Here is a 57,671-nt window from a genome sequence, read left to right on the forward strand (position 1 = left end):
CCACGGGCGCGCCGGACCTGATCGACGCGCTGAACCGCATTCGCGGGCCTTTCAACGTCACGTCCAGCGGACAGGCTGCGGCGCTGGCAGCGCTGGGCGATCAGGATTTCGTCGCGCGATCGGCCCGCCACAACCGCATCTGGCGGGACTGGTTCGAAACCGAGATCGGCAAGCTGGCCAATCACGGGCTGGCCGCCATACCGAGCAAGGCCAATTTCTCGCTCGTGCGGTTCGACGGCAATCTTCGCGCAGAGACGGCGTGGGACGCGCTGGCCCGCGAAGGCTACGCCGTCCGGCACCTGCCCGAACCGGGCCTGCAGGACATGCTCCGGATCACCATCGGAACCGAAGTGCAGATGCGCGCGGTCCTCGCCATCCTGCGCGAGGCTGCAGGCGCCTGATCCCTACGCGGTGTTGAGCGCATTAATGGCGTCGGTCACGCGCGCTTCCATTTCTTCGCGCGGGAGGCCCGCAGGTATCTCTTCGCCGAAGCGATAGGTGATGCGACCGGGGCGTTTGAGGCCAGCCCTGTAGAGCCGGCCGCTGTCGACCGCGACCGGCACGACGGGAACCCCCAGCATCTTGTAGAGGCCCGCAAATCCGGAGGCGAGCGGCCGGCGTTCGCCATGCGGGACGCGTGTGCCTTCCGGCAGGATGACCAGCGGGCGGCCGTCCCCGACCCGCGCTGCCGCATCGCGCATCATGGATCGCAGCATCCGCGCGCCTGCCGCGCGATCGACGGCGACGGCACCATAGCTGCGCGCGGCCAGTCCCCAACCCGGAATGTCGAACAGTTCGCGCTTCGCAAACGGCACCGGGTATCCGAACAGGACCACGCAATCGATCGCCTCGAAGAAGCTCTCGTGCTTGAGCGCGTACAGTATCGGTTTCGCCGTCGGGGTCCCCTCCACCACGATCTCGATGCCGAGCAGCCTGCGCACGCACCACCTGTGGAAGCGGCACCAGCCGGACACCACGCCCTTCAAGCGATCCGGCGCCATCCGCGCGACCGCTACGGCCGCCGCCACGAAGAACACACTCGCCCCGTAAAAGGCGATGTAGAACGCGGCATTGCGAAGCCAGATCATTTCACAGGCCCAGCCCGATCCAGGCAGCGAACGTGCTGGCGAGCCACTTGTGGTATTCGACGAACAGGATCCGGAGCGAAGGCTCGGTCGGCACCGCGTCCTGCTCCAGCGCGACATGGGAAGGAAGCAGACGCGATATCTCGCCATAGGCGCGCCGCATGTGCCAGTCCGACGTGATCAGGCGCATCGAATCGATATCCCGCTCTTCCACCCAGTCGGCGGTTTCGAAGGCGTTGCCGCGCGTATCGAGCGCCGCGTAACCGAGCGTGATGCAGCAATCCATCCGCGCCTCTCCGAGGCCGAACTGCTCTGCGAATTCGGCCCGGGTCACATTGCTGTCGACCCCGGTCACGAGAACCTCGCGCACATCGCCGCTCTCCAGCAGGTCGACACCGCGCTCTATCCTGCCGGCGGCTCCCGTCGGGACGATGGCGACCGCGCTTTCGCCATTGGCGAGCGGACCGGGCAGGGTGGTGGCGAACCAGAGGAAGCCGAGAAACCACGCGATCGCGATCGCCGCAAGCGTACGCCGGATCACAGCGACTGCCGCAGCGAATGAAGCACGGTGATCCGCGCGGTCAGCATGGCGAGCCCGACAGCGGCAAGCGGGATGAGCGCGATCAGCACCCAGTCCAGCCAGTCGAGGCCGCCGCCGCCGATCATGCCGGAGCCCAGCTGCGCGAAACTGCTGCCGAGCAGCAGCACCGCACCAAGCCCGAGAACGAGGCCGACCGCCCCGCCAAGCGTCGCGTCGAAGCCGACCGAACGCTGGAAGATCCGGGATATCTGGTCATCCGTGCCGCCCAGGAGATGCACGACGTTGATCGTGTCCCGGTTGCTGCCGAGCGCGCTGCGCGCCGCGAGCCACACGGCGGCGGCGCTGGTCAGGGAAAGAAGGAGGACGAGCGATATCGAGAGCCATTGCAATGACGATATGGTGTCGAAGATCGGTTCGAGCCAGCTGGCCTGTGCATCGATGCGAGCCTGCGGTGCCACTTCGAGCAGCTTGCGTTGCAGACGGTCGAGCTCGTCCTGGCTGGCTTCCCCGGCGAGGCGCACATCGATCAGCGCCGGGACCGGCACCGTTTCCCCTTCCAGTCCCGCCCCGAGCCAGGGTTCCAGCAGCGCATCGATTTCCGCATCGGGCACCCGTCGCAGATCGGTCACCGCCGCGTCCGCTTCGAGCGTGCGGATCGCCGCCGCCGCCTGCGCGTCGCGCTGCGCCGGATCCGCTTCCAGCACCTGCACCGTCGCGCCGCCCGCGATTTCCGCGCGGGCGCTCTCGGCAAGGTTGCTGAGCGCGAGGCCCCCGGCCGTCGCCAGCACGGTCAAAGCGACCATGATGGCAATCACCCAGGGTACGGGTCCCGCAAGCCGCGCCTGCGGCAGCAATCTGGCGGCGCGTTCCCCGCCGAAGCGAACGGAGTCCCGCTTGGGACCCTTCCCGAAGGCCGGCGGCTTCTTCACGAAGCCGGTCCCGATGTCGTCTGGCGCCGGGGCGGATAGCGCAGCGCGCCGGTCGGGTCGGACAGTCGCCCGCGGTCGAGCCGCATGATCAGCGATTCCGGAACCTTGCGCAGGAGATGCACGTCATGGGTCGCCACCACGACCGTCGTGCCGAGGCGGTTCAGCGCCTCGAACAGGCGCAGCAGCTTCAGCGCCATGTCGGGGTCGACGTTGCCGGTCGGCTCGTCCGCGACAAGCACGTCGGGCCGTCCGATGACCGCGCGCGCGATCGCCACGCGCTGCTGTTCCCCGCCCGACAATGTCGCCGGCTTGGAATCGCCGCGATGCGCCAGCCCGACCCATTCGAGCATGTCCGCCACCGGCTTCTCCAGATCGACTTCCGGCACGCCGGACAGACGCAGCGGAAGCGCGACGTTGTCGAACACCGTCAGGTGCGGCACCAGCCGGAAATCCTGGAACACGACCCCGATCCGGCGTCGATAGGCCGGCAGCTTCTTGCGCGGCAGGGTGATCAGGTCGGTCCCGAACATGCGGATCGCCCCGCGCGAGGGGCGCTGCGCGAGGTAGAGGAGCTTGAGCAGCGAGGTCTTTCCGGCCCCGCTCGCCCCGGTCAGGAAATAGAAACTGCCGGGATAGAGCGTGAACGACACGTCGCTCAGCACTTCCCTGTCGGGGCCGTAGCGCAGGCCGACATTGTCGAACGCCACCACTTCTCCGCTGGTGGCGCTCATGCGCGGTTGGTCCGGAAATCACGCATGGTCGGCAGGCTATAGCGGCGCTTCCATGTGGAAAAAAGGCGGCTTGGGTGCTGCCCACAGTTGGGACATATTGCCTCTGTCGCCGGCTTGCCCGTAAGAAGGGTTAACGCCATGATTATTGCCTGCCCCGCCTGCTCTACGCGATATGCCGTACCCGACACGGCGATCGGGATCGAAGGGCGAACGGTGCGCTGCGCAAAATGCCGGCACAGCTGGCATCAGGACCCTGCGCCCGGCATGGCGCTTCCCGAGCGCGAGGAACCCCGCGAGACAGCGGAGCCCGTAGCGGCGCAAGGTGCGCCGGAACCCGCGCCGGTCGCCCCCTCCCCTGCCGAGGACGTGGCCCCCGGCTTCACCGATATCCACCGCGAGCCCGAGCCGGCACCGGCACCGATAGCAGGCAGTGCCGCGGAAGACGATGGCGTTCCCGCCCCGCCCCGCCTCGTCGAACGGGAGGAACAGCCCGAACCGGTGGCCCGGTTCGACGACGACATCTCGCAATTCGATTATCGCCCCCCGTTCCGGTCCCGCCGCAATCCGATGAAGATCTGGACGGCGGCCGCCGCGATCTTCGCGGTCCTTGCCACGGGCACGGTCGTCGCGGTCAGCTATTACGGCCTACCCGACTGGGTTCCGGTCAGCCGCCCGACCTTCGGCCTCGCCCCCCAAGACCTGGTGCTCGATTTCCCGGCAGACCAGCAGGACCGTCGCCCGCTTCCCAACGGAACCGAATATTTCGCGGCGACGGGGACCATCACCAATACCGGCCGCGAAACGCGCGAAGTCCCGTCCCTGATGATAGTGCTGCGCGACCAGCGAAAGACCCCGGTCTACAGCTGGGAAGTGGTCCCCCAGAAGGACACGCTGGCACCGGGCGAAAGCGTCCGGATCGACGAGGCCGTGACCAACGTTCCTCGCTCCGCACGCTTCGCCGATATCGGCTGGAAGGCGAATCCTTAGTCCCCACGTGAAACGGCGCTTGCAGCGGTCACGACCCTTTGCTACGGGCGCGCCCCTACCTGCGGGACACGGCACCTGGCCGATCCCGCCAATCCATCGAGTGCGGTCGTGGCGGAACTGGTAGACGCGCAACGTTGAGGTCGTTGTGGGCTAACGCCCGTGGAAGTTCGAGTCTTCTCGACCGCACCAGATACTTTCGGAGAGGGCTGACCCTTTTTCGAGTTGTCCGCAACCGGTGCGGTAGCCAACCAGTCGTCACCAAGTTCTGGGACTTCAGGTGGCCTGAGGCTCGCTACGCTAGCGCACCTCCGCGAGAACTCCCATCACCGGTCGGTATGCGCTAATCCGAGCGTTCGAACCACTCATATTTCTATCAAACTGCATCGCCCTCACAAGAGGGCCGTAATGGGTGGTCCGGTCAATTTACCTTGCGAACAATTTGCAAAGGATCATTACAAACCGGGACGGGGCGTTCTCCGGAGGAACGCGGCAAAGAACTTCGCTCTGAAGCAATTTTTAACTATCGTGATCTACTGAACCTCCCGCAACTTGGAGGTTTCATGATCAACAGACTTCGCTGGTGCCTTGCTGGTGCGTTGACAGCTAGCGGCCTCTTCTTACCCGTCCAAGCAATCGGCAAGGCAACCGGAGGCTTTAACATTTCGGTATCGGTACCCGAATACTGCGACATACGGGCGAACGATTTCAAAGCGCAATCTGATGGCGATTTCGTCGTTGGCGAAGTCTTCGAGACCTGTAACCACAGCAGAGGGTTTCAGGTTCTAGCGAGCCATCGCTCTCTAGCCGATGAAGAACAAGTTGAAGTGGATTACGGCGGCATCAGAGCCAGTCTGGAGCGGACGGGTCTCTCTTCGATCACTTTTCGGGCTGGGCCGCGTTATGGGGCCGTGCCCGTAAAGATTGCGGCAAAAAATTTAACCGAAGTGTTGCAAGTAAGCTTTTCGCTTACGCCGGTTTGATCGATCCGCGACGCGGCTCTTCAACCAGCAGTCACCGTGACCGAAATCCGATCGCCGTAGTCGCCCGCCTCAGCGATGAATGGCTGCACTTCAATCAGTAAAGGGTGGGCTTCGCCAAGCGGTCCGGTAGCGCGGCCGAAGGACCTTGGTATACCGGTCAAATCGACTTTCGTGCCATTCATGCGCAGCGAGTATGCGATGCGGCTGGCACCATCGCGGTGAATTAGTGCGCCGTTACCTTCGGACTGGAACGATACCGAGTATGGCGATGTACTCCATATTCTTACCGCAAACGGATCGGAGACGTTCACCCGATCGGCTTCCAAATCACCCAGATCGACTTCTGCAATGGCATTGGCACCCGTCGCGCCAACGATCCTGAGATCGACGGCAGATGGTACGGTTATATCGAAATAGAGCGACATCGTGTCGATCGTGACGCCTTGCTCGTCTACGAGGGAGACGAGTATCTCTTCACGCTGTTGGCCACTCTCTAGGCCCCATTCCGTCGCGAAGGTCAGCCTGAACGGTACAGCGCGCCCGTTCGCACCGCTAGGAACGCCTGGAACGAACACGTCGCTGCGAGCCGTTGGCACGCCGAGATCGGCCGGCAGCACTTCTACGAATTGTCCGCCCGACGTGAGAACGTATCGGATCGCGGTCGATGTGCCTTGGCGAGCGAGGCGCAAGGTCGCGGAACACTCTCCCTTCCCTTCGTTTTGCACACGTATCTGGAAATTCTCGCGGGCCTCTCCGCCAACTCCAATATCTGTCGCACTAACCGTAACGGTCTGGGAACTCTGCGTGAAGCGCGGCGCACAGTCGCTTGCGCTCGCGTGTGCTCCATAGAAATTCAAGATCAGAGCAGCAAGAAAAGCCACATTGCGCATTTCGTCGATCACTCCTTTTCCGCCGTCAGATCCACCCTACCCAGACGCAGGAGAGCTTCTCCGTTTGCCGGTACCCGGATGGTAAACCTGGCTCCATTCTCTCGCAGCGTCACTTGGTACTCGCCGCCAGGTGCGAGGCCAAGCAACGAGAATCTTCCCGCTGAATTGGTGAAGAACGGTTGCGGTACGAATTCTTCATCACCCACGGCATTCACCGTTCCCGTTCCAAGAGCCACCGGTGCTCCGCCCTGTAACAGGAAGCCGGTGGCGCTTACGTAATATGCCGAACCAACCTCAATCTTGTAACCGGCACGATAGGGCGGATCGATCCTTGCCGTACCATCGCCAATATCCGCCCCAATGGCCGAGGCAGTCGTGTCAAATTGCACGTCCTGCCGATTATACGAAGCCAGATCTCCTTGCACCGCTGCTCCAAATTCACCGCTTTTTGCGTCGAAACGATTGTCGCTGAGATTACGCCCCGAAATTATCTGCGTGCCGCGCAGAGCGGGATGCGCATGCAGCAACGCGAAGGAATCGCGGATCGGGCGACCGATACCAAACGCTCCGTCCGCAAAAGCCAAGGAAGTACCGAATTGTAGCCTTGCCCGCTGCTGGTCACCAACCGCGCCGAGAGAACCACCGGAAGAAAGTAGCGTGGCGCGCGCATCGAACCGGTTGCCGACATAAGTGACGCTTCCGTCCACGCTCGTTTGCCCTAGGCTGTCGACGAAGCCGAGATCCCATCCGATGCTACCGACATAATCGTCGACTCCGCGCGACAGGTTTGCCCGCAAGGTTTCGCTTCTACTACGATAGTCGACTGTGCCGCGGATAGGCCCGCCAAGCGCAAGCGAAACTCCCAGTCTGACGCCGAAATTGCTCCCAAAAATACTTCCGGTACCATACTCTACGCCAACAGTTCCGCGAAGCCGATCGGACAGGCGGTGAATTACGTCTATGAAAACCGTGGATCGATCTGATCTGCCCGAGATCCGGCTGTAGATTGCGCCGGCATTGGCGTAGGTATCTTCATCAAAACCCTTTGTGATGTTGGCGCCGATACTCAAGAGATCGAAGCTGACGGGAATGATGTCGGCCAGGGTCCTGAAATTCTTCGATTCGTAGTCGATATTCAGATTGAACGAGGTCGCAGTAGCGAACGATCCTCCCGTCTGGAACCGATAATTGCCGCGCGCCGCGTAGCCCGTACCGAATTCGCCTGTACTTGCCGCAACTTCGAGATCGATCGTCCCCGGGATGATCTGCGGAACCATCGTAGCCGCAATGGAGGCCGCCTGCGTAAGCTCGGAGACCTGCGCTGCGCCGCCAAGGATCATACTTGTGCCAAATGCCCGACGATACATGCCCGTGATGGCAAGGCGATCCGTGTAGTCCGGTTCGAAATCGAGGGTATCGGCAAGGTAACCGGCCGCAAGAACATACTCGACCTCTCCCGGTGGAAGCTCAAGAGGCTCGTAGAAAAAATTGAGCGATATGACCTGCTCTCGGCCACCGGAATCGCGGATCAGCAATTGCACGTCGTTGTTGCCGAGTTGGACTGGCAGATTGGCAAGATCATAACGCCCGGCGTCGAGCTGGAAGGTCTGGTAGCGCTCGCCATTCAAGAGGACTTCGACCGTCGATGAGTTGTCCAGGAATATCTCCCGTCCGCCCAGCCGCGCGACTGGAAGGTAGGGATCGAACAGCCGGCGGCGCCTCTCAACGGCTACACCGCCGATGAACGGGGTCCGCAGGAGCGGCAAGGTATTTACACGCAAATCGCCAGCGCTGAAGCGACGATATCGCTCCGCCTGGTCGTAGACCGCACGAACACCGCGGCGGTAAAAGCGATAGGAATCAGAGAACTGCTCGGTAAATGCGCCGTCATATTCCACAACTACGTCACCGACCCTCGTAGCGCCTTCCAGAAAGAGGTCGGGACGACGCAAACCCTCGCTCGTCGCATAATCCAGATTGACATTGGCGTTCAGGTAGCTGCTGACACGGGCAGGATCGATCACCGGAAGTGTATCGGCAGTACGTTCCGACCCGTATGCGCCAAGTGAGCGCAACTGCCTCAGGTCGCCGGGAATAGCTTGGATGACGAGCAGCAACTGTGACTGGTCGAACGTGATGTCTATGCCGATGGATTGCAAATCAGCGGGGCCGACGAACGAACGACCGAATACCGCTTGCTCCAGCCGAGCCTGGCCAGTCTCATTTAGCAATGGGCGAAGTTCATTCTGCAGCGTGTTGCTGTCAATCCTGATTGGTGAAGACCCATCCGTTTCGATGAGCACCTCGCCCAAGACCTGACTGCCGACTTGCAAAGGCACTGCGAAGGAAATCGAGCGAGCCGGCTTAGATTCCCTGTATTCCGGCTGTGAGGCTTGGGCAGGGATGGCGAAAGCGCTGCTGGAAAGCAACAACGCGACGATCAGCGATCCTCTCGCCGTCCGTCCCAGACTTTGAGTGTTTGCCCCCCCGGAACACATGTCAGATGTCTATCTGCACCTTGATCGATTCATCAGTCAAAGACGTGTCCAACGGTAATCGAAATACACGGTTCTTGCCCGGAGCGACTACGCCGACGCCGATCATTTTGGTGAGCTCCTCCGGCTGGAACTTGCGCTCGAATGGCTGCCCTTCGACAGTGGTACCGGTCAGTGTCCACGTCGACATGCCGGCGAGCATGTACCTGTTCCCTTCATTCGCGAGGTCGATCTCCACCCCGGAAAAAGAACTCTCGGCGGGAGGATCGGCCTCCTCCTCAATGTTCGCATCGAGTGTTGCAGCACTTTCGGATGAAATGAAGCGGGCCGAGCGAATGACCGGAGAGGGTCGCGACCCGTCTGGCACCACATTTGCAAGTACGTTGTAGTTGACGACGACCTGTACCTGCGATGTACCCTTTTCGAAATCCACGGGGATTTCGCGGATCGACATGTAATATATCTCAGATCTGGCGAGCGCAGCTTCGCCTACGTACTGGACGCGAAAAACCTGTTGGGAATTCGACTCGACGATAGCTTGCGCAGGAAATACGAGAAACTGGTCATCGGCTGGCGTGAGACTAAGTTCGCCCTGTGGCGAAATTTCACCGCGCATCATGCGCACTTCGTAGGGAATGTCCTTCGAACCGTCGTTGGTAAGCTCGACCCGCGCAACTGCCCCACGTCCTGCGGGCTCAAGCTCGAGGATCATGGGTGATACGCGAGATGCCTGACTGGCGACAGGAACAAGCGCAAGAGCCGCAGCGGCCAGGGACGAAAAAAGCCTAAACTTCATTACTCTTCCTCGCTGGCCCGCCTTCGGCAGGGTCCTTCCCCGACATTCGGTAGATTTGACAAATGAAGTTCGCCCAGTGGCTGGCGAAACTTTTACAATTCATGAAAAGAAAAGGGAGGAGGCGAACCCCCTCCCTTCGATTATTGAGACCTGATTCAGATCAGACAGCGCCAAGCGAAATCGTGGTCACCGCGGTGTAATCGCCGGCAACGGGACGCTTCGGGTTGTTAACCGTCTTGATCTGGATGCCGAGGTTTGCGTTCTCGTGGAAAGCACCACCCGGCGTGGTCGACTTCGTCTGATCCGAAGAAACCTTCATCTGAATCTTCGAGAACTGCGCACCAGTCTTGTCCTGATTTTCGAGCGCCAGATCGTAAACCAGCACGTTGGTGAAATCGTTCGCATCGTTGGCCGCAACCGCCGCACCAGCAGCATTGACGAGCTGACCGGCGTCAACGGTGATGAGCGCACCATAGTTGCAACTCATCCAGAACTGCTGCGTGTTCGATTCGCTGGCAGTCATGAGCAGGGCATCCGGACCGGCGCTGCGATCGATGTCGATGTCGAAGTTGATGTTGGCAGGCTTTTCAAGGCTGCATTCCGAAGGCACGGAAGCCTTGATCTCGAAATCCTTCGAAGCGGTTTCGCCCGCGAAAACCGGCGTAGCCGCCATGACAGAGACCGCGGCAGCGGCAAGAGCAAGCTTCTTCATGAGTTAATCTCCATTGGTTAGTTGCCCACATGACATCTCCGAGCAGAATATCTTTTCCACCAGAGACTTAGGAGACGAAAATTGTGGCCGCCCCCCCATTGGTAAACACACTGTTAGCCGAGACTCTTAATCGTGGCGAGTCATTCCCGAGGCAAATCCCCTAAAAAGCCGCCGCGAACGACATATGTGGGCGAATTTTCGTACGCTTCTTGGAAGGATGTGCGGGAGCGGGACAGTTCCACTCGATTTTTTTACCGACGGATAATAAGGGAGGTGCACCGAGCAGAGATAACATTGGTTCATCCAGACCCTCGGACAACCGCCCCCCCCCCCCTGCGATGGACTCGATCGAACGGCCGCCCCCGATTTGTGCGACGCATTGCTGGCAATGCAGCCGAACGCTCTTCGCATTGCGTCCACCAAACGAAGCAAGCCAAACACGGTAAAGTCGGAACGCAGAGACTGCGATGTCTTGATTTGGTGCGTCAAACTGGAAAATGCGGTGCCTCCCAGCGCCCCTTCCACACATGAACACGATAACCGGCGAGACCGCCAACTGCCAGTACCGTGAGCATGCCCACCGAGGCGAAATCGTCGTATCTTCATGAACTAAATGTGTGTATGGTCATTCTTATTTATATCTACAAGCTTATCCTTGTATATTATGGTGTTGCTCTCGAGTAAAGAATTTATACAGGACAGCTTTTCATAATTACTGCGCTTGAACGCCGATTAATTCCGCTCCGATCTTCTGGTATAACCGGCCTTGCGTAAATGCGTTCAAAGCAGCCAGTCGCGTACCAGTGTCACGAGTTGTCCTTGCGAATGCGCTTGCGTAGCGCGCAGCGCGCTTTTCAGTTGGTTGCGGACGGTGTGGATCGAGCACTGTCTCGCACGGGCAATCTCCTGCAGAGAACGGCCGGCCACGAGATCGAGGGCGAGATTCATCTGCTGATCGGTCAGTGGGAGTGGATCGGCACTCGGAACGGGAAGCTCGCCTATCATATCGCTGGGACCACATGTCAGCGCGACTACCCGACAGGCAGTCCCGGATCGATGAGGCAGATGTACGTAGCGAACGATCATGGGAGGCCCGCCCGGCAGGATCGCTAGCCGCGTTACGCTCGCGAACTCGGTTCCAGAAGAAACGTCGCTTTCGAAATCAGGGTGGAGCGGGCAATTTCTCGCTATGGCCGTACCTACTTCCTGAAGCGTTCCGACCGAGTAACCACCGGAGACGCCTTCCATCTTTCCTCCGGCGAGGATCGCACGGGCCCGGTTCGGAAAGACCACTCCGAGAATGGAGAAAAGCTCGTCGGAATCCACTGGTCAAGCCTCCCCGCCGGACAGGTTCCCAAAAAGAAAGAGACGGAATTCCATCATCGGAACTCCGCCTCTTCCCCCCCCTTATGTCAGACCGGATCAGAACCCGATCGTGACACCCGCACTGATGCTCGCCGCGTCGACATTGTCGCCTGTGGCGTAGCTACCGCGCAGGAACGCTCCGGAATTCGCTCCGATATCGGCGAACAGGCCGGCACCGATGGTGAAGTATCCTTCGGGATCGACGCCCTGAAGACGGAAACTGTTCGTCGGAGCGCCGAGATAGGCGACATCGCGGAACGAGCTGTTGTCATCGTCGAAGCTGTAGGCCAGCGTGATTTCCGGACGCAGTGTCGCCAGCCCTGCTTCGAACCGCGTGCCGGCACGCAGGCCCAGTGTCGGGGTGAACACGGTATCATCCGCATCTTCCACCACCAGGCTGACCGCACCCGCTTCTTCCTCGGTGAACCCGTCGAATTCGAACTTGCGGAACGAGACCTGACCGAAGGGCGCGGCCCAGCCGCCTCCGAAGTCGAACATGTACTCGGCCCGCAGGTCACCGCGAAGCTCGGAACTGTCGAATTCGGCCAGCGCCGTACGGGACAGGGTCGGCATGGAGCGCGTCGCGTTCCAGTCGCTCCAGCCGTAGATCAGGTCGGCACCGACAGAGAAGTTGCCAAATCCCTGGCGGACATAGGCCCCAACCATCCAGGTGTCGGCCTGCGCATTCAGCAAGGCACCGTCGGTCTCGGCGTTGATCCGGCCGTAGCCAAATCCGACACCGATCTCGCCATTGCCGGTGGCAATGCCGAACCCGCCCGAAGCGCCGTAATTGTCCACCTCGATATCGCGCGAACCGACAGCTGTATCGCCTTCGAGCTCCACGAAATCGCCCGACGGTGCCAGCCAGATGTTCAACCCGCTGGCATCGGCCGGGACACGGCGCGAACTGATCGCATCGACGAACGGGGCAGTGGTTTCCAGGTTCGTGAGCGAACCATAGAATTCGCCGGAAGCCAGTTCGTTCAAAACCGTCGTCGCCCCGTCCATCGTCAGAAGCGTATCCATTCCGACGAACAGGTTGGCGAAGTCCTGAGCCAGGACGAACTGGTCCCCGCCGAGGCCAATTCCACCGCCGGAACCGGCCTGGATCGTAGCGATGACGTCCGGGAACGCCTGGCTGAGCGCCGCACCTGCCGCGACGGCGTTGCTGGTATCGCCTGCCGTTTCAAACCCGTCGCGCGTGGCGGTGGCGAACAGGATCGTCCGCCCCCCTTCCGTCCGGGTGGCAAGGTCGAACGACACGAAGTTCGATGCGGAATTCACATCCACAGTCGCGCTTTGGGTCAGGGTGCCGGATACGCTGGCAATGTCGACCGTCTGCCCGTTGGTGAAGATACCGCCGGTCGGCGAAACCAGGGCAACGGTGCCCGACAGATTCATGTCACCATCGACCGTCAGGAAGCCGGTGCCCAGACCGGCAAAGGCCTGACCAAAGGCATTTTCCGGCGTGGTGAACAGTCCCGAGCCGAGGCCTATGGTCTGGACTGCGAGCGGATTGGTCGAGGTGCTGACGCTTCCGAAGGCCGGATCGCTGACCCGGACCAGGGTGGGCGTGACGCCCACCGACAAGGTGCCGGTGGCCGACTGGCTGAAGTTGCCGTTCTGGTAGACTTCGACACCGTCGATAGCCGTAACGGAGGCATTCGTGCCGAAAAGCGGCGCCGGCAGCTCGACCCGTGAGCCCAGGACCAGCCCCGCAGCGTTGGCGATGTCGCCCCGCACGCCGAACACGCCGTCCTCACTCGCCGTCGCCAGCTGGATCTCGCCGCCATTGATCGCGAACGTGCCCAAGTCGAAGGTGTAGTCGGCAAGGACATTGGTATTACTGGTCGGGGCGAAATCCGCCCCCGTGATCAGGAACACGCCGTTGCCGGTCTTTGTCAGGCTGTCGACACCCAGGATGCGGGCACCGCCGGCATAGGCGGAGAGATCTCCGGCCGCGGCAATGCCTGGGTCAATGTCGCCGAATGCATCTTCCAGAGCCGCGATCGCATCATCGCCGAGTCCCAGATAGCCGGACCCGTCGAGCGTGACGTTCGTCTCCGTGAACCGTTCGCCCGTCTCCTCGTCATATTCCGCGACGACCCCGCCGCCCGTAACCGAACCGGAATTGAGGCTGATATCGCCAAGAATGGTGCTGGTCCTGGCTTCGTCGTCGACATTGCCAAAGACCCCGGCGAGCGAAATCGTGCCGCCCACCAGACCGTTCTGCTCGACGGCGTATCCCTGCTCGATGGCATCGAACAGATCGAGCACTTCCTCTTCGCCGAACTGGGTCAGCGTATCGACCGACTGGGTCGTGTAGTTGTCAACACTGCCACCGAGCGAGAGATCGCCGCGCAACACGCCGTTGTTGACGACCGTCCCGTCGACCGCCTCCATGGATGCATCGCCAGTGACGAGCCCGTCATTGGTCAGCGTCGCACTTCCTCCGCCGGCTTCGTAGACGGTCGTCGTGGTGTCGACCCTGGTCACGTCACCGAGGTCGGTGCTGGTCGTGGTCGAGGACGTGTCCGCGTAGAGCGACGACAAGGCAATGGAACCGAAGATCTGGCCATTATTGGTCGCTTCTGCCGAGGTCGGGCTGACCACGTTGACGAAGGCGTTATCCCCGTCGAATGCTGCCCCCCCATCGTAGCCGATCCGGCCGTTATTGGTGAGGCTGGCTGCACCTCCCACGACCGTGGACGATGACGTGGTCGTCTGTCCGGTGAGATCGGTGCCGGTATACTCCCCTTCCCGCGTGAAGGCAGTATCGGAGAAATACCCGCCGACTTGCATGCTGGCCCCGTTGGTGGCCGCAAGGACGGAACTGTCGGCGCCAATCGTGACAGTGGAGCCGTTAAGTCCCGCGACCGTGATGCCGCCGAAGTTCGCCGGGGTATCGAGATCGTCCGCATCGACGATCAGGCTGGCAGTGCCGCCCGTTGCGGTGGACGTTCTCTGCTCGGCGTCGGCAACCAAGACGCCGTTCTCGCGCTCCTGCTGCTGGGCAAGCGTCGTGTCGCTGCCCGAGGCGATTACCTGGATCCCGTTACGCACTTGGCCCGTGACGGTGGCGCTTGCGTCACCCGCGTCGGTCCTGAGCGAAAGGCTGGTCCCTCCCGCACTGGCCACATCGCCGTAAGCCTGCGGGCCGAGGTCGCCATTGCCGATTGTCCCGGCGACGGTCGCGGTCACGTCGCCACCCGAAGCCGTACGCGTTTCAGCGTAGTCGAGAGTGGAAGTCGTATCGGTCGCCGTCGAAACAGACGTCGTCGAGCGTGTATAGGCTTGGGCGCTGTACTGACTGTTCTGGAATACGCCGCCTCCGACGGTCCCCTCCTCGCCGAGCGAGAAATTATTGGCACCGCCAGCGCCATTCATGGAAGCCGAACCTTCTACGGCGCCATCGGCAATCGCGACGGTCACGTCGCCCTGATTGACGGATTGCTCGAGAGCGAATTCACGGTTCAGTTCGCTTCCGGTGAAGTTGCCGTCTTCATCAAAGGTCTGCGAAAGATCGTAGGTTTCCGAGTAGTCGTAGCTTCCGAAACCCTGAGCCGTGGCCGTGAGGGAACCGCCAATCGATCCGCCGTTACCGATCTGGACGGATGCCGATCCGGTCGCGAAGAGCGACGCATTGCCCTCGATCCGTCCGCCATCCACGGCAAGCAGACTGTCGCTCGCCGCCTGGTCGTTAGATTCCGCGTACGCATATTCGCGATCGAAGCTGCGCTGGTCGCCGTCCGCATCGAAGGTCGACACCTGCGTATCGGCGAACGTGGAAGAGAACTCGGAGCCGGTCGCATCGCCGGTGAAATTGCCGAAAATGGTTCCGCTCACCAGTGCGCTGCTGTCGCCATTCGCGAACTGGGAAACCGATCCGTCGCTCGCCCCGCCGAACGGGCCGAACTGGACCGCGCCGTTGGTGCCCGCATAAACGCCGGTAACATCACCGCCACTCGACGCGTTCGAAGTGTCGCGCGTCAGGTCGCGGGTGTTTACCGTACCCCCGTCGGGGCCGGGCACGAACACGGACGTATTGACGATGGTTTCTGCAAACGTGTTGTCCGTCGCCTGGCTGGACGCGCTGGTCGTCCCGATTACGGCGCCTTCGTTCGTGACACTGGCGCTGCCGGTCCCCGAAACATTGATCGAACCTGTCACCAGTCCCCCCTCGGCATTGGCGAATGACGCATCGCCGCCCAGATTGGTGGAACTGTTCGCGGTCACATCTTCACTAACCGACGTGACGACACCGGTGACCGCGTCGGTCGAGGCCGCGAACGCGTTCGCGTTCTGGTTCTCCGAAGCGAACCCCGAGGACGAGGAATCGACGTTCCCGTTGATGCGTCCGGCATTGCTGACCGTTGCCGAGGCATTTCCGAAAGCGGAGACGAAAACTGGCGCCGTTGCGTCCAGGCCGATGAGCCCGCCGGCGGCATTTTCTATAATCGCGTCACCTCCGGACGCTACATCAGCGGACGAGTTGGACGAGTAGAAATTGCCCAGAGCGTCGAATTCGTTTTCGGAACTTCCGGAACTGTCGGTTCCGGAAGAGTTGGCGGAGACCGAACCGCTGATCTCGCCGGCATTGGTCACCGTGGCGGATGCATTGCCGAAGGCGGAGACGGAAGCAGGCGCGGCTTCGCCGCCGATGACCCCGCTCTCGGCATTCTCGATCAAGGCATTCCCGCCAGTGACCGCGTTTTCGAAGAAGCTGGAAGAGGACCCGTTGCCCATGCCGTCCGACTGGTTTTCGAAACCGTCGGAACTCTCGCTGCCCGACGCAGTCGCCGACACCGCGCCACTGACCTGACCGGCGTTGGAAACACTCGCATCGGAATTGGCGAAAGCGTCCACCAATGCATTGACCACGCCGGTTTCACCGATGGCGATGGATGCGTCACCGCCGGTCGAGGAATTGGAGGACAGCTGGCTGGACGAGCTGGCCCCCGTGGCACTGTCGAAGGTGCTCGCGTTCTCGAAGGATCCGTCCGATCCGCTGGAATTTGCACCCACCAAGCCCGAAATCGTAGGCTGACCTACGGCACCGTCGATCGATACCTGAGCGCCGGCAAAACCGTTTGCTGTTACGGATCCGGCGACAGACCCTGCTTCGCCGACCGAGACCGAGGCCTCTCCCCCGACCGTCTGGTTCGCACTTTGCGAGCTGGACGCCGAAACCGTGCCCGTGGTCGAGTTGGAGTTCGTGTTCTGGAAATCGGTGCCGGTGGAAACGGCGGACGCGCTGCCGAGGGAGTTCTCGGTGCCGACCGAACCGTCGATCGCGATATCGGCCCCTTCCAGACCGTTTGCCTGGACGTTGCCGCTTACCGACCCGGTTTCGCTGACGGAAATCGATGCCGTCCCTCCAATTCTGGAATTCGTACTGGTCTGGGTGAAGCTGGAGTCGGTCCCGTCTGTGGAACTGACCGTGGTCGAAGAGCCTTCGCTGGTATTCGAAGTAACGGTAACGGATTCGAATTCCGTTTCCGATCCGACGGTGCCGTCGATTGAGACTTCGGCGCCATCAAGCGCAACAACCGAAATTGCACCCGTATTGGCATTCTCGCCCACTTCGACGGAAGCGCTTCCGCCGGTACGGGCAAGGCCCGATGTGGTGGTCGTAGTTGTAACGCCGCCGACAGTCTCGGTTTCAGATGTGGACGGAACGGAATTGGTGAATTGTGTTTGGACGAATGTATCGCGAAGATCGGAGTCCGTCGTATCCGTCGCGGCGGTGCCGACATCACCGTTGAACACGGCGTCGACCGATGTGTTCGATACAAGCAATACCGCTTGCGATCCCGGCGAATTGATATCGCCGTCACTATTGAGCGTCACCGCCCCCAACGCACCTACGTAAAGACCCTGCCCGATCGAACCGCTGTTATCGATGTCGATCGTGCCGCCGACATTGAATATGTTTACCGGACCGCTGATGGCGCCGCTGTTGTCCAGGGAAACCGTGTTGTCGGCGTCCGTCGAAGTCCCCGTATAGGAAATGCCGACCGGCGCAGCTTCCGTACCGATCGTTCCGTCGTTGTCGATGGCAACCGCTCCCTGCTGGAGGGGCTGGATGACGTTGGAGGGTTGATTGACTGTCGCATCGGTCACGATTTCTAGCGTGGCATCGTCTCCGGCGACCGAGGCGAGGGCTGCGTCGACTTCCGCTGCGGTACTGTCTGCCGTGCAGGTTACCGTCGCCCCGTCGACGGCGCATGCAGCATGAGCCGGCGTTGTCAGGCCGATTACGAGAGCAGTGCTGGCGACACCGAGTGCGAGTTGCGATTTCCGGTTCATTGGTATTCCCCCCGATTGAATTGCGAATACAAAGTCATTTCTCCGCCAGCCAAAAACTGGTTCGGATCGGGACGGTCCATTGAACACCAAGCGCTCGCAAAGCGCTCCTCAGGCGTCCTAAAAGCGCTCGCAAACCGTGAAAACGCAACTTCTTGGGCTAATTATCTTCAAAGCCGGGGATCATTCGCCTAGACAAAGCTTAGCCAATTCAATTGCCGGACGCGCGACACCTCGATGTGGGGAAGAGAAGATGTCCGGTTTTGACGAAAGGCACGAAGCGGGGGCTACGTGGGCAATAGAAAAACAGTATTCCTGCACTTTATGGGTCCACCAAAAGTGGAGCTTTCCTCTGGGGAGAGGCTTCCGATCACCAGCAAAAAGGCGATAGCGCTCCTCGCGACACTGGCTACGGCGGACCGTTTCGAACGTTCGCGGGTCTGGCTGCAGCATGTCTTTTGGGGCTCGCGCGCCCAGAAACAGGCGCAAAGCAGTCTGCGCAGGGAGCTGTCGAACCTTCGCAAGATCCTCGCGCAGCATGACATCGATCTGATCCGCACCGACCAGAGACTGGTATCCCTGAACAGGGAAAGCTTCCAGACCGACCTGAACGGATCCAACCCCTTCCACGGGTGCGAATTTTGCGAGGGGATCGATCTGGCCGGGGAAGAGGGTTTCGAGGACTGGCTGCGCGAGATGCGGTCCCGCTATGCTCCGGGCGACTTCGAAAGCGACGCTCGCAGCCTGTCGCCTGCAAGCGTGCCACGCTCCGGGGTTTCGGAACTGAGAGCGCAGATAGCTGTCGCAATAACAGGATTTCCGAAGGAACACCCGGACGCGGAGATCATGGCCCGTCGCGTCGGGGCGTCGCTTTCCGGAGGGCTTGCAAAACTACGCTGGCTGCCGGTCGTGGACGCCGGCCAGACTTCCAGCAGCATCCTGCACAATCTCACCAGCAAGGAAGTATCAGACACTCTCGGCGTTCGGTATGTAGCGCGGTCACAGATACTCGAGATGGGCCCGAATCTGACGGTGAATTTCGCGCTGCTGGAGATGCCCGGGCGGATCATCCGGTGGACGGATACGCGCCAGCTACCCGCGGACCCTCAAGACGAACGTTTCAAAGCGGAGATTGCCCGGGCGATAAATTGTCTCGGAGCCTCGTTCGACACGTGCGAGCAGCGCAATTTCCCGGCCAGCGATGAAATCGACATCGACGATCTCGTCGCACGAAACTGGCGCGTGCGATTTTACATCGACCAGTTCACCAAGGATGCGTTCGAGAAAGCGGAAAAGCTGATAATCGCGGGGCTGGACCGCTATCCCGAGAACAGCGAGTTCCTGATGCTTCGGGCCAATCTTGCCCTCTGGCAGCACTGGATCAAAAGGGCTGACACATCCACGACCATGAACCTCGCGCCTCTGATCCGGGCCGCCATGCGCGCGGATCCCGGGGACGCACGCGGTCCGCTTTTTTCCGGCATTCTCGATACGTGGCACAGGCGGTTTCCATCCGCGCTCAGACACTTGCGTCAGGCCTGCGAACTGGACCCGAGCATGGCGCCGGCTTTCGCCCATCTGGGTGCGGCGCATGCCTTGTCGGGCGATCCGCAATCGGCCATCGAACCACTCCGCCATTCGCTGTTCCTTTCCCCTCTCGAAGCGAAGAATTTCTTCCCGCTCGGAAGTCTTGCCACCGCTTACTGGATGCTGGACCGGTATGAAGAAGCGCTTGATCAGGCGCAGGCCCTGCAACTGACCCATCCGGGTTACGTCTTGGCACACGCGCTCGAGACTGCTTGCCTTGCCGCAATGGATCGTCCCCGCGAGGCTGCCGAAGCGCGCGCCAGGATGCTGGACGAGAAACCGTATCTCTATCGGCAGATGCTGGACTGGATGCCGTTCGAAGATCCGGCCTGGAACGAGAAACTGCGCCGCGGCATCGAGTTCGACAAGCCCGTGGCGGCGGTGCTGCATCTGGCAGGGGGACGCTGACCTGTGGCGCGATGGAAATACGCGCGGCTTTTCGGCGAAGACCCGGGGCCGGTCCTGCCCGATCCCGACGATGTCCCACCCTTCGACTTCTCTCGCATAGCGGCCGACGGACCGAAGGCAAAAATCCTTGCCGTCGGCTTTCGACTGTTGCTTTGGCCCGTACTGAGATTTTTCCAGCTGGTCCGGCCGGTAGCCAACATCGCCGGAGTGACGGTAATTACCCGCGAGGAGGATGTCCGCTCCGTACTCGCCAGTCCCGACCGGTTCCGAGTCCCCTTCGGACCTGAGATGAAAGCGCTCGCAGGAGGTGAAACATTCCTTCTCGGACTGGACGGGGAGGACCACGCCGAGCAGAAGCGTGTCCTCCTCGACCTGATCGCCTTGCCTCGAGACGCGGATTTCATCGGCGAGATATCTGATCGGTATGCCGAGGCGCTTCTCGATGCCGCAAAGGGCGAGATCGATGTCCAGCAGGACCTCGTGATGCGCGTCGCGGCGGAAGCCTGCATCCGCTACATGGGCTTCGAAGTCACGGATTCTGACGCCTTTGCCAAATGGACCATCGCGGTATCCAACGTGCTATTTGGCGATCCGTCCGGATCGCCGGTCGCCGCGGAACTCGCGGCGGCGGCGGGGGAACAATTGCGAGCCGTCGCCGACCGCGCTCTCCATTCCGCCGCGACGGGTCAAACCCCGCCCGATACGCTGGCCGGCCGGTTCGTCGCCATGTCGCGGGAGCCGGGCGGACCGACCTTGCCCCAGGCTCGCGCGATACTAATCGGACTTGCGGCCGGGTTCGTTCCGACGAATTCGCTGGCAGGTGGCAAGATGCTGCAACTTCTATCGAAAAACGGACAGGCCCGGCGCGAAGCAATTGCCGCTGCCCGATCCAACGACCGCAATGCACTGCGCAGGGTCCTGATGGAAGCGGGTCGGCTCAACCCGGCTCTCGCGCCCGGGCAGTGGCGATGGTGCCCACAGCGCACCACTGTCGAGCGTCCCGACGGGTCGTCCTTCGCCGTGCCCGCAAAAAGGCTGGTTCTCGTTTCCACCATGGCCGCACTCCGCGATCCGCGCAGCTGGAAGAATCCCAACCGGTTCGACGCGGAGCGGGAACGCGAGCCCGACCTGCTTTTCGGCCACATGTTCCATACCTGCCTTGGCAAGGAACTGGCTCTGGCGCAGCTTACCTCAACCTTCGGAGCGCTCCTGCGCCGCCCAGACGTCGAAAAATCGATGTCGCGACTGAGGATGAAATTCCGGGGGCCTTATCCCTGCCACGCCCGACTGACCTACGGCCACCCCGCCCGAGACCCACGGGGCGGAGGCAGGAACCAGAACGGGATTGTGTTTGCCGTTCCGTTCTCGACGGAACACTCCGACGATCTTGCCAACGGAACAATCACGAAGGCGTTCGACACTGCCGCTTCGCGTGCGGCGCTGGACGGCACTGGGACCGTCCACTTCCTGTCCTGCACGGCCATCGAATTACCGCGAGACGAATCGTCCCGCCGCATGCTGCTGATCGAGGTCAACGCGGACGGCTGCGCGGACAGCGCGGCCGTGAATGCGATCCGTGCGATCGAGGAGCCACTGCGGTCGGTACTCGAAACCCTCGGTTGTTCGCCCGGCAGGGATTTGCACGAATTCGTTATGCGTCACCGGGTAAAGATGCACGGGCGCCCCTGGGGTGCCACCGCCCTCAATTTCTACGGACTTCCTGATCTGACCGTTACCCAAATCGCGAAGGAGCAGGAGCTCGCCGAATTCGTCCGCGCGCAGATCGATGAGTATCAGCGAAGCGAGCTCGGACGCAGCAGTCGTCCATCCAGCGTTCTGGCACAGGTCCGACGCGCGATCCGGGGCACCGGGAACTCGCCGATAGGGACGGGCGAAGGCGATTGGTCTGCTAAGGGCTACGAAGACCTCCTGCTGAAGCCGAAAGGCAGCGCGCCGCATCTTTCGAAATGGAGCAAACAGACCCAGCCGAAGCTGTGGGACATCATCCGCCGTTCCGCCCTTTTCGCGCGGTTCGCCTGGGCGTTCGTCATTGTCTCGCTCTTCGCGGGCACCCTGCTGTACATCGTGCTCGACCCGGGCAGCGATAGCCGTACCGCCTTGTGGTTGTCTCTTCCGTGGCTCGCCCTGCAAAGCTTCGCCGCGAGCCTTGCCGCTTTTGCGATCCTCGCCGGCTTCGGAGTGTGGCTGCTGCGCTGGAAGGAAAAGCGCGACCGGCCGGACAGGGAAAAGCCGGACCTCACACATCTGCGCAAGCTGGCATTGCGCGAGGATCTGCCGGGCCACGCGAAGAATCACATCACGGTGGTCACGCCCCTGAAAACAGGCTTGCTGAGACGCTTAACGCTCGCCTTCGCCCTGTGGGGCGTCGGACAGGTAGTGACCCATTATTTCCGGCCAGGCTTCGTTCTCAACATGGGAACGATCCAGTTTGCGCGGTGGGTGAGGTTGCCGGGCACCGACACGATGGTCTTCCAGTCCAACTACGACGGGAACTGGGAGAGCTATCTGGAGGATTTCATCACGCGCGCGCATCTCGGGCAGACCGCTGTCTGGTCCAATTGCGAGGGGTTTCCGAAAAGTCGCTTCCTGCTGCTCGACGGGGCCGAGAATGGAGACCAGTTCAAGAATTATGTCCGGCGCAAGCAGGTTCCGACAGCATACTGGTACGCCAGGTTTCCGGCAATTACCGCCGACCAGATCAGGCGCAATCACCTGATCAGGGAAGGGCTCGCACGCGCGACGACAGACAGCGAAGCCCGCGACTGGCTTGCCTTGTTCGGCTCCGCTCCGCGCCTGGAATCGGAAATCGAAAGCGAGGAAGTACAGGCGCTGGTCTTTCAGGGTTTCGGCCATCTGAAAAGCGCGACCTTTCTCATGTTGCAACTCCCGGCGGATCGGAATCAGGCCCGTAACTGGTTGCGGGCCCTGACCGGCTACCGGGTCGAGGGATCCATCCTAGACGGCAAGTCGGTACTGGAAGGCATTCTTAACGAACGTGGCGAACTCGACCCGAAGTATCGCGTGACCTTCGGGGAAATGGAGCCGGACGAAAATGCGTGCGCCTTCGGCATCTCGAGCGCGGGTCTTCGCAAGCTCTTGCGCGAAGGACATCCCCTGCTCGACGAGTTGCCGGGCGCCTACGCGATGGGCATGCGCGAACGCGCCGCGCTGATAGGCGATCGGCTCGAAGATCCTCTCCGGTGGGACGACGGTGACACGCCATGCGGGATCGACGTCGTGCTCGCCATCTACTCCGCGAATGCCTCCTCTCAGGAGGCAGCCCTGGCAGCGCACGCCAACCTGATCGATGCGCACGGCATCGTCGAGATCGATCGCCAGCAGACCTGCGACCTTCCGGAAAGCGGTTCGCCGGAGGACCATTTCGGATTTCGGGACGGTCTCGTGCAGCCGGTGATCGCAGGAACGTCGAAGTCCCGGCTGGATCGGAACCCGGATGATATCGTTGCCGCCGGCGAGATGATCGGCGGATATGCGAATGTGCAGGGTTACGTGTCTCCCGGCGTCCACGTGGCGGCCACTCATGATCCGATGAATGTCCTGCCCGATGCCGCAACAAGAGGCAGCCCCTATCCACGGTTCGGACGGGATGACGACACCCCGTGCACGCCCCGCGATTTCAGTCGCAACGGGACCTTCATGGCGATACGGGTCCTGGAACAGCACGTCGGGTCGTTCGAAAGTGCTTGCGAGCATATCGCGCGGAACACGAATGCGAAATACCAGCACCTTGCGAGTATTCTCGGGAGAAACGTGACGCCCGACTGGGTCGCCGCAAAGCTGGTCGGCCGGTGGAAAAACGGATCGTCGCTGCTGTCCAACCCGGCGGATCCGGGAGAGTTCGGGCCGGACGATTACGCGCTGCCGTTCGGCCGGGACGATCCACGCGGCCTGCGTTGTCCTTTCGGATCACATGTCCGGCGTGCCAATCCGCGCGACAGTCTGCTGCCGGGCGACAAGCAGGAAACCGCCATCGCCAACCGCCATCGTCTCATGCGTCGCGGCCGCAATTACGTACGTGGCGAGGAGAAGGGCCTGTTCTTCGTCGCGCTGTGCGCCGACCTCGAAAGGCAGTTCGAGTTCGTCCAGCGCAACTGGCTCAATTCGAGCAGCTTCCATACGCTCAGCGGGGAGAACGATCCGCTGCTTGGCCGGAAGTCAGAGGGATGCGGCAAGTTTACCGTTCCGACGAGCGGCGGGAGCATCGTTCTGGAAGGGCTGTCATCTTTCGTATCGACGAGGGCTGGAGGTTACTTCTTCGTGCCCAGCAGAAGCGCTCTGCTCTTTCTGGCCACCTAGCTGCGCCACCAGGAATAACGAGTACCCGCGCCCTACCGCCAGCGCCCGTGCCTGTCGCGGCGCTTCGATCGGCGGTGCTTCAGGTACAGCCCTCCAAGGACGAGGATGATCGCCGCGATAATCGCGAGGATGGCGAGGTGGTGACTGTCCATGTGCGCTTCCCGGGCGCCCGATCGTGAGTCTTGTGTGTCGGACGCGGAGGCGCACCTATCATGCTCGGGTGGCCCGCCGATAGCTTTGATTTGCAACGAGAGCCGGTTCCTGCGCTTTTTGCGCCCGACGGAAATGCGGCCTTGGGGAAAGCCGCTCAGTCCAGCCTGCCGACCTCGTCCAGGACAACCCGGATCGCCGCGTAGATCGCGTCGAGCTGGCCTTCCTCGATGCAATAGGGCGGCATGACATAAACCGTGTTGCCGAGCGGACGCAGCAGGACGCCGCGTTCCCGGAACATTGCCAGCATGCGCGGCGCGAGGTCGGACAGGTATCCCTGTGCATCGCCCACGTCGAACGCCGCGATGGTGCCGAGCGTGCGGGCATTGCACTCGAGGGGGTGGTCCTGAAGCGCCCCGAGCCGGGCGGATTGCCCGGCCGACAGGCGGTCGATGCGCTCCATGACCGGCTCCTCCTCCCAGATCGCCAGGTTCGCCAGCGCGGCGGCGCAGGCGACCGGGTTGGCGGTGTAGCTGGACGAATGGAAGAACATGTCGCCCCGGTCTTCGCTGTAATGCGCCCGGTAGATCGGCTCGCTCGCCATGGTCACGGCCAGCGGGACGGCCCCGCCCGTGAGCCCTTTCGACAAGCAGAGGATATCGGGTTCGATTCCCGCCTGGTGACACGCCAGCAGCGTCCCGGTGCGCCCCCAGCCTGTCATCACCTCGTCCGCGATGAACAGCGTTCCATGCGCCGCACAGATCCTGCGCATCTCCGCCAGCGTCGCCGCGTCGTACACCAGCATGCCGCCCGCCCCGGCAATCAGCGGCTCCACGATGAAGGCCGCCGCCCCGCCCCGGCACGCCTGCTCCAGCGCATCGAGGGTCGCCTGCCCGCCGCCTGCATGCGGGAAGGGGATGGAGGCGACATCGAACAGCAGCGGCTCGTAGGCGCGATTGAAGGCGCCGCGCGCGCCGACCGACATCGTGCCGATCGTGTCTCCGTGATACCCGTTGTCCATCACCACGATGCGGCTGCGCCTTTCGCCCCGGTGAAGCCAGTACCCAAGCGCCATCTTCAGGGCGACCTCGACACTCGTCGATCCGCTGTCCGAGAAGAACACCCGGGTCAGGCTGTCGGGCATGATCGCGCGCAGGCCTGCCGCGAGCCGTTCCGCCGGTTCGTGCGTCCACCCGGCGAAGATGATCTGGTCGAGCTTCGCGGCCTGCTCCGCGATGGCCGCCGCGATGCGGGGATGCGCGTGACCGTGCGTCGTCACCCACCAAGAGGAGATGCCGTCGAGGATCTCCTCCCCTGTTTCCAGCTGCAGCACGGCGCCTTGCGCCCGCGCGACCTGCGGGATCGGTTCGCGCAGGCCGTGCTGCGTGAATGGATGCCAGATGGGGGAGCCGGTCACGTAAATTGCTCGAGGTCGAACGCATCCGCGAAAGCGCGGGACAGGGTGTCCGGAGTGAGCGGGTCGAGCAGGGGCAGCCTTCCCAGGTGCCGCACGCCCGCGATCTCGCAGATGGTCGCCTCGCTGTCGGCTTCCCGCTCCCCGACGAACGCCACTCCGCAGATCGGGACGCCGCGGGTGCGCAGGGCTTCGACGGTCAGCAGGCTGTGGTTTATCGTGCCGAGCGCGGTCGACGCGACGACGATGACGGGTGCCTGCCACCGGGCGAACAGGTCGGCATAGAGCACGTTGCGCGTGACCGGTACCAGTGCCCCGCCCGCGCCCTCCACCACCAGCGGCCCGTCGACGCGCGGCCGGGCGAGCGTGCCCGGATCGATCGTCACGCCGTCTATTTCCGCCGCGCGGTGCGGGGAACACGGCGTGGTCAGGCGATAGGCTTCGGGCAGTATCCTGTCGGCCGGCACACCGAGCGATGCGACGCGCGAGCTATCGCTTTCGCCCTCCAGCCCCGCCTGGATCGGCTTCCAGTAATGCGCACCCAGTGCCCGGGCGAGACCCGCCGCGAAGACGGTCTTGCCGATATCGGTATCGGTTCCGGTTACGACGATCGGGTTCACACTATCTCCTTCAAGGCATCGCCGAGCATGGCGATCGCCTCTTCGCTGGCGTTGAGCGTTATCGATATGCGCAGGCGCGCGCTGCCATCGGGAACCGAGGGCGGACGAATGCCGCGAATGTCGAACCCACGCGATCGCAAGGCATCGGCGACGGCCATGGTCCGGCGGTCATCCCCGAGCACGATCGGCTGGATGTGCGATCCGCTGGCGGCAAAGCCCGACGGCGCGATCTCTGTCGCGGTGGCTTCGATTAAAGTCCGCAGCCGGGTGCGCTGATCGTCCGCCGCCGCCACGAGCCGCAGCGCGGACCGCGCCACCTCCGCCATCAGGGGCGAAGGCGCAGTCGAGAAGATGAAATTGCGGCCCCTGTTGACCAGGAAATCGCGGTATGTTTCCGGCAGCAGGATCAATGCTCCTTCGCAGCCCAGCGCCTTCCCGCAGGTGGCCAGGACCAGAACGTCGTCGCGCCCGTGAAGGTCCGCCGCCAGCCCGCGCCCCTGCGGCCCGCACGCGCCGACCGCGTGCGCCTCGTCGATCACCATCATGGTGTCCTCGCCGTCGGCCAGCGCGGCAAAGTCGGCGACGGGCGCGATGTCGCCATCCATGCTGTAGAGCGTTTCGAACACGACCCAGACCGTTCCGCGTCCGCCCTCCCGTCGCCAGCGACGGATCGCGTCGCGGGCCGCGTCGACATCGTTATGCGCGAAGGACCGGTGCGCGGCACGCGAAAGCCGCATTCCCTCGTGCGCACTGGCATGGATCAGGGCGTCGTGCAGGATCAGGTCGCCGGCCTGCGGCAGAGTGGAAAGCATCAGGCTGTTCGCTGAGAAGCCGGAGCCGACGAAGAGCGCGGCTTCCGAACCGAAGAAACGCGCCGCCTCCTCCTCCAGCACGGCATGCTCGGCCGTATGGCCGCGCAGCAGGCGCGATCCGCCGGAGCCGAGCGCGACCCCGCGCGTCAGGGCCGCGACCGCCGCCTGCCGGAGCGCGGCCGAGCCTGCCAGTGCGAGATAGTCGTTCGAGGCGAAGTCGATCCCTTCCGGCAGTGCGAGCGCTCGCCGGCGCCCGGCATCCTGCAAGCGGATCAGGTCCTGGTGATGGAAATTCGAATGCGACACGCGGCCGGGCCCTAGGGCAGCGAGCATTCAGCGCAAGGGCCCGTTTGGCGATCAGGCCGGCTCGGTGCCTTTCTGCGCTGCCGGGTACGCCAGCCCCGCAAAGTTGCTTAGGCACGCGTCCAGCATCCGCGTGACGGCGGGCAGGTCCCCGTCCCTCATACCCGCCGGCAGCGGCTGCGTCTTTCCCGGCTCGGGAAAGGTACCGTAACCGGCAAACAGGGCATGCCAGCTCATCGGCGGATAGGGCGGCAGGGAATACGTCCGGTCGATGGCTTCCGCGATGTCGCCATGCGTAAACCAGGCCGTCATCATCGCCTTCAGGGCGAGGGAGAGATCATCGTTCGCCGCGTTGTCGCGCCAGTATGGCGTGTCCGTTCGCCGGTTCATCCGGTAATGCGCGACGATGTAGTCGCGAATACCCTCGTAACGCGCGGCCGCCCGGCCGTTGAACGCATCGCGCTCCGCGTCCGAAGATCCGGCCTTTTCGTACGCCTGCGCGAATTCAAGCACGATTGCGATGACGATGTGCAGCGCCGTCGCCTCCAGCGGTTCGATGAAGCCTTGCGAAAGCCCGACGGCGAGGCAGTTGCGATGCCAGGTTTCCGAGACGCGGCCCACCTTCATGCGCAGGAAACGCGCCTCCTGCGGGTTCCCTTTCATCCCGATCGCGGCGCGAAGCTCGGCTTCCGCCTCCTCGTCCGAAATGTAGCGCGAGGAATAGACGTAGCCATTGCCGATCCGGCTCGTAAGCGGGATCTGCCAGCGCCAGCCCGCGCGCATGGCGATGCTTTCGGTCTGCGGCAGGAACGGCCCGGAATGCGGGGTCGGCATCACCACCGCGCGGTCGTTGAACAGGTTCGACGCGAAGGACAGGAACGGGACGCCGAGCGCTTCCTGCACGATCATGCCGCGAAAGCCGGAGCAGTCCACGAACAGGTCGCCCTCAATCCGCTCCCCAGTGTCGCAAAGCAGCGCGGCGACTGCGCCGTCACTGGCAAGCTCGACGCGCTCGACGCCGGCCGGAAGGTGCCGCACGCCCGCGGCCACGGCCCGATCGCGCAGGAACTCGCCCAGCCGGTAGGCATCGAAATGGTAGCCGTAGGCGGGCGGGAACGGGAAATTCGCGCTCGGGTGCGGGGTGCGCGCCTCCCGCGCGATCCGGGCCGCGAGGAACCAGTCGTCGGGGAGCGCCGGCACGTCGATGCCGCGCCGGGCCAGCGCGCAATTGCGAGAGAAGGCCGGTTCGGTGTGCAGGTCCACGGGGCTGGGGAAAGGGTGGAAATAGCTCTCGTATCCCGGCCGTTCGCTCCAGCCGGTGAACCTTATGCCCAGCTTGTAGGTCGCGTTGCAGGCGGGCATCCACTCGCTTTCGGAGATGCCCAGGTGATCGAACATCGCCTTCAACTGCGGGGTCGATCCCTCGCCCACGCCGATGATGCCGATCTGCGGGCTCTCCACGACAGTCACATGGCCGCCCTGCCCGGCCCAGCGATGGTGCAGCAGGCTGGCCGCGATCCAGCCGGCGCTGCCTCCGCCCAGCACCACGACGCGAGGGGGGCGGCCCATCTCCATCAGTCGGCGAGCAGCCAATCGAAGATTTCCGGCAGGCGCGCGGCCCAGGCGTTTTCCTCGTGCTCCGCGCCCTCGTACACCTCCGAGCGGAAATCGCGCCCCTCTGTCCATCCGGCGGCCACGAAGCTGCGATCGACGGCCCGCTGGTACGGCGCGTAATAGCGGTCGAGCGTGGCGGTGCCGTGGTCCATCCAGATGCGGCGCCCGTCCGGCGGGCCGAGACGATCGCCGAGCCAGTCCCGCCAGATCCCGAGGACCTGCGCCCGGTCCGCTTCGGCCTCGTCCGGGAGGGCAACGGGCCAATGGGAACTGATGCAGGCCGCGCGCCCGAAGATGTCGGGCCGCTCCACGATGGCGTAGCAGCTCATGATCCCGCCCATGCTCGACCCCGCGATGGCGGTGTCTCCGGGGCCGGGCCGGGTGCGGTATTCGCGGTCGATCAGCGGTTTCAGCTCGTCCGCGATCCAGGCGAGATAGCGCGCGGAGACGACCGGGCCGCCATTGCTGTTGTCCGCGATGCTGGCGGCGATGCCACCCGTCGCACGAATGGCGGCGAATTGCGGGAGGTACTGGCGGTAGCGGTCCGGTCCCGGCGCCCAGATCCCGACGATGATGTGCGGTTCGACCCGGCCGGTTTCCATGGCGGCCAGCATCGCTCTGTCCGCCGCCCAGACCTTGCCGAAATTCGACTTCGCCGGATCGAACAGATTGTGCCCGTCGTGCATGTAGAGCACCGGATAGCGGCGCTGTCCCGCGTCGTAGTCGGGCGGCAGCCAGATCGTCAGCCGCTGGTCGGGCAGGCCCTCTGCCGCGATCCGCTCCACCTCCACGAACCGCCCCGCCGCTACCGGCCCGACGGCCGACGGCGTGGCGCAGGCGGCGAGCAGCAGCGCGAGGAGGGGCAGCAGCCAGCGCATCGCCGCGATGTCCCTACCCGGCCCGGATCACCGGCGCTTCAGCTGCATCGCCATGCCGCCGCCGGGGGCCAGCCGGACGGTGTAGCGATCGCCCTTGGCGACGCTCAGCGTCTCGTAGGCGATGTCGTGCCGTTTGTCCGTAAGGTAGGTCGCCTCCGGCCCGTCCTTGTAGATCGTCGCTGCATAGGTCTGCCCGTCCTCAAGGAAGTCGAAATCGAGCGTCACGGTCCGTTCGGTCGCGTCGTTCACGCCGCCCACGTACCAGTCCTCGCTGTTGCGGTCCTTGCGCGCGAAGATGGCATAATCGCCCACCGCGCCCGCGATCAGGTGGCTTTCGGCCCAGTCCGCGGGCACCTGCCGGATGAAGTCGAGCTCGCGCGGATGTTCGGCGAGACTTTCCTTGAAATCGGCCGCCATCTGGATCGGCGAGTAGATCGCGAGATACAGGCCGAGCTGCTTGGCCTTGGTCGAGGCGATCGGCACGCCTTCCGCCCCCACAAGCCCCAGCACGCCCGGCGTGTAGTCCATCGGACCCGACAGCATGCGCGTGTAGACCAGCGTGGGATCGTGTTCCGGACCGTTGGCGAAGCGGCCCCACGCGTTGTACTCCTGCCCCCGGGCGCCCTCGCGCGCGACCCAGTTGGGATAAGTGCGCCTGAGGCCCGTATCCTTCACCGGCTCGTGCGGATTGATGGCGATCTGGCGCTCGGCCGCTGCCTGCACGACCTTCAGGTGGTGCTGCACCTGCCGCTGGCCGTCGTGCCACTCGTACACCTCGCCCTCACACGGATCGGCGATGTCGGCATTGCAGGAAATGATCCCGCCCGCATCGGCGACGTAACCGGTCTTGATCACGTCCACGCCCAGCCGCTGGTACAGGTCGAGCGCGTCTTCCAGTTGCGCTTCGTAGACCTGGATATTGCCGCCCGTCTCGTGGTGGCCGATGATCCGCACGCCCTTGCCGCGCGCATATTCGGCGACTTCCTCCAGGTCGAAATCGGGATAGCTGCGGGTGTAGCTGTAATCGCGTCCGTTGCCGAACCAGTTGCCGTCCCAGCCGTAGTTCCAGCCTTCGATCAGCACGCCGCGAAACCCGTTCTCGGCGGCGAAATCGACATATTCCTTTGCCCTCTCGGTCGTCGCGCCGTGCTTCGGACCCTGCGCCCAGCTCCAGTCGCCGCGGATCATGCCCCACCAGATGCCGATATACTTGGCCGGCTCGAAATAGCTGACATCGCCCAGCTTGTTGGGTTCGTTGAGGTTCAGTTCCAGGTTGCTTTCCACCAGTCCGTCCGGCCCGTCGGCGATGCGGATGGTGCGCCAGGGCGTCTCGAACGCGCCTTCGCGAACGACCTTGGCGCCGCGGCTGGATGGGGCCAGCATCGCGCGGAAGCGGCGGCCGTCCATCCGCCGCAGCCACATGCCCGAATAATCGACCAGCGCGGCTTCGTGGAAGGACAGGTGCGTCCCGTTATCCAGCCGGACGGTCATGGGCGTATGGGCAATGGAAACACCGGTGATCGGCGTCTCGTTGTAGAGGTATTCGTACCGGTTCCAGTCCCCGCCCGGGATCCACCAGGCGGTGCCATCGCCCGCGATCGCAAACTCGGTCAGCTCCTCCGCGATATTGGCGACCGGCATGTCCGCGCTTTCCGCGAATTCGTAACGGAAGCCGATTCCGTCGTCGAAGACCCGCATGCGCACAGTCAGCGCCCGCTTGCTGGTATCGCGCGTCTCGCGGAAAGTGACGGCCAGCTCGTTGTGACGGTCCCTGACGAAGCGGCGCTCGCCCCAGGGCTGCTCCCACGTGTCGTCATGGGTGGCGGTGACCGCGTTCTCGATCACGAAATTGCGCCGCATGGTCTCGGCATCGGTGAAGGTGAAGCCGAGATCGCTTTCGGCAATCACTTCCGCCCCGTCGCGCATCACGCGGTAATAGGGCACGCCGTCATTATCGACATCGAGCGTCGCGACGATGCGCCCGTCGGGCGAGGTGACGTCCTCCGCCAGCGCCGGCGTGGCGACCGTCGCCAGCAGGGCCGCGACGAGGCCACGGATCATCGCTGGACGAGCAGCGCTGCGTAGGGTCCCAGACGCTGCGGGCTGGCATCGTTCACGGCGCATAGAAGTGTTCCCTCGTAATGGGTGCCGGGTTCGTGGGGCGAACCGGACAGGTTGAAGATCGCGCTGATGCGCTCGCCATCCGCTTCGCGCGTCAGGCGCAGGATGGCATTGTCGGCACGGCATTCGACCACGCGGCCGACCCGCAGGGCCGGATGCGCGTCGCGCAGCGCCAGCATGGCGCGGGTGTGGGCCAGCAGGGAGGCGGGGTCCGCGTCCTGCAAATCGACGGACCGCGCCAGGTTTTCCGCGCCCAGCGGCAGCCAGGGCGCGCCGGTCCCGAAACCGCCGGTTTCGTCGGCCAGCCAGGGCATCGGGGTCCGCGCGCCGTCGCGCGACAGGGTCAGCGGCCAGTTGGCGATCGCTTCGGGATCGTGCAGCTGGTCGAACGGGATATCGACCTGGGTCAGGCCCAGCTCCTCCCCCTGGTAGAGGATGATGTTTCCGCGCAGGCACGCCAGCAGCGCCATCTTCATCCGGGCAAAGGCCTCGCGATGCTCCGGTTCGCACCAGCGCGACAGGGCGCGCGGCGCATCGTGGTTCTCGAACGCCCAGCTCGGCCAGCCGATACCGGGCTCGTCCGGCCATTCCGCCAGCGCCGCGCAGACGAGGCCGGGGGTCAGCTTCTCGGCATAGAGGAAGTTGAAACCGTAGGCCGAGTTCAGCCGGGTCTCGCCTTGCGTAAAGGCCTTCATCTCGGTCTCGGCCTCGTCCCCGCCCACTTCGGCCACGGTGAACACCGCGTCATATCCATCGGTGACTTCGCGGATCCGTTCGATGAACAGCGGGATGTCCGGATGCGACTGGTTGTGGACCCGGCGCTGGAAATCGAAGGGGCGCGTGCGCGGCCGGTCGGTGGCGGGCGCCGGCGGATTGTCGCGCAGTTCCGGGTCGTGCATCGCGAAATTGAGCGCATCGATCCGGAAGCCATCGACCCCGCGATCCAGCCAGAACCGCGCCACGTCCAGCAGCGCGTCCTGCACGGCGCGGTTGTGGACGTTGAGCTGCGGCTGGCTGCTCAGGAAGTTGTGCAGGTAATACTGCCGGCGCCGCGCGTCCCAGGTCCAGGCCGGGCCGCCGAAGACCGATTGCCAGTTGCTCGGCGGCGAACCGTCCGGCCGGGGGTCCGCCCAGACGTACCAGTCCGCCTTGGGGTTCTCCCGGCTGGACCGGCTTTCGCGGAACCAGTCGTGCTCGTCCGAGGTGTGCGAATACACCTGGTCGATCAGGACGCGCAGGCCCAGCGCATGGGCGCGTTCCACCAGTGCGTCGAAATCCTCCAGCGTGCCGAAGATCGGATCGACATTGCAGTAATCGGCCACGTCGTAGCCGAAATCGCGCATCGGGCTGGTGAAGAAGGGCGAGATCCAGATCGCCGCCACGCCGAGCGAGGCCACGTGGTCCAGCCGGCTGGTGATGCCCGGAAGGTCCCCGATGCCGTCCCCGTTCGCATCCATGAAACTGCGCGGATAGATCTGGTATATCGACGCGCCCTTCCACCAGGGAAGTGCGGGATCGGCCTTCGCCGCAGGATCGGTTGCAACGCTCGCCATCACTCGCCGACCAGTTCGCACACGGCCCAGCCGAAGGCGGGCAGGTCCAGTTTCGCGCTACCCGGCGCGGTCGGTGCCGCCGGGCATTCCCCGTCCAGCGCGCGGAGCTGCGAGATCCGCAGGCCGATTTCGACATTGCGCACGATCGGCGTGCCGCCGGTATTGAAGGCCAGCAGGACCTCCTGCCCGCTTTCGGGATCGCGGCGGATCAGGGAGAACAGCCCGGGCCCGCGGTCGAATGTGCCGATCATGCTCTCGCCCCGGCGCAGGGCCGGGCTGGCCGCGCGGACCGCCGAAAGCCGGGCGATCGTCCGATAGAGCGGGTGCGCGGTGTCGTAATTCTCGTCCGCCGTCGTCGCATCGGTGCCGAGCAGGACGTTGTCGTTGTATTCCGCCACGAGGCTGCGGAACATGTCCTCGCGCGCCTGCTGGTCGTTGCCGTCCGACACGAAGCCCTGCTCGTCCCCATAATAGATGGTGGGAATGCCGCGGAGGGTCAGAAGCATCGCGTGGCCCAGCATGGTGCGGGCCAGCAACTCCTCCCCGCCCGCCTGCGGGTTCGCCTGCCGCACGAACATGGAGAAACGGCCCATGTCGTGATTGCCGAGGAAGGTCGGCAGGCGCAGCGCCGCCTGCGGTCCGCCCTCGTACAGCCAGTCCCCGTCCAGCAGCATGGCCAGCACCTCGGGCGTCTCCCCCCGTGCCACGACATCGGTGACGGCTGACTGGAAATGGAAATCCAGAACCGAGGGCAGCGCGTCGCGCTTCGTGTACACCGCCAGCGGGCCGGGCCGTGCGCCGTCGATATAGACCTCGCCGAAGATCAGGAAATCCGCGATCCCTCTCGCTTCGGCGCGTTCCAGCATGGCGGGCACGAAGGCCTGCCAGAATTCCGGATTGACGTGCTTGACGGTGTCGATGCGGAAACCGTCGATGCCGAACCGGTCGATCCAGCTGCCGAAGATCTCGATCATGCCCGCAACGACGCGCGGGTTCTCGGTCGCGAGATCGTCCAGGCCTGCGAAATCGCCATAGACCGCGCTTTCGCCCCACCACTCGCTGTTGCCGCGATTGTGGTAATATACGGGATCGTTGAGCCAGGCGGGAACCTTGATGTCGCGCTCGGCCTCAGGGACCACGGGCGTGTAGGCGAAGGCCGGATCGGTCAGCCGCGCCCAGTTTTCCGGGCTTGCGTCCTCGTCGCCCGCGAAGCCGGGATTGATCCGTGCGCCGTCGGGGCCGCCCCGCGTGGAGAAGGGATAATCGGCCTTGCTGCGATAGGCGTACTCGCCTTCCGCATATCCGATGACGTCGGCGGTATGGTTGGTAATGATGTCCATGAAGACCTTCATCCCGCGCGCATGGGCGGCCTCCACGAAGGCCTTGAACTCGGCATTGGTGCCGAAATGGGGATCGACCTGCGTGAAATCGGTTACCCAGTACCCGTGATAGCCCGCGCTTTCCTGGCCCGGATCGCCCTGGACGGGCTTGTTCTTGAAGATCGGCGCAAACCAGATCGCGGTCACGCCCATGCCCTGGATGTAATCGAGCTTGCCCGTCAGGCCCTTCAGGTCGCCGCCATGGTAGAAGCCGCGGTGTTCCGGATCGAACCCGCTTGCCATCCGGTCCGCCGGATAGCCGCCCGTGTCGTTCGCGGTATCGCCGTTGGCGAACCGGTCCGGCAGGACGAAATAGATGACCTCGTCCTCCATCGACCGCGCGGCGGCGGTGTCCGGCGTCGGTTGCGGATATGCGGGCAAGCCCGCCGCCAGTGCGGCGCAGGCGAGCAGGGTGGCGAGGTATTTCATTGGACTGTCTCCGGCGCGCGGGCAGGCGCGCTGTCTCGCGGCATGCAGTAATCTCGCAGGAAAGGCGCGTGGCCCGGCATCGTGTCCACGATCCGGCCGATCTGCGTCTCGATCCGGTCGAGGAAGGCTTTCAGCTCCGCCGGATCCCGCCGGTCGGCGATCGGGTGCCAGCGTTCGGGCAGGATGCCCTGCCCGACGAACACCTGCAGCCAGCCGGGCAGCGTGAACAGCTCCTCGTGCTCGCGGTGGATGAAACCGGCGCTGCGGAACTGCTCGATCTTCGCCGACAGCGTATCCGGCAGTTCCATGGCGCGGCAGGCATCCCAGAACGGCTCGCCCACCCGTCCGTTGGCGGCGTAATGCAGGATCAGGAAGTCCCTGATGCGGGTCCATTCGAACTGCGCCTGGCGGTTGAACTCGTCCGCCAGCGCCGGCTGCCCGTCGCGTCCCGGCAGCATGGCCACGAACCGGGCGATGGACGACTGGATCAGATGGATGCTGGTGGATTCGAGCGGCTCCATGAAGCCGGCCGAGAGACCCAGCGCGAGGCAGTTGCCGATCCACTGGCGCCGCCGCATGCCGGTGGTGAAGCTCAGACGGTTCGGCTCCGCCTGCGGCTCTCCATCGATCGTGCTCAGGAGCAGATCGAGCGCTTTTTCCGCACTCATGTGTACGCTGGAATAGACGTGACCGTTACCGATCCGGTGCTGTAGCGGGATGCGCCACTGCCACCCCGCCGGCCTCGCCGTCGCCCGCGTATAGGGCGTGAATTCGCCCTTCATGGTGCTCGGAACCGCGACCGCGCTGTCGCACGGGAGCCAGTGACTCCAGTCCTCGAACCCCGCGCCCAGCGCCCCCTCGATCAGCAGCGCCCTGAACCCCGTACAGTCGATGAAGAAGTCGCCCTCGATCGTCCGGCCATCCTCCAGCCGGACGCTACGGATCACGTCCTTTCCGGCGGAAACCTCGACCTTCGCGACGATGCCTTCCAGCCTCTCGACACCCGACTTTTCAGCCAGATTACGCAGGTACCGCGCATAGAGCGAGGCATCGAAATGGTACGCCCAGGGCATGTCCGGCGCCGGCTTCCCCGGCTGCGTCGCCCACATTCCCATCCGGTTTGCGCGCGCCGCCCGCTCGTTCAGCGAATACGCCCGAAGGTCCCCGGCCGCCCCGGAAGCCCGGGCTTTCAGCCAGTAATGGTGAAAGGGAACCAGCCCCCCGCCCTCGCCCACATTGCCGAAAGCGTGCATGTAGCTCGAACCCTCGCCGGTCCAGCCGGCGAACTCGATCCCGAGCTTGAACGTACCCTTGGTTTCACGAAGGAATTCCGCCTCGTCGATGCCGAGCGCACGGTTGAAGATGCGGATCTGAGGAATGGTCGCTTCGCCCACCCCGACGGTCCCGATCGCTTCTGATTCGACCAGGGTGATCTTCGAAGCCGTCAGCTTCGACAGGGCCGCCGCCGCCATCCAGCCTGCGGTCCCGCCTCCTACGATGACGATCCTCGTGACAGGCTCCTCGTTCATGCGCGTCCCTCTTTCCGGCAATGCCGGCCGGCCCCGGTCACCGACCGGGGCCGGCGATGCGTCACTGGAACTTGTAGGTGAAGCCCGCGAGGAAGCGACGGCCGTAGATCTGGTAATCCACCACCTGCAGCCGTTCGGCACCGACCGAAGCGAAACGCTCGTCCGTCAGGTTCTGGCCCTGCAGGTAGAGCGACAGGCCTTCCAGCGCGGAACCGGGCTGGAAGTCATAGCCGATCTGCGCATCTACGATCGTCTCGCCAAGCGCCGTCCGGCGAACGGGCGAGCCGCCGAAGCCGGTGAAATCGCCAAGGAAGGACGAGCGATAGCGGACGCTGCCACGCGCGTTGAAGCCGTCCTTCTCGAAATAGCCGGTCCCGTTGATGACCCATTCCGAATAACCCGGGATCTGCGTTTCGTTGCCGGCGGCATCCTCGACATTCGTCTTGGTGTAGCTGGCCCCGCCTGTCACGCCGAACCCTTCCAGCGCCGGGATGATGTCGCCGAACGGCATCGTCAGGGCCAGTTCCGCTCCGTAAAGGTCGCCGCCGCCAGTGTTGATCGGCGCATCGAGCGTGCCGAGCGAAGGCAGGTTCGGGAATGCGTCCGCCCCGGTCGGCTCCGGGAAGCCAACATAGTCGAAAGCGAACCGGCCGTTGAAAATGAAGCTCTTGATGTCCTTGTAGAACAGCTGGAGCGCCACGACGCCGCCCTGCCCGAAATACTGCTCGATGTTGAAATCGGCAGCGTTCGCCCGGTACGGCCTAAGGAACGGGTTGCCGCCACCGCCGCGAATGATGCCGCCGGGGACTGCGTTGTCGATGCCGTACCCGATCGAGAGCCGCGTATCATCCAGACGGGACCGCATGATCTCGCGAGCGGCGGCCACGCGAATGACCGTGTCGCTCGCGAGGCGCAGCGAGAGGTTCGCGCTCGGCAGGACATCCCAGTAGCTGTCACCGAACGTCCGCTCTTCCGGACCTGCCGGCGAGAAGATGAAGCCGGTAGACTTCTGTTCGGTGTGAATCACCTGCACGCCGAAATTGCCGGTAAGCGTGGCGCTGCCCATCTCCTGCTCGATATTGGCCTGCAGATAGGCGGTCATCAGATCTTCGTTGATCGTGTAGCCCTTGCCTAGGACGTCGGCCGCCGCGTTCGGGCCGGTCGCGACGCGAGGCTCGAGCACCAGGATGCCCGCATCGATCAGGTCGCGCGGGTCGTAGCTCACGACCGGGCCCAGACCGAGATAGCTGAGGTCGGTCGCGCGTAGCAGGAACTGCGCGGGAATGGCGGCGGTCAGCGCGCTATTGGGCAGGCGTACGAATGCCTCGTCGGGCGTAAGGCTCTTCTCGCGCGTCGTGTAGTTCATGCCGAACTGGATGCCGCTGATGAAGCTGTCCTCCAGTTCCTTCTCCACCTCGACTCTGAACTGGAAGAGCTCGTCGTCCACGATCCGGTTGTTGGAGTAACCGGCCTGGGGAACGGGACCGCCGCCCCATCCCAGCGGATCGGTCAGCACGATAAGGTTGGGATCGCCGTAATTCAGCGTCGGATCGAAGACCGTACCCGTCAGGCCGGACACGAAGCCGATCGAATCGGACGGGCTCGTCCCGTCGCCCTGGGGATCGCCGCCATCACCGTTGAAGCCGGTACCTGCATAGCTTTCGAGGCTGAGCTCGTTGCGGTCGGTACGCGAATATCCGAAATCGAAGAACGCGTTCCATCCGTCATTGCCGTTATGGTTCACGTTGAACCCGAAGGAATACAGATCGGCCTCACGCTGGAAGACGTCGTTGCGCACGACACCGCGCACATCCTCGAAGCGGCCCGATGTGGCAAAACCGTCCTCGACCGTGCCAGTCGCCGGATCGAAGGGATCGGTATCGAAGCCCCCGCCGAAGGCCAGCGGCAATTCGATGCCGCGCTTCGTCTGGTCGTCGTCGAAGTTCGAATAGAACCCGTCCAGCGTGACGACGATGGTATCGGTGGGCTCCACTTGAAGCGTGCTATTGAGACCGAACCGCTTCAGCTGGGTCGAGGTGACGTAGCTCTTCGATCCGCCGATCACCGACGGCGATGCGGCGGTGCCGTCTCCGGCATATCCCCAGGCATTGAATTCCTGCAACTGGTACGGCTCGTCGACATAGGAAGCAGCAAGCGACAGGCCGATCGTGTCGTCGGCGAACTGGTCCACATAGGCCGCATTCAATCGATAGCCGAACTCCTTGGAGCCTGCGTTGAGCGCGCCGATGTCGGCCCAGCTTCCGCGGGCACCGAAGGCAAGGACGCGGCGATTGACTTCCAGCGGACGGATGGTGCGGATATCGATCGTTCCGACAAGACCCTGACCCACCAGCGAGGCGGTCGGCGACTTGTAGACCACGACCTGGTTCACGACCTCGGAGGGATACTGGTCGAGTTCGACCGAGCGGTTGTCGCTGGTCGTCGTCTGCTCGCGCCCGTTGAGCAGCGTCTGGGAGAAATCGGGACCGAAACCGCGAATGGCGACCACATTGGCGCGCCCGTTCAGGCGCTGGGAAGTAAGACCCGGCAAGCGGGCAATCGATTCGCCGATGGACGCGTCGGGCAGCTTTCCGATGTCCTCGGCAGTGACCGATTCCACGATCTGGTCGCTGTTGCGCTTTTCCGCGATGGCGCTTTCGAGCGATGCGCGAAAGCCCTCGACGATGATGATCGTGCCATCGGCTTCGTCGGGATCGGTGACCGGGCGGCCCTCGTCTTCCTGTTCGGGCGTGTCCGGCTGGGTGGTCTGCGCATAGGCGACCGGAGAGAGGCCCATGCCCCCCGAAACCAGAGCCAGTGCGAAGGCAGTCTTGCTGACGCCATTGCTAAGCGCAGTGCGAATTTTCATCGATTTTCCCTCTCGATCCTCGGGGTTCTCATCGAACCCTTCCATCCCATCGGACCCGGGAGCGCTTTTGTGCGGTGCGTCTCTCCTGCCCTGCACAATTGATAAGGCCGACGGGCGGATCGCGGATAGTCAGCATACGTATACGTTTGCCGGCGGCCGGGTAGGCCAGACGTCGAAAAGCGTTAATTTCCAGAGCCTTATAGGTCCAATTTTGCCGGCTTCCGGCCGTCTCCGCCCAGCATGACAGGACATGCGCCGGGGCCAGCCTGGCAGGGTTCATCCCGCGCCATCAATTGCCAACAAATGACAGGGCCAGTACAGTCCGGCCAAAGAGCGAGACGATCGCCATATTCCGGGAGAGCATATTGGGTCGCGCGCCAACAGGCAGGCCTACCAGCTTCGATATCGCGTATCTCGCGGGCGTGTCGCAACCGACAGTCAGCCGCGCCTTGCGCGGCGACAAGGCAGTGAGCGCCCAGACTCGGGAGAAGATCGAGCGGATTGCGCGCGAACTGAATTACGCGGTCGACAAGAACGCCTCGTCGCTGCGCTCGCAGCGTTCCAACACGATCGCGCTCCTTTTCTTCGAAGACCCGACGCCCGACGAAAGCATGATCAACCCGTTCTTCCTGGCCATGCTGGGATCGATCACGCGGGCCTGCGCCAACCGGGGTCTCGACCTCCTGATTTCCTTCCAGGCGATGGAAGATAACTGGCACGTGCAGTACCAGGACAGCCACCGCGCTGACGGCCTCATCCTGCTCGGTTACGGCGACTACCAGCAGTACCAGCAACGGCTGGAGCAACTGCGCGACCAGGGCACGCATTTCGCCAGGTGGGGCTCCGTAAGCAGCGACGATAGCGGCTCGACCATCGGTTCGGACAATCTGGGAGCCGGCAGGCTGGCGGGCGAACACCTCCTCGCTCGCGGCAGGCGCAGGATCGCCTTTCTCGGTCACGCGGACGATCATTATCCCGAATTCGCGCATCGCTACCGCGGGTTCTGCGATGCACTGCGGGGCGCAGGCATCGATCCCGATCCGCGGCTGCAGCACGATGCCATCACGACCGAGCAGGCCGGATATGCCGCGGCCAAGGCACTGATAGCGATGGAAGTTCCGTTCGACGGCGTCTTTGCCGCGAGCGACCTGATCGCCATTGGCGCGATGCGCGCCCTTTCCGAAGCCGGCCTCCGGATCCCCGAAGACATCGCGATCATGGGGTTCGACAACATCCCGGCCGCTGGCCTGACCACGCCGCCACTGACCACGATCATGCAGGATACGAAGGGTGCAGGCCGCAGGCTGGTGGAAACGCTTCTCGCCCATATCGAGGGGCGGGAACCGCCCGATCCCCGGCTTCCGACCGAGCTGATCGAACGCGCAAGCACCGCGCCCGCCACCTGAACCGCAGGCACTACATTCGTATGCGTCTTGGCGTCTTCCTCCCGCCGTGCCAGCAAGCGCGATGGAGAGAGGCAGGCTGAAGCCCGCCCCTGCAATCGGGAGGGTGAACAGCGATGGAAAAGCCGCGTCAGGGCTTCGGGGGCCTGTGGAACATAAGCTTCGGATTCTTCGGGATCCAGATCGGCTTCGTCCTGCAGAATTCCAACATGAGCCGGATATTCCAGACCGTCGGCGCTTCTCTCGACGATCTGCCGGCCCTCTGGGTCGCGGCACCTCTGACCGGCCTGATCGTCCAGCCGATCATCGGCTACCTGTCGGACAGGACCTGGAACCGTCTCGGGCGTCGGAGACCCTACTTCCTTACCGGCGCGATATTCGCGGCCCTGTCGCTTTTCCTGATGCCGCTCGCACCTGCTTTTGCAGCGCCGCTCGTTTTCGCCGCAGCCCTGCTCTGGGTCCTGGACGCGTCGCTGAATATCTCGATGGAGCCCTTTCGCGCCTTCGTCGGGGATATGCTCGACCGTTCGCAGCATGCCGTCGGCTACGCCGTGCAAACCGCCTTTATCGGCGCAGGTGCGGTCACGGCGGCGATCTTTCCCTGGTTTCTCGAACAGCTGGGTGTCAGCAACGTCGCACCGCCCGGCGAAATTCCGGACACCGTCCGCTGGAGCTTCTGGGCGGGCGGCGTCGCCCTGTTCCTCGCCATTGGCTGGACCGTGGCGAGCACGCGTGAATATTCGCCGGAGGAAATGGCGGCCTTCGATGCCGAGGCGGACGTGGCAACCGAAGAAACCGTGCGCGCATTGTCGGCGAAAACTTACGGCACCGCCGCGGTCTGGGCGGCGCTTGGTGCAGGCGTACTGCTGGTCGTCGCCCCATTCGATCTAGAGAAGGAAATCTACCTGCTCGGCGCGCTTCTTGCGTCCTACGGCCTATTGAGCGCATTCGCGATTTCGCAGGCGCGCCAAGGACGGTCGGCGAACATGCTTTCGACGATCGTCGGCGATTTCTCCGGAATGCCGGATGTCATGAAGCGGTTGGCAGTCGTCCAGTTCTTCAGCTGGTCGGCGCTTTTCATCATGTGGATCTATTCTGGCCCCATCGTCTCGCAATATTTCTACGGCAGCGCAGACCCGGCCACGGCCGCCTACAATGAGGGCGCGAACTGGTGGAACCTGATCTACACCGTGCAGAACGCGGTAGCTGCCGTTGCCGCCCTCTTCCTGCTGCCATTCCTGTCCAGACGGATCGGCAAGGCCTACACCCACCTTGCTTGCCTAATGACCGGTGCGCTGGGATTCCTGGGCTTTTTCGTCCTTCGCGATCCGAACCTGCTGATCGTATGCGAAGTCCTGAAGGGGATCGCTTGGGCATCGATCCTGGCCATGCCCTATGCCATCCTCGCTTCTAACCTGCCGCAGAAGAAGCTCGGCATCTACATGGGCCTGTTCAACATATTCATCGTGGTCCCGCAGCTGCTGGTCGCCACGCTGATGGGATCGGTGATGAATGCCTTTTTCCCGGGCGAACCGATCTGGACGATGCTGTTCGCAGCCGCGGCCTGGGCATTCGCCGGGCTCTTCATGCTCCGCGTACGCAACGCCGCCGGCTGACCGCCGAACTTAAGGTGCTGCAGGAAAAACTGGCCCCAAACGGTTTGCGAATGCGATTGGTAGCGCTATCATCACTCCGAAGCTCGATAGAAGCGAAAGAGGAGAACGAGGATGCGATTGGGTTTTGTGTCGGCTGCGGCGACTGCCATTCTGTTTGCCGGATGTGCCGGCCAGGACGCTGTTCGGACGGCGTCCGCGGACAGCGAAGCCCTGTCGCCGGATGGCCGGCGCTATCTCGCGCAGCCGCTCGTAACCGAGATTCTCACGGCCGATCCCTCGGCTCACGTCTTTGGGAACACGCTCTACATCTACGCCAGCCACGATATCGATGCCGGCATCGAGGACGACGATCTCGGCAACCAGTACGCGATGCGCGATTACCGTATCCTGCGCATGGACGAGCCGGGCGGCCCCGTCACGATCGGTCCGGTGGCGCTTGATGTCGACGACGTTCCCTGGGCCTCGCAGCAGATGTGGGCGCCCGACGCGGCGTACAAGAACGGGACCTACTACCTCTATTTCCCGGCCCGCGACCGGTCGAAGGACCGGAACGGGCTCGGCGCATTCCGTATCGGTGTCGCCACGTCGTCGGACCCTATGGGGCCTTTCACGCCGGAGCCGAACTACATTCCGGGAAGCTTCTCGATCGACCCGGCCGTGTTCACGGACGATGACGGCACCAGCTACATGTATTTCGGCGGCATCTGGGGCGGGCAATTGCAGCGCTGGAAGGACGGCGTCTACGATCCGAACGGGTCCGACACCGACCTGATGCAGGACGACCAGCCCGCCATTCCCGCCAAGGTCGTGCGGATGAGCGCCGACATGAAGACCTTTGCCGAGCCCGTGCGCGACGCGGTGATTGTCGATGAAGCGGGTGATCCGATCCTGGGCGGGGACCACGACCGCCGTTTCTTCGAGGCGGCGTGGGTCTTCAAGCGTGAGGGCAAGTACTATTTCACCTACTCGACCGGCGACACGCATTTCGTGAACTACGCGATCGGCGACACGCCCTACGGGCCGTTCACCTACAAGGGCCACATCCTCGAGCCTGTGCAGGGCTGGACCTCGCATCATTCGATTTCGGAGTGGGACGGCCGGTGGTGGCTGTTCTACCACGACACGCAGCTGAGCGGGAAAAACCACCTGCGCAACGTCAAGATGACCGAACTGAAGTTCAATGCCGACGGGACGATCCCGACGATCGATCCGTTCCTTCCCTGATGTTTCTCGGAATCGATATCGGTACGTCCGGGGTCAAGGCGATCGTGCTGGACGAAGGCGGCAACGTCTCCGCCCAGGGCACCGCCGCGCTCGGCGTGCAGAGGCCGGAGCCGGGCTGGTCCGAACAGGATCCCGAAGCATGGTGGGAAGCGACCTGCTCCGCCGTAAAGGCGATCGATTCCGGCATTCGGGGCCAGGTCCGTGCCATCGGTATTGCAGGACAGATGCACGGGGCGGTCCTCCTCGGATCGGACGACCGCCCGTTGCGCCCTGCAATCCTGTGGAATGACGGACGGTCGGAAGCCGAGTGCGAGGAACTGGAAGCGCTCGTCCCCGATCTCCGCGACGTGACCGGCAATATTGCGATGCCCGGTTTCACCGCGCCCAAGCTCCTGTGGGTCCGCAAGCACGAGCCGGAGGTCTTCGACCGTATCGCGACGGTTCTCTTGCCCAAGGACTATGTCCGCCTGGTCATGACGGGTGCCAAGGCGACCGACCTCTCCGACTCGGCCGGCACGCTATGGGTGGACGTCTCCAAGCGAAGCTGGAGCGACAAGGTGCTGGCCGCGACCGGTCTGGACCGGGACGCCATGCCCCGCCTCAACGAAGGGCCCGAGCAGACCGGGATCTTGCGGGCCGATGTCGCGCAGCAGTGGGGAATGGCGCGCGTGCCCGTCATGGCGGGCGGGGGCGACAATGCCGCCGGAGCTGCCGGCATCGGCGTCGTGGGCGACGGGGACGCCCTGCTCTCCCTCGGCACTTCGGGCGTCATTTTCGTCGCGACCTCCGAATTCCGGCCCAATCCGGCCCGCGCGGTCCATGCCTTCTGCCACTGTGTGCCCGACATGTGGCACCAGATGAGCGTCCACCTCTCGGCTGCGTCCTGCATCGACTGGGTGGCCCGCCTGACGGGTTCGGCCGGACCCGCCGACGTGTTCACAAAGGCCGAAGCTGCGGGCGCCGGAGCGGGGCCCGAGGTTTTCCTGCCCTATCTTTCGGGCGAGCGAACACCCCACAACGATGCCCGCGTCCGCGGAGCATTCCTCAATCTCGACAATGACAGCGACGTCGGCCGGCTTTCGCAAGCCGTGCTGGAAGGTGTCGCGTTCGCGCTCGCCGACGGGCTCGACGCGCTGCGCGATGCAGGGTCGGAGATCGACCAGCTTTCGGTGATCGGAGGGGGCGCCCGGTCGCAGTACTGGGGGCAAATCATCTCTGCCGCCTGCGACGTGCCGCTGGTCTACCTGAAGGATGGCGAGGTCGGGCCCGCCCTGGGTGCCGCACGCCTAGCGCAAATCGGTGTCGACGGCGGAAGCCCTGCCGATATCTGCTCCCCGCCACCGGTCTTCCACCGGATCGACCCCGATCAGGGGATCGTCGACCGGCTCGCGCCGGCAAAATCGGTCTTTCGCCAGGCCTATTCCCGTATCACCCCTAGGAAAGGGACCATCGATGTCCGCTGAAACCGATTATTTTTCCCAGTTCCCCGATATCGCCTACGAAGGCGAAAACGCAGGCGAGCTTTCCTACCGCTACTACGACAAGAACCGCGTGGTCATGGGCAAGACGATGGAGGAACATCTGCGGTTCTCCGTCTGCATGTGGCACACCTTCTGCTGGCCCGGTTCGGATGTCTTCGGCGGAGGCACTTTCGACCGACCGTGGCTGTCGCATGACGTTGGCGCCGAAGCCGCTGCGATGAAGCGCAGGACCGCGCTCGAATTCGTCCGCAAGCTCGACCTGCCATTCTACTGCTTCCACGATGTCGACGTGATGGAGCCGGCGGACAATGTCGCGGACTACCGGCAGCGTTTTGCGACCGCGGTCGATCATCTCGAGGAACTGCAGGAAACGACCGGACGCCGCCTCCTGTGGGGAACGGCGAACCTGTTCTCCGATCCGCGCTACGCGGCCGGTGCCGCGACCAGCCCCGATCCGGAAGTCTACGCCTGGGCCGCGCTGCAAGTCCGCTCCGCGATGGATGCGACGCACCGGCTGGGCGGGAGCAACTACGTCCTGTGGGGAGGCCGCGAGGGTTACGAGACGCTCCTCAATACCGATCTCGGCCGCGAGCTCGACAATTTCGGCCGGTTCCTCAGCCTCGTGGTCGAACACAAGCACAAGATCGGCTTCGAGGGTGCGATCCTGATCGAGCCCAAACCGCACGAGCCGACCAAGCACCAGTACGATTTCGATACGGCAACGGTGTATGGCTTCCTCAAGCGCTACGGGCTGGAAAACGAGGTGCAAGTGAACATCGAGGCGAACCACGCCACGCTGTCGGGGCACACTTTCGAACACGAAATCGCCATGGCCGGAGCGCTCGGCATTTTCGGTTCGATCGACGCCAATCGCGGCGACCACCAGAACGGGTGGGACACCGACCAATTCCCGAATTCTGTCGAGGAAATGACTCTCGCCATGATCGAGATCATCCGCGCCGGCGGGTTCAAGACCGGCGGTTTCAATTTCGATGCGAAGGTCCGGCGCCAGTCGGTGGACGCGGAGGACCTGCTGCATGGCCATATCGGAGGGGTGGACGTCCTCGCCCGCGCCTTGCTGAATGCGGAGAGGATCATCGAGGACGGGCGCATCAACGAATTCCGGACCTCCCGTTACGCGGGATGGCACGGCGAACTGGGACGCACCATACACGAAAGCACGACGAGCCTGTCCGATATTGCCGACCTTGCCATCGACAGGGACCTGAGACCCAGGCACCGCTCGGGTCGCCAGGAACGGCTCGAAAACTTGGTCAATCGTCACATGTGAGAAACGATCCGGTGCGCCGGACGGCCCGAAATCCGGGTCAGTCCGGGTTCGGCCGGTTTTCCAGCCGGCCGTAGCGCCCGCCGTGGAAGATCAGCGGGTCGGCATCCGTCTGCTCGAAATCGACGACTTCGCCGAGGAAGATCGCGTGGTCGCCGCCTTCGTATTCGAAGCGGGCCCGGCAGCCGAAACGCGCCGCGCAACCGCGAATGAGGGGCGCCCCTTCGGGCCCGTCGTCTAGGTCCATGCCGGCGAACTTGTCCGCTCCCCCTCGTGCGAACCTGTTCGACATGTCCTCCTGCGTGACGGCGAGGATGTGCACGGCCCAGTTCTTGGCGTTCCGGAAGGCTTCCAGATTGCCGCTGCTGAGGGCGAGGCTCCATAGGACCATCGGCGGATCGAGCGAGACGGAGTTGAAGCTGTTCGCCGTCAGGCCCACCGGCTTCCCCCCTCCATCGCGCGCCGTGACGATAGTGACGCCCGTGGCGAATGTGCCCAGCGCGTTGCGGAAGGCCGTCTGATCGAACATGTACCCCGCGCTAATGGCGCGGACGAACGAGGGCAAGGCGGCAATTCCATATTGGCGGCGCGACCGTCATTCGTTTACCCGTGACCGGATGGCGGACCCCATCGATTTCGACCGGCTTCTGGATGCTGCGCAAGAATATCGCGAGGCGGCGCGTATGGCAGTCGCCGAACGTCTCGCCGAAAGGTCGATGGATCAGGAGCAGCGCGCCGCTCACGGTTTCGCCTGGATAGCTACGTCGATCGCCGCCCTTGAGGCGGTCCACGCCTGGCTGGCTGCCGGCCCGGGTCGTCCGGTCGATGTCATGGTGCACGAACTCGCTTTTGCAGAAACCCTCGGCCAATTGATCGGCGGCATTCCCATGGGACCCGGAGAGATCGTCAGGCCGTCCGATCTCGGGCTGACCGGGGCAGCCGACCGGGTCGACCAGACTGCCAAGGCATTCCTTTGCACCGACAGGACGACATTGCGTCGGGAGATCGGCGCGCTCCTGGCAGATGGCCGATGGCCTGCCGAGGCGCTCGACCAAGACTTGGACGCCATGCGCGAACAGTACCGGCGGTTTACCGAGAGGCGCATCCTTTCCAATGCGCAGCGCTGGCATCTCGCCAACGAATTGGTGCCCGACGAAACCGTCGCGGCAATGGCGGAACTGGGGACCTTTGGCGTCTGCATTCCCGAACGTTTCGGCGGGCTCGGCCTTTCGAAAATGGTCATGTGCGTCGTGACCGAGGAACTGTCCCGCGGCTGGATCGGTGCGGGATCGCTGGGAACCCGGTCCGAAATCGCCGGCGAACTGATCGCGTCGGGCGGGACGGAGGAGCAGAAGGCCCATTGGCTGCCGCGCATCGCCAGCGGAGAAATCCTGCCGACCGCGGTCTTTACGGAGCCCGATACCGGCAGCGATCTCGGTTCCCTCACGACGCGCGCCCGGCGGACGGCTAACGGCTGGCGGATCGACGGAAGCAAGACCTGGATCACACATGCCAGCCGCTCGGACCTGATGACGCTGCTTGTCCGGACGAAGCCGGAGCAAACAGGCTATGCCGGACTGTCCATGTTGCTCGTCCCCAAGTCACGCGGTGCGGACGCGGAGCCTTTTCCGGACAAGGGGCTGGATGGCAGCGAGATCGGGGTGCTCGGCTATCGCGGAATGCGCGAATATTCCCTCTCCTTCGATGGAATGGCCGCACCTTCCGACGCGCTTCTTGGCGGCGAAGAAGGGCAAGGCTTCAAGCAATTGATGCGTACCTTCGAAGGCGCGCGCATCCAGACCGCCGCGCGCGCGGTGGGCGTCGCCAGACGTGCCCTGGAACTCGGCCTCGCCTACGCGAAGGACCGGAAGCAGTTCGGCCGCGCCATTATCGAATTCCCGCGAGTGTCAGACAAGCTGGCATCGGGCCTGGTGGATTTCGTCCTGGCGCGCGAACTGACCTATGCCGCAGCCCGCGAGAAGGATTCCGGCCGACGCTGCGACATCGAAGCCGGCATGGCAAAATTGCTGGCCGCCCGCACCGCCTGGACCAATGCCGACGCGGCCCTGCAAATCCATGGCGGCAACGGCTACGCCTTGGAATTCGAGATTAGCCGCATCCTGGTAGACGCCCGGATCCTCAGCATCTTCGAAGGCGCCGCGGAGATCCAGGCCCAGGTCATCGCCAAGGGGCTCCTGACCCGATGATGGGCTTGAGAACCCTGTCCCGCACTGCTGCAATCTAATGAACTGGTGCCAGAAGAGGACTCGAACCGCTCTCAGAATGTCGCAAAACTGCGAGAATCTTGACCTTGGTTGCTTACGTGAGGCCCCCGTCGGTGCCCCCAGAATGCATTTTTACCAGAGGATTTGGGTCCCATCCTCGAAAAAACTCAATGATTTCAATGCCCGGTCTTTATCGCAGATTGACGGGAATAACCAGCCATTTTGCCCCAACCGAGTGACTGAATTCAGGAGCTATCCGCGCGCCTTCGCCCACTCCTCCCAATAGGGCACTAGCTCATTAGGCAGACTGTTCACAAACTCGTGGCCCAATGAATAATGAGGCATCGCGTCGGCAACCGCGTCGAGCAGCGCCTCACCCTGCACCGTGTCCTTGCGCCGCTTAAGCGGGTTCCGCTTTGCCTGAGCACCCAACCAGAGTTTGTGGAGTGCGAACCAGCGGGGGTCAGGTGCGACAATACGCGCCGGGCTGCCATCTCGGCACGGGATGACCTGGTCTACCCGCCGCCCCGGCAAGAGCCATTCCTGCTCGGGTAGCGGAACTGGTCTTGGCCGATCCTTCCCGGCAAGCGTCGCAACCCGCGATGGCGCGACCAGCAATTCGACCTCATAAGCCTTCGCGTTGCGCGCTTGGAATTCCCGCTCGGTATTGATCGTGAAAGTCGGATCAACCGCCTTGAGCATGTCCCAAAGCTGCGTTCCGTCTTCCGGTTCGTCAGCCGTCCAGGCGAGATCGAAGTCTTCGGTTTCATCGGGCACATCGCGGAACGTGCCAGCAGCTTCGATGGCATAGGCTGCCATTGCGTTGGTGCCGACGACAAGCAGGTGGCTACCGAGAAGCGACCGTCTGTCTGCCTCACGGAGAATGGGTCCGGCGTCCGCAGACAGCATCGGCAAGCGCAGTGCGCGAGCAATCCGGCTGCTCTCATTAAGAGCATCCCGTGCGCCGTCGCGGCGCTCCTTCAAGGAAGCTTTTGCAGCCTTGTAATCCTCAAACTGGACTTCCTTTTCGTCGTCCCAGGCACCGAGACTTTTCCCGTTCCCGCTGCGATCGAAGATCTCATAGAGATACTCGTAATCGCCGACCTTCTTGCGCCTCAGGTCGTATGGCATCGCATAGAGTTCGCGCTCGGCCTCGATCCACGCGTCATAGCGCTGGCGCATGTTGATGAGCGCGCGTTCCTGTTCAGCAGAGAAAGGTTGGATCGCAGCCATCGCTACGATTTATCCCACAAATATCCAATTTTCAATAAACGCGGGATAAATACCCTTTTGGCATCACATTCCCCTGAGCCCATCCTTGCCTTGACGGTCCAACCGGATGCATCTTCCCTGATGGGAACTCTTTCGGTGAGAGCCGCGATGGGCAAACTGACTGCACAGGTGTTGGCAACGGTGAACGGTCCCTATCGGACCAGGCAATCCGCTCAGCAGCTCGCAGCGCTTATCGCAGACCCTTCGAGCGCGCAGGCACATAATGCCGCTGCTTTCGCTTTCTTCTCAGAGATCGCACCGGCAGTCCAGTCAGCCTTCATCGCAGAAATGAATGTCGATGAGGCCAAGGTGAAAGCAGTCGCCCGCCAATTTGCGGACATGGCGGGGTATCCGTTGCCTCTGGCATCTTGAAGACTGGGGACAGCTGAATTCGGGGTTCACCCGGCCCCAACATCAGCCCATTCAAGAACCAGCTTGTCACCCTTCACACGGGGCAAGGCCTTGCGTGGAATGAGCTTCCCGCGCACCTCGAAGTCGGAAGTTATCTTGACCAGAAACACCATGCTGAAGTTCCGTTTGAGGTTCAGCGTAACCCGGTCATTGCTCTTGAATGGCGTGATTGTCTTGACCTCGACCAGATCGTTGCCGAGCCTTCCGTCAGATCCTTGAGCGTAGTTGCGGTGCAGCTTGATGCCGTGCGTGATCGCTCCGTAGAGTTCTCCGATATCGCCATACACCTGCAGGTGCTTGCCCGTGTGCATGTGATACTGCTCTGCGGTGCAGATCAGGTCCTCGAATATCGAGACCAGCGACAAATCGGCATTGGGATATTTTGCGCGCCATTCCTTGTACTGGATTTGCTCGTTGATCTCGTCCCAGCTGATCCATTCGTCATCATCCCAGATGGCATTGTCCGGCCCAAGTTGCTGCATCCGCAAATCCGCTAACGTGTAAAGATTTCCGCGTTTTCTTTGCATGTCCGCATCAACGTGCAAAGCGAAAGCGCGTTTGCTTGTGATATCGGCTCTAGCTGCGATTCGGGCGAAAACCGGTCTTCCGCTGCACCAGAACCGTGGATTCGGACCTGCATTGCGCCGGAACGGGCGCTGGCGAGAAAAATTCTTTCAGTCCCGGACTGTCCATAGCGATCCAACACCGTCCATCCGCCATTGCGGAACGGCATTAGTTCTCTTTTTGTTCTTTCCTGCAGCATTGCGATTCGCATAGCTTGGCCAGCGTCACCTAAGCCAAGGGTGGCGCTGAGTTGGAACTCTGATTGCACGATCCTTAACGGCAAACTGAAAGCAACCCATCGTCGCGAGGGGACAAGCGGCAACGGTGACAGAACCTTGAAGCAAAGGAATCTGTCATGTCGAATATCGAATTACTCACCTGCCATGAGGTCATGCGCCTGACCGGCATTCGCAGCCGGACAACGATCTGGCGACGCATCCGCCGGGGAGCCTTCCCTCATCCCATCGACATTGGCGGCGGACGTATCCGCTGGCGTTCCACTGACATCGAAGAGTGGATCGAGGCCCTCCCCCTGCGCAGCTATTGACCCCTCCAAGGCGGGCAATGGCCCGCAGAAAGCATCTCCCCCATGTCCATCCTTTCCCTTATAAACGCGGCCCTGCAGAAGCATGGCTGGCTGATCGCTCACCTTCCGAGCGACGAAGAAGAGCGCGCGGCCCAGCTCATCGAATTGCTCGTTGAAGACAATGTCGACGGGCGCGCCCGTCGACACACATTGCAGCCTTGGCTCTGGTACGAACGCCCGGTCCGCGAGCGGTTTGAGGGACAAGATTGTTGCCTCACTGTCGAGGGGCCGATTTACAGGAGCCGAGACGGAACCGGGTATCCCCTTGGCAGTCAACTTCGCACCGAATTCGGGTGGCTGGATCTCACGCCAGAAGAGACCAACGTGATCGCAGACGAAGTTCGATCAGCGATCGACCTGACCCTGCTTCGCTGGTTCACGCGCCCCGATATGGCGGACCGTCAGTTGCCTTCTCGCCAATCCCGCGATCGCTACTTTGACGACGATGTCGCCCGTAATCTGATCCTGTCTGCGACGCCTCCAACGGCAAGCATGGAGCAAGATGCCCATGCCGATTGACCGGAGAAAGACTGGAGAAGCAAGGGGCCACGATACTGCGTATCGGACCCGAAGTTTTCATACACACCCCACGCACGTGTGCATTAAGGATTTCTGCGGGCTTGAAGGGATGCGGATAGCATCTCGCCCGCGCAGCAGATCGCGGACCCACGCAATTCCGCCATTCTTCGCGATGGCGGATAGCATCGCCACCGGAGCGGACCAATGAGCGCGCGTGCGCAGACGGTGCGCCTCAGTCCGTCGCAATACCGGGTGCTGGCTGACTTCGCCAGGCGCAGAGGGCTGAGCGACTACGCCATGCTGGCGCGGGTCGTGGAAGCTGGTTTTCTCGCCATGCTCCACGGCACCGACAAGGAGACCGATCTCGCCGAACTGGCGAGCGAGATCGGGGCGATATCGGAGCGCCTCGCCGAAGCCGAACGGGTGCTCGACCGCACCCTGTTCACCGCCTGTGCGGCCTACGCTTACGCCCGCCATGCCGCGCTGGGCACGAAGAAATCCGACGAAACAATTGCAGCCGAAGCGCGCGCCGCGTTCGAGCGCCAGCGTTCGCTTGCCCTGGAGATCGAGCGATGAATTCGAACATGGATTTTGTCACCCGCGCCCATGCCCTCTGGCGCGTACGTATGGCGCACTGGCAGCAGCGTTTTCGCTTCTTTTCCACGATCACGCTTGGTGCAGCCGCGACCGGAGCAATCATTGCACCCCAGTTTCTGCTGCACGGCCCCGCGATGACGACAGCGGTGCAGTATGCGTGGGCCAACGTGCTGACCCTGCTCGGTTCCCTTGGGGACAGCGACATCAAGATGAACATAGCGATGGAAGGCAAGCGATGGACCGTTTCCGCCGCCTGGTTCGCCTCTGAACCGCTCTTCACGGATACCTTCTGGCAAGTCGTTAAAGTTATCGCTGGCGGTGCAATCACAGGCTTTGTGATAGGCCTGTTCACGGTCTGGGTGCTCCAGCGCGTCATGTCTGAACAGGGCAAGGATACGCTCGCCGACCGGGTCATCGGCGGCACCCGGGTGGCGGATGAAGAAGATGTCGCCGCACAGACCACTTTGCTCTGCAGCAGGGACTCTGTGCGCATCGGTCCGGTCCCAATTCCGCGCCGGATCGAGACCCGTCACTTCGCCTTTCTCGGCACCACCGGCAGCGGCAAAACCACTGCCTTGCGCCAGATGCTCGACGGTATCGAAAGGCGCGGCGAAGCGGCGCTGGTCTATGACACATCGGGCGAGTTCATCGCGCACTATTACGACCCCGCGCGCGGGGACATCATCCTCAATCCCTTCGATGCGCGCTGCGCCTTCTGGACTCCATTCGACGAGATATCACATCCCGCCGATGCAGACCGGATAGCGCGCCAGCTGGTCTCGGAAACCAGCAGCCAGGATGACGATGTCTGGCTTGAAACCAGCCGCATTCTTGTCGCCAACATGATCCGCTCGCTCTGGTCGGAAAAGAACTGCAGCCTCGAAGCCCTGCTCGAAGCCTTGCAGGTCAAGGACAAGGAGCAGTTGAAGGAGTGACTGGGGCACACGTCGTCGGCCCGCACCTTTGCCAACGACGCCGACCGCGCTACAGGCAGCGTGCTGTTCATGCTCGCCAAGGCGGCGAACCTGATCCAGTTCCTGAAGGTCGAAGATGAGGGAGAGGACCGGTTCGCCTTCCGCGAATTTATCGCAAAGCTGGACGAGTGCGAGGGTGCCAAGCCCTGGATCTTCGTCCCCCGCAAGGAGGACTATTTCGAAGCGTCCAAGCCGCTCATGGCTTGCTGGCTCGAATGTGCGGCGAGCGCCGTGCTGGGCCTGGCGCCCTCGCCAGACCGCCGCATCTGGTTTGTGCTCGACGAGCTGGCCGACCTGCCTCGCGTCGAGAATCTTGCGCGGCTTTTGCCAGAAGGTCGCAAGTTTGGCGCAGCGATCGTGCTCACCTTCCAGGCGCTCGGCCAGATGCGCAATCGTTACGGAGCGAACATCGCCGAGGCCATGCTCGCCTGCTGCAACACCAAGCTGTTCTTGCAAACCGTCGATCAGGAAACCCGCAAATGGGCGAGCGAGACAATCGGACAGTGTGAGGTGGAATTGCGTGTCGCCACCGATACGCTCTCGATTGGCAGCGAAGTGCCGCGCACTACCATCGCGACCCAGCGGCAATTCCGCCCCGCCGTGCTCGAAAGCGAACTGAGGCTCAGCCCGCATCGGGGCTATCTGCTGCTCCCTGATGGCCTGCCGGTCGCGCGCATTGGTCTCACCGCCGATCACATCACCCGGCGCGGCGAACCGCGTCAGCCCGCTTACGTTCCAGGCGATCCGGCAGGCACGCTGTGGAGCCGGGTCAGCGAGATCGCGAAGGGTGTAGAGCCCGACGTGAAGCCGGGACCCGTCTGATGGTCGCATCGGTCTCGGCGCTGTCGAGTGCCGGTCAAGCCGCGAGCTACTACGAAGCCGATGATTACTATGCCGAAGGCGGAATGGCTCCGTCCGAATGGTTTGGTGAGGCAGCTGAGAAGCTCGGCCTGGCAGGCGAGGTCGATCGCGAAAAGTTTGCCGAATTGCTCGAAGGCCACGTTGCCGGGCAGCAACTCGGCACGACGCGCGATGGCAAGGTCGAGCACCGGCCAGGCTGGGACATCACCCTGTCCGCGCCAAAGTCGGTCTCGATCATGGCCGAGGTTGCCGGAGACAAGCGGCTGATCAAGGCGCATGGCGCAGCGGTGAAAGTGGCGCTGGCCCATGTCGAGAAGCATATGGCGGCAACGCGCATCAGAGAGGGCGGCGAGGTCCGGCGCGAAGCGACCGGCAATCTCGCTATCGCCACCTTCCGCCATGCCACGAGCAGGGCGCAGGACCCGCAGCTTCACACCCACGGCGTTATCCTCAACGCGACGCAGGACAAGGACGGCAACTGGCGCAGTCTCGAGCCACGTGCTTTCTACCAGCTCCAGAAGGAGATCGGCGCGATCTACCGGCAGGAACTGGCGCACGGCGTTGCCGCGCTGGGATACAAGATCGAAGCGGGCAAGGACTCGCTCTTCGAGATCGCAGGTGTTCCGGAAAAGGCCATCGATGCGCTGAGCCAGCGCACCGCCGCAATCGATGCCCGGCTTGCCGAGCGCGGCACGAGCCGCGCGGAGGCGAGCGCTGCTGAAAAGCAGATTGCTGCGCTCGATACGCGCGAGGCCAAGACCAGTGCGGATCATCGCAGATTGCGGGCCGACTGGCGGGCGACTGGCGATGCCAATGGCTTCGACAAGGCGGCGCGCGACAGGCTGATTGGTGAAGCGAGAGAGCGAGTTAAAGCCAGCGAAGCTACCGCCAGCCCGGAATTGCTGGCACGACAGGCAGTGGCCTGGGCCGCTGCCAAGCTATCCGAGCGAGAAGCTGTATTCTCGGCCAGCACGCTAGCGCGAGAAGCCGGGGACTTTGCTTTTGGCAAGGCCGGGCACCAAGCTATCAGCGCAGCGATTGCCGAGGCCGGAGAGCGAGGCGAGCTTGTTCCGCGCACTTTCCTTGACCGGCGCGGAGCGGAATTTGCCGGGTTCACGACGCCGCAGACTATTGCGACCGAGCGCACCATGATGCGCCTCGAAGAGACCGGGCGCGGCATGGCGCAATCGCTTACCACTCCGGTGGCGGCGGCACGAACCATCGAGCGCGCGGCGCGGCAGTCAGCGCGATCCGGCTACGCCTGGACCGATGACCAGAAGCGCGCAACCGCAGATTTGCTCACCTCGCGGGATCGTGTCGCCGCCGTTCAGGGCTATGCCGGGACAGCCAAGACCACCACCGTGCTCGCAACCTATGCGCGCGAGGCCCGGCGGCACGGGCTCGCCGTGACCGCCCTTGCGCCGACTGCATCGGCGGCGACCGTGCTCGGCGAAGCGCTCGGTATGCGCGGTGATACCGTGGCGCGGCATATGCTCGCGCCCGAGGCGAAGGCAGCAGGCAAAGACGCAGTGTGGATCGTCGATGAAGCCTCGATGCTCTCGGCCCACGACATGGCGAAACTCTTGGCCCGCGCCGACAAGGCTGGAGCAAGGCTCGTACTGGTGGGCGACGTGAAGCAGCTGGGATCGGTCGGTGCGGGCGCGGCATTCGCCCAGTTGCAGCAGACAGGCATGGCGACCGCTAAGCTTGCCGAGGTGGTCCGGCAGACCAATGCCAACACCCGCGAAGCCGTCATGGCCTCAATCGAGGGCCATGCAGGCAAGGCCCTGGCCGCGCTTGAACGTGGTGGCGGCGAAGTGATCGAGGGCGCGACGCCTGATGAGCGCCTTGGAGCGATGGCCCGGCATTATCTGGCCATGTCACCGGCAGAGCGTGCCCGGACGCTGGTAATCGAACCATCGCGCGAAGGCCGCGACCGGCTCACCGGCATGATACGCGCGAATCTGACCGAGCGCGGCGAGCTGTCGGTGAAGGCCGTGCAGTTCGATGCGCTTGAGGCGAAAGGTCTCACCCGCGCCGAAGCGCGCGAGGCGGCCAGCTATGCCATCGGCGATGTCATCCGGTTCAGCCGCGACTTTGCGGCAAAGGGTGTGCGTCGGGGCGAGAGCTTTGCGATTGCCGCTGTCGATCCCGAGCGCGGGCGCATTGCCCTCGAAGGCCGCGATGGCCGATCGCTGGACTGGCATCCCCGGCAGTGGGGCGCGAGTAGAGCCGAAGTGTTCGAGCCGAAGCCAATCGAACTCCGCACCGGCGACCGCGTGCAGTTCACTCGCAACGACCGCGAGGCTGGAAGGGTCAATGGGCTTGGCGGCACCGTCACCCGCATCGATCCTGAGCAAGGGCAGGCGACTCTGAAGCTGGCGACCGGACGTGAGCAGAAGCTCGATATTTCCAATCCGCGCGACGCCCATTTGCGCCACGCGTATGTCCAGACAGCCCATGCGGCCCAAGGCCAGACCGCCGAGCGCGTCCTGATCCACGCCGATAGCCGCTCCACCAATCTGGTCGACCAGAAGATGCTCTATGTGGCGCTTTCGCGCGCCAAAGCCGAGGCGGTGGTGGTAACCGATGATAAGGACCGGCTCGTTCGCGCGATCTATGAGCGCGCGGGCGAGAAGCAGACGGCTATGACCGCGACTGCTATTGAAGCCAGCAAGTCCAACTCCATAGGAATAGGGCTAGGATAGTCCTATTGGTGAGATCTGGTTCCCGCCACCTCCGGTGGGGGGCATTGCCGACATACAGCGCTGGCGCAAATGCTGGAACGCCTGGATAGATGATGGACGACTTCGGAGACCGCGAGTGATG

Annotated in this window: 39 protein-coding genes, 1 tRNA gene and 1 pseudogene (1 of these 41 cut by a window edge); 18 read left to right on the plus strand and 23 right to left on the minus strand. The window is 63.2% G+C overall.

The annotated features are described in order from the left end of the window. Window positions 1–401: the 3' portion of a histidinol-phosphate transaminase gene (gene hisC, locus AB1K63_RS08380; RefSeq protein WP_366959650.1), read on the plus strand. Its footprint begins 694 nt before the window's first position; the window shows 401 of its 1,095 coding nt (coding positions 695–1,095); its start codon lies beyond the left edge, outside the window; it ends in the stop codon at window positions 399–401. Window positions 402–404: 3 nt separating this feature from the next. Here the strand turns inward: hisC and AB1K63_RS08385 are convergent, their stop codons facing one another. From AB1K63_RS08385 to ftsE, 4 genes are read right to left on the minus strand one after another with little or no spacing between them, the layout of a single operon-like run. Beyond that, window positions 405–1,088 carry a lysophospholipid acyltransferase family protein gene (locus AB1K63_RS08385; RefSeq protein ID WP_366959651.1) on the minus strand — a complete coding sequence of 228 codons (684 nt, stop codon included), beginning with the start codon at window positions 1,086–1,088 and terminating at the stop codon, window positions 405–407. Between the two features lies 1 nt (window position 1,089). Further along, entirely contained in the window at window positions 1,090–1,626 is a 537-nt protein-coding gene (locus AB1K63_RS08390) for a YdcF family protein (protein WP_366959652.1), read from the minus strand. After that, window positions 1,623–2,555 carry an FtsX-like permease family protein gene (locus tag AB1K63_RS08395; protein WP_366959653.1) on the minus strand — a complete coding sequence of 311 codons (933 nt, stop codon included), beginning with the start codon at window positions 2,553–2,555 and terminating at the stop codon, window positions 1,623–1,625. Before AB1K63_RS08395 ends, AB1K63_RS08390 begins: the two co-directional genes overlap by 4 nt. Then, the gene (ftsE, locus tag AB1K63_RS08400; RefSeq protein ID WP_366959654.1) at window positions 2,552–3,286 is read right to left on the minus strand and encodes a cell division ATP-binding protein FtsE; all 735 of its coding nucleotides are present in this window, start codon (window positions 3,284–3,286) and stop codon (window positions 2,552–2,554) included. The genes AB1K63_RS08395 and ftsE overlap by 4 nt, the downstream gene beginning before the upstream one ends. Window positions 3,287–3,424: 138 nt before the next feature. Here ftsE and AB1K63_RS08405 point away from each other — a divergent pair, with 138 nt between their 5' ends. From AB1K63_RS08405 to AB1K63_RS08415, 3 genes are all read left to right on the plus strand, one after another. Next, complete coding sequence (locus tag AB1K63_RS08405; RefSeq protein ID WP_366959655.1) at window positions 3,425–4,273, plus strand: MJ0042-type zinc finger domain-containing protein; 849 nt, start codon at window positions 3,425–3,427, stop codon at window positions 4,271–4,273. A 102-nt stretch (window positions 4,274–4,375) separates the two neighbouring features. Further along, window positions 4,376–4,462, plus strand: a tRNA-Leu gene (locus tag AB1K63_RS08410). Window positions 4,463–4,833: 371 nt separating this feature from the next. Beyond that, on the plus strand, window positions 4,834–5,253 hold the full coding sequence (locus AB1K63_RS08415; RefSeq protein ID WP_366959656.1) for a hypothetical protein: 420 nt from the start codon (window positions 4,834–4,836) through the stop codon (window positions 5,251–5,253). Between the two features lie 20 nt (window positions 5,254–5,273). Here the strand turns inward: AB1K63_RS08415 and AB1K63_RS08420 are convergent, their stop codons facing one another. The 6 genes from AB1K63_RS08420 to AB1K63_RS08445 all read right to left on the minus strand — a co-directional run bounded on the left by AB1K63_RS08420 (window position 5,274) and on the right by AB1K63_RS08445 (window position 17,820). Beyond that, window positions 5,274–6,155 carry a hypothetical protein gene (locus AB1K63_RS08420; protein WP_366959657.1) on the minus strand — a complete coding sequence of 294 codons (882 nt, stop codon included), beginning with the start codon at window positions 6,153–6,155 and terminating at the stop codon, window positions 5,274–5,276. Continuing rightward, window positions 6,152–8,446 (minus strand): fimbria/pilus outer membrane usher protein, encoded by a 2,295-nt coding sequence (locus AB1K63_RS08425; RefSeq protein WP_366960671.1) that lies wholly within the window; start codon window positions 8,444–8,446, stop codon window positions 6,152–6,154. The genes AB1K63_RS08420 and AB1K63_RS08425 overlap by 4 nt, the downstream gene beginning before the upstream one ends. 196 nt (window positions 8,447–8,642) lie before the next feature. After that, window positions 8,643–9,350 (minus strand): fimbria/pilus periplasmic chaperone, encoded by a 708-nt coding sequence (locus AB1K63_RS08430; RefSeq protein ID WP_366959658.1) that lies wholly within the window; start codon window positions 9,348–9,350, stop codon window positions 8,643–8,645. A 244-nt stretch (window positions 9,351–9,594) separates the two neighbouring features. After that, window positions 9,595–10,146, minus strand: coding sequence for a hypothetical protein (locus AB1K63_RS08435; protein WP_366959660.1), 552 nt, complete (start codon window positions 10,144–10,146; stop codon window positions 9,595–9,597). A 780-nt stretch (window positions 10,147–10,926) separates the two neighbouring features. After that, entirely contained in the window at window positions 10,927–11,472 is a 546-nt protein-coding gene (locus tag AB1K63_RS08440) for a hypothetical protein (protein WP_366959661.1), read from the minus strand. A 96-nt stretch (window positions 11,473–11,568) separates the two neighbouring features. Continuing rightward, complete coding sequence (locus AB1K63_RS08445; RefSeq protein WP_366959662.1) at window positions 11,569–17,820, minus strand: autotransporter outer membrane beta-barrel domain-containing protein; 6,252 nt, start codon at window positions 17,818–17,820, stop codon at window positions 11,569–11,571. Between the two features lie 321 nt (window positions 17,821–18,141). Between AB1K63_RS08445 and AB1K63_RS08450 the strand changes: the two genes are divergently transcribed. After that, window positions 18,142–19,812, plus strand: coding sequence for a hypothetical protein (locus tag AB1K63_RS08450; protein ID WP_366959663.1), 1,671 nt, complete (start codon window positions 18,142–18,144; stop codon window positions 19,810–19,812). A 147-nt stretch (window positions 19,813–19,959) separates the two neighbouring features. Then, window positions 19,960–24,150 (plus strand): cytochrome P450, encoded by a 4,191-nt coding sequence (locus AB1K63_RS08455; RefSeq protein ID WP_366959664.1) that lies wholly within the window; start codon window positions 19,960–19,962, stop codon window positions 24,148–24,150. Between the two features lie 307 nt (window positions 24,151–24,457). On the opposite strand, the gene AB1K63_RS08460 is transcribed toward AB1K63_RS08455, so the two are convergent. The 10 genes from AB1K63_RS08460 to AB1K63_RS08505 all read right to left on the minus strand — a co-directional run bounded on the left by AB1K63_RS08460 (window position 24,458) and on the right by AB1K63_RS08505 (window position 39,821). Continuing rightward, window positions 24,458–25,717 carry an adenosylmethionine--8-amino-7-oxononanoate transaminase gene (locus AB1K63_RS08460; RefSeq protein WP_366959665.1) on the minus strand — a complete coding sequence of 420 codons (1,260 nt, stop codon included), beginning with the start codon at window positions 25,715–25,717 and terminating at the stop codon, window positions 24,458–24,460. Further along, window positions 25,714–26,334: a dethiobiotin synthase gene (gene bioD, locus AB1K63_RS08465; RefSeq protein ID WP_366959666.1), complete on the minus strand. Its 621-nt coding sequence runs from the start codon at window positions 26,332–26,334 to the stop codon at window positions 25,714–25,716. Before bioD ends, AB1K63_RS08460 begins: the two co-directional genes overlap by 4 nt. Beyond that, window positions 26,331–27,452 (minus strand): 8-amino-7-oxononanoate synthase, encoded by a 1,122-nt coding sequence (locus AB1K63_RS08470; RefSeq protein ID WP_366959667.1) that lies wholly within the window; start codon window positions 27,450–27,452, stop codon window positions 26,331–26,333. The genes bioD and AB1K63_RS08470 overlap by 4 nt, the downstream gene beginning before the upstream one ends. 51 nt (window positions 27,453–27,503) lie before the next feature. Next, the gene (locus AB1K63_RS08475) at window positions 27,504–29,018 is read right to left on the minus strand and encodes a tryptophan halogenase family protein (RefSeq protein WP_366959668.1); all 1,515 of its coding nucleotides are present in this window, start codon (window positions 29,016–29,018) and stop codon (window positions 27,504–27,506) included. A 5-nt stretch (window positions 29,019–29,023) separates the two neighbouring features. After that, window positions 29,024–29,941 (minus strand): alpha/beta hydrolase-fold protein, encoded by a 918-nt coding sequence (locus AB1K63_RS08480; RefSeq protein ID WP_366959669.1) that lies wholly within the window; start codon window positions 29,939–29,941, stop codon window positions 29,024–29,026. Window positions 29,942–29,968: 27 nt separating this feature from the next. Continuing rightward, on the minus strand, window positions 29,969–32,002 hold the full coding sequence (locus AB1K63_RS08485; protein ID WP_366959670.1) for a glycoside hydrolase family 97 protein: 2,034 nt from the start codon (window positions 32,000–32,002) through the stop codon (window positions 29,969–29,971). Beyond that, the gene (locus tag AB1K63_RS08490; protein ID WP_366959671.1) at window positions 31,999–33,615 is read right to left on the minus strand and encodes an alpha-amylase family glycosyl hydrolase; all 1,617 of its coding nucleotides are present in this window, start codon (window positions 33,613–33,615) and stop codon (window positions 31,999–32,001) included. Before AB1K63_RS08490 ends, AB1K63_RS08485 begins: the two co-directional genes overlap by 4 nt. Then, window positions 33,615–35,423 carry an alpha-amylase family glycosyl hydrolase gene (locus tag AB1K63_RS08495; RefSeq protein ID WP_366959672.1) on the minus strand — a complete coding sequence of 603 codons (1,809 nt, stop codon included), beginning with the start codon at window positions 35,421–35,423 and terminating at the stop codon, window positions 33,615–33,617. The genes AB1K63_RS08490 and AB1K63_RS08495 overlap by 1 nt, the downstream gene beginning before the upstream one ends. After that, window positions 35,420–36,952 carry a tryptophan halogenase family protein gene (locus tag AB1K63_RS08500; protein WP_366959673.1) on the minus strand — a complete coding sequence of 511 codons (1,533 nt, stop codon included), beginning with the start codon at window positions 36,950–36,952 and terminating at the stop codon, window positions 35,420–35,422. The genes AB1K63_RS08495 and AB1K63_RS08500 overlap by 4 nt, the downstream gene beginning before the upstream one ends. 61 nt (window positions 36,953–37,013) lie before the next feature. Beyond that, window positions 37,014–39,821, minus strand: a complete 2,808-nt coding sequence (locus AB1K63_RS08505) for a TonB-dependent receptor (protein WP_366959675.1) — start codon at window positions 39,819–39,821, stop codon at window positions 37,014–37,016. Between the two features lie 365 nt (window positions 39,822–40,186). Here AB1K63_RS08505 and AB1K63_RS08510 point away from each other — a divergent pair, with 365 nt between their 5' ends. The 5 genes from AB1K63_RS08510 (at window position 40,187) to xylA (ending at window position 46,836) form a co-directional block, all read left to right on the plus strand. Continuing rightward, window positions 40,187–41,227, plus strand: coding sequence for a LacI family DNA-binding transcriptional regulator (locus AB1K63_RS08510; RefSeq protein WP_366959676.1), 1,041 nt, complete (start codon window positions 40,187–40,189; stop codon window positions 41,225–41,227). Window positions 41,228–41,340: 113 nt separating this feature from the next. Beyond that, a complete protein-coding gene (locus AB1K63_RS08515; protein WP_366959677.1) occupies window positions 41,341–42,840 on the plus strand; it encodes an MFS transporter in 1,500 nt (499 codons plus the stop codon). 111 nt (window positions 42,841–42,951) lie between these two features. After that, window positions 42,952–44,064: a glycoside hydrolase family 43 protein gene (locus AB1K63_RS08520; RefSeq protein ID WP_366959678.1), complete on the plus strand. Its 1,113-nt coding sequence runs from the start codon at window positions 42,952–42,954 to the stop codon at window positions 44,062–44,064. Continuing rightward, window positions 44,064–45,527 carry a xylulokinase gene (gene xylB / locus AB1K63_RS08525; protein ID WP_366959679.1) on the plus strand — a complete coding sequence of 488 codons (1,464 nt, stop codon included), beginning with the start codon at window positions 44,064–44,066 and terminating at the stop codon, window positions 45,525–45,527. Before AB1K63_RS08520 ends, xylB begins: the two co-directional genes overlap by 1 nt. Next, on the plus strand, window positions 45,517–46,836 hold the full coding sequence (xylA, locus tag AB1K63_RS08530; protein ID WP_366959680.1) for a xylose isomerase: 1,320 nt from the start codon (window positions 45,517–45,519) through the stop codon (window positions 46,834–46,836). Before xylB ends, xylA begins: the two co-directional genes overlap by 11 nt. A gap of 37 nt (window positions 46,837–46,873) precedes the next feature. On the opposite strand, the gene AB1K63_RS08535 is transcribed toward xylA, so the two are convergent. After that, entirely contained in the window at window positions 46,874–47,362 is a 489-nt protein-coding gene (locus AB1K63_RS08535; RefSeq protein ID WP_366959681.1) for a flavin reductase family protein, read from the minus strand. 88 nt (window positions 47,363–47,450) lie between these two features. On the opposite strand from AB1K63_RS08535, the gene AB1K63_RS08540 reads away from it, so the two are divergent. Continuing rightward, window positions 47,451–49,040, plus strand: coding sequence for an acyl-CoA dehydrogenase family protein (locus tag AB1K63_RS08540; protein ID WP_366959682.1), 1,590 nt, complete (start codon window positions 47,451–47,453; stop codon window positions 49,038–49,040). A gap of 270 nt (window positions 49,041–49,310) precedes the next feature. On the opposite strand, the gene AB1K63_RS08545 is transcribed toward AB1K63_RS08540, so the two are convergent. Further along, the gene (locus AB1K63_RS08545; RefSeq protein ID WP_366959683.1) at window positions 49,311–50,291 is read right to left on the minus strand and encodes a GSU2403 family nucleotidyltransferase fold protein; all 981 of its coding nucleotides are present in this window, start codon (window positions 50,289–50,291) and stop codon (window positions 49,311–49,313) included. A 120-nt stretch (window positions 50,292–50,411) separates the two neighbouring features. Between AB1K63_RS08545 and AB1K63_RS08550 the strand changes: the two genes are divergently transcribed. Continuing rightward, on the plus strand, window positions 50,412–50,702 hold the full coding sequence (locus AB1K63_RS08550; RefSeq protein WP_366959684.1) for a hypothetical protein: 291 nt from the start codon (window positions 50,412–50,414) through the stop codon (window positions 50,700–50,702). Window positions 50,703–50,728: 26 nt separating this feature from the next. Here the strand turns inward: AB1K63_RS08550 and AB1K63_RS08555 are convergent, their stop codons facing one another. Further along, window positions 50,729–51,268 carry a hypothetical protein gene (locus tag AB1K63_RS08555; protein ID WP_366959685.1) on the minus strand — a complete coding sequence of 180 codons (540 nt, stop codon included), beginning with the start codon at window positions 51,266–51,268 and terminating at the stop codon, window positions 50,729–50,731. Window positions 51,269–51,660: 392 nt separating this feature from the next. On the opposite strand from AB1K63_RS08555, the gene AB1K63_RS08560 reads away from it, so the two are divergent. The 5 genes and pseudogenes from AB1K63_RS08560 to mobF all read left to right on the plus strand — a co-directional run bounded on the left by AB1K63_RS08560 (window position 51,661) and on the right by mobF (window position 57,550). Continuing rightward, complete coding sequence (locus AB1K63_RS08560) at window positions 51,661–51,852, plus strand: AlpA family transcriptional regulator (protein ID WP_079640299.1); 192 nt, start codon at window positions 51,661–51,663, stop codon at window positions 51,850–51,852. Window positions 51,853–51,894: 42 nt separating this feature from the next. Next, a complete protein-coding gene (locus tag AB1K63_RS08565) occupies window positions 51,895–52,410 on the plus strand; it encodes a hypothetical protein (RefSeq protein ID WP_366959686.1) in 516 nt (171 codons plus the stop codon). Between the two features lie 204 nt (window positions 52,411–52,614). Then, complete coding sequence (locus AB1K63_RS08570; protein ID WP_366959687.1) at window positions 52,615–52,986, plus strand: hypothetical protein; 372 nt, start codon at window positions 52,615–52,617, stop codon at window positions 52,984–52,986. A 395-nt stretch (window positions 52,987–53,381) separates the two neighbouring features. Then, window positions 53,382–54,803, plus strand: a pseudogene (locus AB1K63_RS08575) (type IV secretion system DNA-binding domain-containing protein). Beyond that, window positions 54,803–57,550 carry a MobF family relaxase gene (gene mobF / locus AB1K63_RS08580; protein WP_366959688.1) on the plus strand — a complete coding sequence of 916 codons (2,748 nt, stop codon included), beginning with the start codon at window positions 54,803–54,805 and terminating at the stop codon, window positions 57,548–57,550. The pseudogene AB1K63_RS08575 and the gene mobF overlap by 1 nt, the downstream one beginning before the upstream one ends. Window positions 57,551–57,671: the final 121 nt, after the last annotated feature.

The organism is Qipengyuania sp. JC766 (assembly GCF_040717445.1).
Classification (GTDB): Bacteria; Pseudomonadota; Alphaproteobacteria; order Sphingomonadales; family Sphingomonadaceae; genus JC766.

Bases quoted from the DNA above. Each gene is read 5' to 3' on its own strand.
- AB1K63_RS08515 (WP_366959677.1), top strand. From the start codon at position 41,341: ATGGAAAAGCCGCGTCAGGGCTTCGGGGGCCTGTGGAACATAAGCTTC.
- AB1K63_RS08490 (WP_366959671.1), bottom strand. From the start codon at position 33,615: ATGGCGAGCGTTGCAACCGATCCTGCGGCGAAGGCCGATCCCGCACTT.
- AB1K63_RS08570 (WP_366959687.1), top strand. From the start codon at position 52,615: ATGAGCGCGCGTGCGCAGACGGTGCGCCTCAGTCCGTCGCAATACCGG.
- AB1K63_RS08550 (WP_366959684.1), top strand. From the start codon at position 50,412: ATGGGAACTCTTTCGGTGAGAGCCGCGATGGGCAAACTGACTGCACAG.
- AB1K63_RS08565 (WP_366959686.1), top strand. From the start codon at position 51,895: ATGTCCATCCTTTCCCTTATAAACGCGGCCCTGCAGAAGCATGGCTGG.
- AB1K63_RS08430 (WP_366959658.1), bottom strand. From the start codon at position 9,350: ATGATCCTCGAGCTTGAGCCCGCAGGACGTGGGGCAGTTGCGCGGGTC.
- AB1K63_RS08540 (WP_366959682.1), top strand. From the start codon at position 47,451: ATGGCGGACCCCATCGATTTCGACCGGCTTCTGGATGCTGCGCAAGAA.
- AB1K63_RS08495 (WP_366959672.1), bottom strand. From the start codon at position 35,423: ATGAAATACCTCGCCACCCTGCTCGCCTGCGCCGCACTGGCGGCGGGC.
- AB1K63_RS08435 (WP_366959660.1), bottom strand. From the start codon at position 10,146: ATGAAGAAGCTTGCTCTTGCCGCTGCCGCGGTCTCTGTCATGGCGGCT.
- AB1K63_RS08485 (WP_366959670.1), bottom strand. From the start codon at position 32,002: ATGATCCGTGGCCTCGTCGCGGCCCTGCTGGCGACGGTCGCCACGCCG.
- mobF (WP_366959688.1), top strand. From the start codon at position 54,803: ATGGTCGCATCGGTCTCGGCGCTGTCGAGTGCCGGTCAAGCCGCGAGC.
- AB1K63_RS08500 (WP_366959673.1), bottom strand. From the start codon at position 36,952: ATGAACGAGGAGCCTGTCACGAGGATCGTCATCGTAGGAGGCGGGACC.
- AB1K63_RS08520 (WP_366959678.1), top strand. From the start codon at position 42,952: ATGCGATTGGGTTTTGTGTCGGCTGCGGCGACTGCCATTCTGTTTGCC.
- AB1K63_RS08385 (WP_366959651.1), bottom strand. From the start codon at position 1,088: ATGATCTGGCTTCGCAATGCCGCGTTCTACATCGCCTTTTACGGGGCG.
- AB1K63_RS08505 (WP_366959675.1), bottom strand. From the start codon at position 39,821: ATGAAAATTCGCACTGCGCTTAGCAATGGCGTCAGCAAGACTGCCTTC.
- AB1K63_RS08450 (WP_366959663.1), top strand. From the start codon at position 18,142: ATGGGTCCACCAAAAGTGGAGCTTTCCTCTGGGGAGAGGCTTCCGATC.
- AB1K63_RS08415 (WP_366959656.1), top strand. From the start codon at position 4,834: ATGATCAACAGACTTCGCTGGTGCCTTGCTGGTGCGTTGACAGCTAGC.
- AB1K63_RS08535 (WP_366959681.1), bottom strand. From the start codon at position 47,362: ATGTTCGATCAGACGGCCTTCCGCAACGCGCTGGGCACATTCGCCACG.
- ftsE (WP_366959654.1), bottom strand. From the start codon at position 3,286: ATGAGCGCCACCAGCGGAGAAGTGGTGGCGTTCGACAATGTCGGCCTG.
- AB1K63_RS08405 (WP_366959655.1), top strand. From the start codon at position 3,425: ATGATTATTGCCTGCCCCGCCTGCTCTACGCGATATGCCGTACCCGAC.
- AB1K63_RS08560 (WP_079640299.1), top strand. From the start codon at position 51,661: ATGTCGAATATCGAATTACTCACCTGCCATGAGGTCATGCGCCTGACC.
- xylA (WP_366959680.1), top strand. From the start codon at position 45,517: ATGTCCGCTGAAACCGATTATTTTTCCCAGTTCCCCGATATCGCCTAC.
- AB1K63_RS08445 (WP_366959662.1), bottom strand. From the start codon at position 17,820: ATGAACCGGAAATCGCAACTCGCACTCGGTGTCGCCAGCACTGCTCTC.
- AB1K63_RS08475 (WP_366959668.1), bottom strand. From the start codon at position 29,018: ATGGGCCGCCCCCCTCGCGTCGTGGTGCTGGGCGGAGGCAGCGCCGGC.
- AB1K63_RS08545 (WP_366959683.1), bottom strand. From the start codon at position 50,291: ATGGCTGCGATCCAACCTTTCTCTGCTGAACAGGAACGCGCGCTCATC.
- AB1K63_RS08555 (WP_366959685.1), bottom strand. From the start codon at position 51,268: ATGCAAAGAAAACGCGGAAATCTTTACACGTTAGCGGATTTGCGGATG.
- AB1K63_RS08480 (WP_366959669.1), bottom strand. From the start codon at position 29,941: ATGCGCTGGCTGCTGCCCCTCCTCGCGCTGCTGCTCGCCGCCTGCGCC.
- xylB (WP_366959679.1), top strand. From the start codon at position 44,064: ATGTTTCTCGGAATCGATATCGGTACGTCCGGGGTCAAGGCGATCGTG.